General features: G+C 51.8%; 39 protein-coding genes, 1 tRNA gene and 1 pseudogene (1 of these 41 cut by a window edge). 21 read left to right on the top strand and 20 right to left on the bottom strand.

Features of this window, described 5'->3' with window-relative positions:
- Positions 1-759, top strand: a 759-nt coding sequence (locus AB7038_RS16320) for a S16 family serine protease (RefSeq protein WP_369453656.1), incomplete at its 5' end; no start/stop codon positions are given.
- Positions 760-966: 207 nt separating this feature from the next.
- On the opposite strand, the pseudogene AB7038_RS16315 reads toward AB7038_RS16320, so the two are convergent.
- The 3 genes and pseudogenes from AB7038_RS16315 to AB7038_RS16305 form a co-directional block, all read right to left on the bottom strand.
- A pseudogene (locus tag AB7038_RS16315) lies at positions 967-1,134 on the bottom strand (integrase); the annotation flags it as partial.
- A gap of 27 nt (positions 1,135-1,161) precedes the next feature.
- Entirely contained in the window at positions 1,162-2,415 is a 1,254-nt protein-coding gene (locus AB7038_RS16310) for a tyrosine-type recombinase/integrase (RefSeq protein WP_205515475.1), read from the bottom strand.
- 317 nt (positions 2,416-2,732) lie between these two features.
- Positions 2,733-2,817 (bottom strand) — tRNA-Leu (locus AB7038_RS16305).
- A gap of 396 nt (positions 2,818-3,213) precedes the next feature.
- Here AB7038_RS16305 and ampH point away from each other — a divergent pair.
- Positions 3,214-4,437, top strand: a complete 1,224-nt coding sequence (gene ampH, locus AB7038_RS16300; RefSeq protein WP_368889671.1) for a D-alanyl-D-alanine-carboxypeptidase/endopeptidase AmpH — start codon at positions 3,214-3,216, stop codon at positions 4,435-4,437.
- 20 nt (positions 4,438-4,457) lie between these two features.
- Here the strand turns inward: ampH and AB7038_RS16295 are convergent, their stop codons facing one another.
- Together AB7038_RS16295 and AB7038_RS16290 are read right to left on the bottom strand one after the other, a co-directional pair.
- A complete protein-coding gene (locus tag AB7038_RS16295; protein WP_368889670.1) occupies positions 4,458-5,270 on the bottom strand; it encodes a nucleotidyltransferase domain-containing protein in 813 nt (270 codons plus the stop codon).
- Between the two features lie 3 nt (positions 5,271-5,273).
- Entirely contained in the window at positions 5,274-6,500 is a 1,227-nt protein-coding gene (locus tag AB7038_RS16290) for an RtcB family protein (protein ID WP_369453655.1), read from the bottom strand.
- Positions 6,501-6,695: 195 nt separating this feature from the next.
- Between AB7038_RS16290 and rtcR the strand changes: the two genes are divergently transcribed.
- Positions 6,696-8,282: an RNA repair transcriptional activator RtcR gene (gene rtcR, locus AB7038_RS16285; RefSeq protein WP_369453654.1), complete on the top strand. Its 1,587-nt coding sequence runs from the start codon at positions 6,696-6,698 to the stop codon at positions 8,280-8,282.
- Positions 8,283-8,343: 61 nt separating this feature from the next.
- Here rtcR and lptG read toward each other — a convergent pair whose 3' ends face one another.
- Positions 8,344-9,426 (bottom strand): LPS export ABC transporter permease LptG, encoded by a 1,083-nt coding sequence (gene lptG, locus AB7038_RS16280; RefSeq protein WP_368889667.1) that lies wholly within the window; start codon positions 9,424-9,426, stop codon positions 8,344-8,346.
- On the bottom strand, positions 9,426-10,529 hold the full coding sequence (gene lptF, locus AB7038_RS16275; protein ID WP_368889666.1) for an LPS export ABC transporter permease LptF: 1,104 nt from the start codon (positions 10,527-10,529) through the stop codon (positions 9,426-9,428). Before lptF ends, lptG begins: the two co-directional genes overlap by 1 nt.
- A 283-nt stretch (positions 10,530-10,812) precedes the next feature.
- On the opposite strand from lptF, the gene pepA reads away from it, so the two are divergent.
- The 5 genes from pepA to AB7038_RS16250 all read left to right on the top strand — a co-directional run bounded on the left by pepA (position 10,813) and on the right by AB7038_RS16250 (position 16,964).
- Entirely contained in the window at positions 10,813-12,324 is a 1,512-nt protein-coding gene (gene pepA / locus AB7038_RS16270) for a leucyl aminopeptidase (protein WP_004234614.1), read from the top strand.
- A 96-nt stretch (positions 12,325-12,420) separates the two neighbouring features.
- Complete coding sequence (locus AB7038_RS16265) at positions 12,421-12,870, top strand: DNA polymerase III subunit chi (RefSeq protein ID WP_004234612.1); 450 nt, start codon at positions 12,421-12,423, stop codon at positions 12,868-12,870.
- Positions 12,871-12,928: 58 nt separating this feature from the next.
- The gene (locus AB7038_RS16260) at positions 12,929-15,784 is read left to right on the top strand and encodes a valine--tRNA ligase (protein WP_159081235.1); all 2,856 of its coding nucleotides are present in this window, start codon (positions 12,929-12,931) and stop codon (positions 15,782-15,784) included.
- Positions 15,785-15,973: 189 nt separating this feature from the next.
- The gene (locus tag AB7038_RS16255; protein WP_368889665.1) at positions 15,974-16,483 is read left to right on the top strand and encodes a GNAT family N-acetyltransferase; all 510 of its coding nucleotides are present in this window, start codon (positions 15,974-15,976) and stop codon (positions 16,481-16,483) included.
- A gap of 148 nt (positions 16,484-16,631) precedes the next feature.
- Positions 16,632-16,964, top strand: coding sequence for a hypothetical protein (locus AB7038_RS16250; protein ID WP_368889664.1), 333 nt, complete (start codon positions 16,632-16,634; stop codon positions 16,962-16,964).
- 49 nt (positions 16,965-17,013) lie between these two features.
- Here the strand turns inward: AB7038_RS16250 and rraB are convergent, their stop codons facing one another.
- Positions 17,014-17,430: a ribonuclease E inhibitor RraB gene (gene rraB / locus AB7038_RS16245; RefSeq protein WP_024474281.1), complete on the bottom strand. Its 417-nt coding sequence runs from the start codon at positions 17,428-17,430 to the stop codon at positions 17,014-17,016.
- Positions 17,431-17,570: 140 nt separating this feature from the next.
- Between rraB and argF the strand changes: the two genes are divergently transcribed.
- The 4 genes from argF to ridA all read left to right on the top strand — a co-directional run bounded on the left by argF (position 17,571) and on the right by ridA (position 20,745).
- Entirely contained in the window at positions 17,571-18,584 is a 1,014-nt protein-coding gene (gene argF / locus AB7038_RS16240) for an ornithine carbamoyltransferase (protein WP_369453653.1), read from the top strand.
- Positions 18,585-18,851: 267 nt separating this feature from the next.
- Entirely contained in the window at positions 18,852-19,787 is a 936-nt protein-coding gene (gene pyrB / locus AB7038_RS16235) for an aspartate carbamoyltransferase (protein ID WP_072872160.1), read from the top strand.
- 10 nt (positions 19,788-19,797) lie between these two features.
- On the top strand, positions 19,798-20,262 hold the full coding sequence (gene pyrI / locus AB7038_RS16230) for an aspartate carbamoyltransferase regulatory subunit (RefSeq protein ID WP_004234606.1): 465 nt from the start codon (positions 19,798-19,800) through the stop codon (positions 20,260-20,262).
- Between the two features lie 96 nt (positions 20,263-20,358).
- A complete protein-coding gene (gene ridA, locus AB7038_RS16225; RefSeq protein WP_004234600.1) occupies positions 20,359-20,745 on the top strand; it encodes a 2-iminobutanoate/2-iminopropanoate deaminase in 387 nt (128 codons plus the stop codon).
- 53 nt (positions 20,746-20,798) lie between these two features.
- On the opposite strand, the gene AB7038_RS16220 is transcribed toward ridA, so the two are convergent.
- Positions 20,799-21,386: a TetR/AcrR family transcriptional regulator gene (locus AB7038_RS16220; protein ID WP_369453652.1), complete on the bottom strand. Its 588-nt coding sequence runs from the start codon at positions 21,384-21,386 to the stop codon at positions 20,799-20,801.
- A gap of 179 nt (positions 21,387-21,565) precedes the next feature.
- Here AB7038_RS16220 and AB7038_RS16215 point away from each other — a divergent pair, with 179 nt between their 5' ends.
- The 3 genes from AB7038_RS16215 to nrdG all read left to right on the top strand — a co-directional run bounded on the left by AB7038_RS16215 (position 21,566) and on the right by nrdG (position 25,640).
- The gene (locus tag AB7038_RS16215) at positions 21,566-22,765 is read left to right on the top strand and encodes an MFS transporter (RefSeq protein ID WP_369453651.1); all 1,200 of its coding nucleotides are present in this window, start codon (positions 21,566-21,568) and stop codon (positions 22,763-22,765) included.
- A 217-nt stretch (positions 22,766-22,982) separates the two neighbouring features.
- Positions 22,983-25,169, top strand: coding sequence for an anaerobic ribonucleoside-triphosphate reductase (gene nrdD, locus AB7038_RS16210; RefSeq protein ID WP_051997336.1), 2,187 nt, complete (start codon positions 22,983-22,985; stop codon positions 25,167-25,169).
- A 3-nt stretch (positions 25,170-25,172) separates the two neighbouring features.
- Positions 25,173-25,640: an anaerobic ribonucleoside-triphosphate reductase-activating protein gene (gene nrdG, locus AB7038_RS16205; protein ID WP_369453650.1), complete on the top strand. Its 468-nt coding sequence runs from the start codon at positions 25,173-25,175 to the stop codon at positions 25,638-25,640.
- On the opposite strand, the gene AB7038_RS16200 is transcribed toward nrdG, so the two are convergent.
- Complete coding sequence (locus AB7038_RS16200) at positions 25,621-26,076, bottom strand: YhbP family protein (RefSeq protein WP_369453649.1); 456 nt, start codon at positions 26,074-26,076, stop codon at positions 25,621-25,623. The two genes, nrdG and AB7038_RS16200, sit on opposite strands and share 20 nt — an antisense overlap.
- A gap of 103 nt (positions 26,077-26,179) precedes the next feature.
- Complete coding sequence (locus tag AB7038_RS16195; protein WP_025152389.1) at positions 26,180-26,431, bottom strand: YdgH/BhsA/McbA-like domain containing protein; 252 nt, start codon at positions 26,429-26,431, stop codon at positions 26,180-26,182.
- 274 nt (positions 26,432-26,705) lie between these two features.
- On the opposite strand from AB7038_RS16195, the gene AB7038_RS16190 reads away from it, so the two are divergent.
- Positions 26,706-27,026, top strand: a complete 321-nt coding sequence (locus AB7038_RS16190; RefSeq protein WP_368889720.1) for a GIY-YIG nuclease family protein — start codon at positions 26,706-26,708, stop codon at positions 27,024-27,026.
- Here AB7038_RS16190 and AB7038_RS16185 read toward each other — a convergent pair.
- Positions 27,005-27,511 carry a GNAT family N-acetyltransferase gene (locus AB7038_RS16185; RefSeq protein WP_368889659.1) on the bottom strand — a complete coding sequence of 169 codons (507 nt, stop codon included), beginning with the start codon at positions 27,509-27,511 and terminating at the stop codon, positions 27,005-27,007. The two genes, AB7038_RS16190 and AB7038_RS16185, sit on opposite strands and share 22 nt — an antisense overlap.
- A complete protein-coding gene (ubiT, locus tag AB7038_RS16180; protein WP_072872165.1) occupies positions 27,505-28,026 on the bottom strand; it encodes a ubiquinone anaerobic biosynthesis accessory factor UbiT in 522 nt (173 codons plus the stop codon). Before ubiT ends, AB7038_RS16185 begins: the two co-directional genes overlap by 7 nt.
- A 263-nt stretch (positions 28,027-28,289) precedes the next feature.
- Between ubiT and ubiU the strand changes: the two genes are divergently transcribed.
- The 3 genes from ubiU to AB7038_RS16165 are packed head-to-tail and all read left to right on the top strand — an operon-like array spanning position 28,290 to position 30,652.
- Positions 28,290-29,285, top strand: a complete 996-nt coding sequence (ubiU, locus tag AB7038_RS16175) for a ubiquinone anaerobic biosynthesis protein UbiU (RefSeq protein WP_369453648.1) — start codon at positions 28,290-28,292, stop codon at positions 29,283-29,285.
- Between the two features lie 14 nt (positions 29,286-29,299).
- On the top strand, positions 29,300-30,178 hold the full coding sequence (locus AB7038_RS16170; protein ID WP_369453647.1) for a U32 family peptidase: 879 nt from the start codon (positions 29,300-29,302) through the stop codon (positions 30,176-30,178).
- A 15-nt stretch (positions 30,179-30,193) separates the two neighbouring features.
- Positions 30,194-30,652, top strand: coding sequence for a RidA family protein (locus tag AB7038_RS16165; protein ID WP_072872167.1), 459 nt, complete (start codon positions 30,194-30,196; stop codon positions 30,650-30,652).
- A 113-nt stretch (positions 30,653-30,765) separates the two neighbouring features.
- Here the strand turns inward: AB7038_RS16165 and AB7038_RS16160 are convergent, their stop codons facing one another.
- Genes AB7038_RS16160 through AB7038_RS16150 form a run of 3 tightly spaced genes read right to left on the bottom strand, consistent with a single transcriptional unit; the run spans position 30,766 to position 34,042 of the window.
- On the bottom strand, positions 30,766-31,929 hold the full coding sequence (locus AB7038_RS16160) for an ABC transporter permease (RefSeq protein WP_072872168.1): 1,164 nt from the start codon (positions 31,927-31,929) through the stop codon (positions 30,766-30,768).
- Positions 31,926-33,071: an ABC transporter permease gene (locus AB7038_RS16155; RefSeq protein WP_072872169.1), complete on the bottom strand. Its 1,146-nt coding sequence runs from the start codon at positions 33,069-33,071 to the stop codon at positions 31,926-31,928. The genes AB7038_RS16160 and AB7038_RS16155 overlap by 4 nt, the downstream gene beginning before the upstream one ends.
- Positions 33,071-34,042: an HlyD family secretion protein gene (locus tag AB7038_RS16150; protein ID WP_349419091.1), complete on the bottom strand. Its 972-nt coding sequence runs from the start codon at positions 34,040-34,042 to the stop codon at positions 33,071-33,073. Before AB7038_RS16150 ends, AB7038_RS16155 begins: the two co-directional genes overlap by 1 nt.
- 261 nt (positions 34,043-34,303) lie before the next feature.
- On the opposite strand from AB7038_RS16150, the gene AB7038_RS16145 reads away from it, so the two are divergent.
- Together AB7038_RS16145 and btsR are read left to right on the top strand one after the other, a co-directional pair.
- Positions 34,304-36,013, top strand: a complete 1,710-nt coding sequence (locus tag AB7038_RS16145; protein WP_369453646.1) for a LytS/YhcK type 5TM receptor domain-containing protein — start codon at positions 34,304-34,306, stop codon at positions 36,011-36,013.
- 18 nt (positions 36,014-36,031) lie between these two features.
- Entirely contained in the window at positions 36,032-36,745 is a 714-nt protein-coding gene (btsR, locus tag AB7038_RS16140; protein WP_024474269.1) for a two-component system response regulator BtsR, read from the top strand.
- Positions 36,746-36,820: 75 nt separating this feature from the next.
- On the opposite strand, the gene AB7038_RS16135 is transcribed toward btsR, so the two are convergent.
- The 4 genes from AB7038_RS16135 to pnp all read right to left on the bottom strand — a co-directional run.
- Positions 36,821-38,728 (bottom strand): DEAD/DEAH family ATP-dependent RNA helicase, encoded by a 1,908-nt coding sequence (locus AB7038_RS16135; protein ID WP_368889657.1) that lies wholly within the window; start codon positions 38,726-38,728, stop codon positions 36,821-36,823.
- On the bottom strand, positions 38,718-38,783 hold the full coding sequence (locus AB7038_RS16130; RefSeq protein ID WP_225875391.1) for a hypothetical protein: 66 nt from the start codon (positions 38,781-38,783) through the stop codon (positions 38,718-38,720). The genes AB7038_RS16135 and AB7038_RS16130 overlap by 11 nt, the downstream gene beginning before the upstream one ends.
- Before the next feature lie 118 nt (positions 38,784-38,901).
- The gene (nlpI, locus tag AB7038_RS16125) at positions 38,902-39,789 is read right to left on the bottom strand and encodes a lipoprotein NlpI (RefSeq protein WP_004234572.1); all 888 of its coding nucleotides are present in this window, start codon (positions 39,787-39,789) and stop codon (positions 38,902-38,904) included.
- Positions 39,790-39,910: 121 nt separating this feature from the next.
- On the bottom strand, positions 39,911-41,007 hold the 3' portion of the coding sequence (gene pnp / locus AB7038_RS16120; RefSeq protein WP_369453645.1) for a polyribonucleotide nucleotidyltransferase. The gene runs 1,060 nt beyond the window's last position; only the last 1,097 of its 2,157 coding nucleotides appear in the window; the start codon falls outside the window, past its right edge; its stop codon occupies positions 39,911-39,913.

Genomic DNA, 41,007 nt, shown 5'->3' with positions numbered 1-41,007 from the left:
GATTACCACCAAACGAATCAGAAAACCAATACCGGAAAAACTCTAAAACCGTGGCCAATTTTAGTTGACCACTACAAATTGAAAAAGCTTGGCGGAATGGAATTTTTTGATGTGCACTTTAGCTACATCGATAACGATTCATTAGAAGAATTCTTCGTCAATGTTCCGGAACAAGGTGGCAGCAAACTAATTCCTGAGGGCTTACCTCGCGCTGGTGTTGTGCACTTGGTTACTCAGGGAAGTACTGGGCAGCTTGGGTTATATCGCTATGAAACCCAGATGATGGCTGGTTCTGGTAAACACTCAGTGTCTGGCCTTGGTTCGAATACCGCAGCGAAAGAAGCTGTGCGTGTTGGCTTTGATTATTTCAAAGGTAACCTGAATAGAATCAGTGCGTCGGCGAAGTTTTCTAATCATGAATATCACCTCCATGTTGTTGAGCTTCACAATACAGGGCCAAGTACCAAGTCATCGCTCGCTGCATTGATTGCGTTCTGTTCAATTCTGATGAACCGACCGATTCAAGAGCAGATGGTTGTACTGGGTGAGATGACTTTAGGTGGTGTCGTCAATCCTGTTCAAGATCTTGCTGGCAGTCTTCAGTTAGCTATGGACAGTGGCGCAAAGCGTATTTTGCTCCCAATGGCCTCAGCCTCAGATATTCCAACAGTTCCCGCTGAGTTGTTCTCAAAATTCCAGATCAGCTTTTATGCAGACCCCGTCGATGCCGTGTTTAAGGCGCTTGGTGTTGTCATATGATGCACCATTTTATGGAGTAATTACAGGTATGTTTACCAAGGCTCATTTCTTTAAATGAGCATTGCAGGTGATGTAAGTATCCCAACAAAAAGTAGCATTCATTTTCAGAGATCTTAATTCATACTGCGTATATATTTTATAGTATAAAAAATAAAGCACATCACAATAGCCATCTTTACGCCCGAACGTAAAGATGGCTATTAAATATTACTTAAAATTCACATTAACAACATTATCCAAACTCCCCTCCAATTCATCCATGTAATCCGCATACCACTGCATCATTTCCCTACGCCCTTCCATATACTGAGCATGATTATACGTGCCACGGATCGCATTCTTGTCAATATACGCAAACTGAGTTTCAATCCACGCTAGGCTCAACTCTGCTCAATTTCATACTTAACCGCGCTTCCTATAATTGAATGGTGATATCCATTTTTCCCTGTTTACATCTAAATAATCAGCCCACCATTGCACCATCAATCGTCTTTCTTCCAGATGTTCTGCTTTATGAATGTAAGCAGCACGAACAGAATTTCGTTCCTGATGGCTCATCTGCCTCTCCACTGCATCTTTTGACCATATGCCTGATTCGATCAATGAACTGCATGCCATTGTCCTGAAACCATGCCCACAAACTTCAGTTTTTGTGTCATAACCCATAGCACGTAGTGCATTATTAACCGTGTTTTCACTCATTGGCTTTCGGGGATTATGGTCACCGATAAAAATTAATTCATGATCGCCACTTAACTGTTGGATCTGCTTTAATATATTTATAGCTTGTTCACTCAGTGGAACCAAATGAGGAGTACGCATTTTAGATCCGCGATAAGAAAATTTAACACCTTCAATTGGTTGCCGTTCTGACGGGATCGTCCACATCGCATTAGTGAAATCAACTTCTTCCCATCTTGCAAAACGAAGTTCACTGGAGCGGATAAAAACTAACAACGTCAGTTTAACGGCCAGTTTAGTCAACAGTCTGCCAGAGTAATTTTCTATCCTTTGCAAAAACTCTGGCAACCTATTAAGTTCAAGGGCTGGGCGATGTATACGCTTTCCGGCTGATATAGCTCCAGCCATATCCTGTGCAGGGTTATAGTCAATTAATCCGCTTTGTACTGCATACCGCATAATCGCTGTCACACGTTGCTGTAAACGAGCCGCTACCTCAAGACGTCCAGACATCTCTACGGCTTTAATCGGTTCGAGGAGATCGCGAGTTTTCAGTTCGGCAATATTGCGTTTACCAATAGTAGAAAAGATATTGTCCTCAAGGCTTTTGAGGACTCTATGGCTATGGCCTTCTGACCACTTTTTATTGGTCGCGTGCCAATCACGAGCGACTTTCTCAAAGGTGTTAAATTCCTTTTGCTGTTCTTCCTTTAATTCTTTCTTGAGTTCGCGTGGGTCGATACCTAAAGCAACTTGCTTTCTAGCGGCATCCCTTCTTTCTCTTGCATCCGCTAAAGAGATCTCAGGGTACACACCAAACGCCATCAAATGTTGTTTGCCGCCAAAGCGAAAACGAAAACGCCAATATTTGGAGCCATTAGGGTGAACATAGAGAAACAAGCCATCACTGTCTGTCAGCGTATAAGCTTTTTCGTCTGGTTTAGCTGCACGAACTTTCGTATCGGTTAATGCCATATTCTTTGTCCTCTTCACCCCAAAGTGAGTATATAAATGAGATATCTCAGATTACTGTTGATGATTTCGAGTTACATAGTCAGTTATGTGCCTACGCCACAGGCTGCGCCTGCATTGCTCTAACATCGATAATTCAAGGTAAAATGAGTATACATTCATTATCGAAGCGATGTATATACTCAGATGTATACTCACTCGGAGGTTGATGTGGGTTGAGTTAGATTGACATGCATTGACTGAAAACGCGGGGAAAGCCTTGCGGATACTGGATTTCAGGCACAAAAAAAGACGTCTGTTGACGTCCATTGATGTTCTTATGGTGCCGAAGGCCGGAATCGAACCGGCACGCCCGTGGGCGGTTGATTTTGAATCAACTGCGTCTACCAATTCCGCCACTCCGGCACAGAAGTGTGTTCTGGAAAACGTCGTTATTATACTTGCGGCACTCTGTGGTGCAACAACTATCACTGAGGCGGTTTGCTGAGTGGTTAAAAAGACGGCGTTTCAGCAGGATGCGGGATTTGTGCGGTGCCCGGAGGGTTCTGCTTTATTTCCGCACTGAATAATAATATTTTTTTATTTGCCGCGATTGTGCCCCGGATGAATAGACATCAATACAATTGCTTATATAATCCTCTCCGGTTCCCGATAAATGTGAGGTGGGTATGGGCTTTGCCGGATGGGTTGCGACAGGTATTTTTATTGGTATCGTCATTGGTATCCTGTTACGTATCTTCAAAAAATAACTGACTTACAGTGTCATATCCCTGTGTCTGCATGGAAGGCTGTTGAATTATCATGAGTAAATTACACCGTCATATTGTACGCCTGATGCCGCTATCGCTGCTGGCGATTGCGCTGTCCGCCTGTTCTTCGCAGCCGGAGAAACACAGTACAGCGCCTGCCGAACGTCCGCCGCTTGACTGGTCTATTGTTGAAAGCAATCCGGAAGCGCTGAAGCTGGCACCGCAGCTGGTCGATGAGGTTGGTGAGAAGATTTTCTCCGAAACCGATGCCCGCGGTATGTTTATGGTGGTGATTGATAATAATGAAGTGTTTCACCGCAGCTACGGCGAGACCCGTCCCGGAAATGGTATTAAGCCACGGACGGATTCACTGATCCGTATTGCGTCCGTCAGTAAGCTGATGACCAGTGAAGTGATGGTGAAGATGGCGGATGATGGTCTGGTCAATCTCAATGATCCGCTGCAGAAATACAGTTATAAGCAGTCTTCCGTGCCGTCTTATAACGGCAAGCCGATCCGCCTGTTCCACCTGGCGAGTCATACCAGTATTCTGCCGCGTGAGCAGCCCGGCGGAAAGTGGGGTCGTCCGGTGTTTACCTGGCCGAGCCGCGATCAGCGCTGGACCTGGCTGAAAACCGCCAAACTGACGGCCCAGCCGGGAACGGAAGCCGCGTATTCCAATCTGGCCTATGATTTACTGGCAGATGCCCTGGAAAAAGCCGGGAATCGTCCGTATACCGAGCTGTTCCGCCATTATGTGACACAACCGGCGGGTATGAAAGATACGACCTATAATCCGTCTGCCGCGCAGTGTAAGCGGCTGATGGTCGGGTTCAAACCGAGTGATTGTTACAGCACGCTGGCGGCTATCGGCAGCGGCGGTGTGTATTCCACCCCGGCGGATATGCAGAAGTGGATGCAGCGCTTCCTCTCTTCCGGCAACACGCAGCGCAAAGCGACCGCCACCAAAGAGCAGACTATCTATTTTAAACGTGGCCATCTTAATGAGATCAAAGGGATGGATGTTGCCGGTGAGGCCGACGGTCTGGGTCTCGGCTGGGTGTATCTGGCACCGGTCGGGGAAATCCCTGCGATTTATCAGAAAACCGGCGGCGGCGGCGGGTTTAATACCTATATGGCGATGATACCGGAGAAAAATATCGGTGTGTTCGTGGTGATGACCCGCAAAGACGGCAGTAAATTCAGTCCGTTACCGAATGGTGTCAATGACCTGGTCCGCTCCCTGGCAGATCTGCATACCCGTAATTACCTGTGATACATAAGAGCATGCCCGCATCAGGCGCGGGCATGTTCTGTATATGCAATAACGGTTTTCATCAGAAACCGATCCAGTAACCGGCTGTCGTGATAATACGGCGCTTCCGGTAACGGGTTCTCAGCCTCATTCAGTACATCCTGAATCAGCCGGTCAACCGCCGGGCGCCGCACTCCATAGTGGCTTTCACCGGACGACGTTTTCAGTATCAGTAATTCCTTCACCTCTGCCAGCACATCCGTATCGGTTATCGTACCCGCCACCAGCGCGTCAAATGCCATCGGCGGCAGACCTTTCCCGGCCGCTATCCAGCGCAGCGCCATCACCGGCCTCAGAACATAAAAGTATTTTTTCAGCCTGATCTGCTCTGCCAGCAAATGCTCCTGCGTGTTGCGTTTTGCCATCGACAGGTAGTGATAGCGTGCCTTGCGCACAGAATAAAACTGCTCTGCAAGCGCTTTTATTTCCCTGGTGAATTCTTCATCCTGATAATACACCACCGGCGAACTCAGCCACTCAATCAGCGCCGGGTTGGAGTTTCTCAGCAATCTCAGTGCCTTGGATAACTCCCAGCCGGCCACATCCAGCTCATCATCGATCGGTTTTTCAATCACATCCCGCTTTTTGTCGAGAGCGAGATACCAGTCCGGCTGATGCACATAGATAAACCGCACATCATAATCACTGTCGGGAGAGGCAAAACCCCACCCGCGACTGCCGGATTCACAGGCATAGAGCACTTTTACGCGGTGTGTTTTTTCAATCTGCGACAGTGTCTCTTTTATCCGTTCCCGCATGGCAGCGGAGACGGCTCCGTCATATTTTTCTGTCATTTTCTACCCCTTCACACACACCACCTGACGCAGTGTATGCACAATTTCCACCAGCGATGACTGCGCGGTCATCACCGCATCGATATCTTTGTACGCCATCGGGATCTCGTCGATCACATCGCTGTCCTTACGGCACTCCACATGGGCGGTGGCGCGCTGCTGGTCTGCTACTGAGAAGCGTTTTTTCGCCTCGGTACGGCTCATCACACGGCCTGCGCCGTGGCTGCACGAGCAGAAGCTTTCTTCGTTTCCGCGTCCGCGCACAATGTAGCTTTTCGCACCCATGGAGCCCGGGATGATCCCCATCTGCCCTTTTTGCGCTGATACCGCCCCTTTTCGTGTTACCAGCACTTCCTCACCAAAATGCTGTTCTTTCTGCACATAGTTATGGTGGCAGTTCACGGCTTCCTGCTGTGTGGTGAACGGTTTGGTGATCTCACGGGACAGCGCTTCCACCACACGGTGCATCATCACTTCACGGTTATGACGGGCAAAATCCTGCGCCCAGCCGACCGCTTCCATGTAATCGTTAAAATGCACACTTCCCTCTTCGAAATACGCCAGGTCGCGATCCGGCAGATTGGCAATGTGGGTCTGCATATCTTTTTGTGCCAGCGAGATAAACAGGTTGCCGATGGCATTACCGACACCGCGTGACCCGCTGTGCAGCATCACCCAGACAAAATCCGCGTCATCCAGACACAATTCGATAAAGTGGTTCCCCGTTCCCAGCGTTCCCAGATGTTTGTAGTTGTTGGTATTACGCAGTTTCGGGTACTTATCGCAGATACGGCGGAACTGCTCATCCAACTGCATCCAGTGGTTATCAACAATATCCGGGACATTTTTCCAGGTTCCCTTATCCCGCCCGTGACGTTCGGTAGTTCGTCCGTGCGGCACGGCTGCTTCAATGGCAAAGCGGATATTTTGCAGGCTGTCCGGCAGATCAGACGCAGTCAGCGAGGTTTTGACCGCAATCATTCCGCAGCCGATATCCACCCCGACGGCGGCCGGGATTATCGCGCCTTTGGTCGGGATAACACTGCCGATCGTCGATCCCTTACCGACATGCACATCCGGCATTACCGCCAGGTGTTTAAAAATAAAGGGCATTTTTGCCGTATTCTGCAATTGCAGCACCGCTTTCGGATCAACCGGCACGCCGTTTGTCCACAATTTTACCGGCGCACTGTTTTCCTGAATCAGTTCATTAAAATCACGATTTATCATTTTTACATTCCTTTCGTTTGGTACCGGTAGTATTGCGATAAGTGTGCCAGTTTTATTTAATCAGAAAACATTTATTTATATAATTGATATATAACGAATAATTAACTATATCTATTTTTGAGATAACATCCTTCCCTGAAATCCCGTATGCTGTTTTTATCTTTTAATATCGTCTTTTATCCGGAAAGATAAATTATGTCATCCGCAAAGAAAAAAGTTGTGATTGGTGTTCTCGGCACGGTGCTCGACCGGCGCGGCAAGAAAGCCAACCGCTGGCATAAATGGCGGCCGAGCATCGGGCTGTGTCAGCAGCCGGATCTGCATATTGACCGCTTTGAGCTGGTTTATCAGCCGGGTGATATGCAGACCGCAGGCCGGGTAAAAGAGGATATAGAGCAGGCATCCCCGCTGACTGAAGTGATGCTGCGTGAGGTGGATATTGCCGATCCGTGGGATTTTGAGCAGGTATACACCGCGTTGCTGGACTTTGCCACTCACTACCCGTTTGATACTGAAAATGAAGAGTATCTGGTGCATATCACCACCGGCACCCATGTGGTGCAGATTTGCTGGTTCCTGCTGACCGAAGCCAGCTATCTGCCTGCTCGTCTTATCCAGACTGCACCGCGCCATGACGCACGGGATAAAGATCCTGCCGGGGTGTATACCATTATTGACCTCGATCTCAGCCGCTATACACAGATCACCGGACGTTTTCAGAAAGAGCAGCAGGCACAGGTCGCGTTTCTGAAGTCCGGTATTGCCACGCGCAATGCCGGGTTTAATACCATGATCGATAAAATAGAGCGTGTTGCTCTGCGCTCCTCCGCCCCTGTTCTGCTGACCGGGCCGACCGGTGCCGGGAAATCATTCCTGGCACGGCGGATTTATGAACTGCGCCGCAGCCGCCATCAGGTAAAAGGGCGTTTTGTGGAGGTCAACTGCGCCACACTGCGCGGTGATAATGCCATGTCCGCCTTGTTCGGCCATGTGAAAGGGGCATTTACCGGGGCGATTCAGGCGCGCGGCGGACTGCTGAAAGAGGCCGACGGCGGGATTTTATTTCTGGATGAGATTGCCGAACTGGGTGCCGATGAACAGGCGATGCTGCTGAAAGCCATTGAGGAAAAACGTTTTTTCCCTTACGGCTCGGATCATGAAACAGAAAGTGATTTTTCCCTGATCGCCGGTACACACCGCAATCTGGCACAGCGGGTCAGCGAAGGGCTGTTCCGTGAGGATTTATACGCCCGTATCAATATGTGGACCTTTGCCCTGCCGGGGCTGGCACAGCGGCGCGAGGATATTGAACCGAACGTGGATTATGAACTGGCGAAATACAGCCGTGATCAGCAGACCCGTGTCCGGTTTGATACCGATGCCAGGCAACACTATCTCGCTTTTGCCTGCTCACCACCGGCTTTGTGGCGCGGTAACTTCCGTGAACTGAGTGCCTCTGTCACGCGGATGGCAACCTTTGCGGAAAACGGGCGGATCACCACCGCACTAGTGCAGGAAGAAACCGAACGGCTGAAGAGCCAGTGGCACAGCGCGGAAACAGTGGTGACGTTGCCAGCCGGGGTGGGTGAAATTGATTTATTTGATCGTCAGCAGCTGGAAACGGTGATTGCCGTCTGCCGCCGTTCACAGACACTTTCTGATGCCGGACGCACACTGTTTGCCGTTTCCCGTCAGCAGAAGAAACAGCCCAATGATGCCGACCGGCTGCGGAAGTATCTGGCCCGCTTTAATCTCAGCTGGGAACAGATTACCGGCCGCTGAAATGACAGAGCCGGTCAGCATACACTGACCGGCTCTGTATACCGATATCCGTAGCTGTTGGTTACTTACGTTTGATCAGCATATATAAACTGATCGCCAGGAACAGCAGGCTCGGCAGCAGTGCGCCCAGCAGCGGCGGGAACTTGTAGGTCAGGCTGAGAGAACCGAAAATCTCATTGGAAACGTAGAACACGAATCCGCAGGCAATCCCCGTCACAACCCTTACGCCCATCGGTACGGAGCGCAGCGGTCCGAAGATAAATGACAGAGCCATCAGCATCATGACTGCCACGGAAAGCGGCGCGAACACTTTTTTCCACAGGTTCAGCTGATAACGCCCCGCGTCCTGCCCGCTCTGCTGTAAATAATTAACATACTGATACAGCCCGCTTATCGACAATGCTTCCGGGTCCAGTGCCGCCACACTCAGTTTTTCCGGAGTCATCTTCGTCTGCCAGGTCATTGACAGTTTCTGCTCACCGGCAATCACATAGGTATCCTGCAGAATGGACTCCTGCACCTGACTCAGTGTCCAGGTATCGGAATCCGAATTGTAATCCGCCGCCGCCGCACTGAGGATGGATTTCAGTTTGTGGTCGTCGTTCATCCGGTACAGCGTGATGCCCTTGAGCTGGGTTTCGCTGTCAACGCGCTGAATATAGATAAAGTCGCTGCCGTCTTTAGCCCACATACCACGGTTGGTTGCCAGCAGAGACGCGCCGCTTGTTTTCTGTGCACGATAATTACGTGCCCACTGTTCACCGGACGGCGCGAGCCATTCGCCGACAATCATGGTCAGGATCACCAGCGGGATAGCGGTTTTCATCACCGAACCCGCCACCTGGAGACGACTGTAGCCGGAAGCCTGCATCACCACCAGCTCACTGCGGGTCGCCAGCGCGCCCAGTCCCATCAGTGCCCCGAGCAGTGCTGCCATCGGGAAGAAAATCTGAATATCCTTGGGGATACTCATGATGGTATACAGCCCTGCATCCCAGGTGGAATATTCCCCCTGGCCGACTCTGCGCAGCTGATCGACAAATTTGATAATCCCTGATAATGACACCAGCATAAACAGGGTCATCATGATGGATTGCAGAATCGTCCGCCCGATGTAGCGGTCAAGAACAAGTACTTTAAACATCAGGCAACCCCCTGAACACGGGCAGAGCCAAAGCGCAGACGGCGGACGGCTGTGGTATTCCACAGATTCAGCACCACCGCCAGAACCAGATAACTGAGATTAACCACCCACGGCCAGACCATCGGATCCAGCTTGCCCTTCTCGCCGCTTGAGCGCAGCGAGCTTTGCAGCAGGAAGAAAATCAGATACAGCAGCATCGCCGGCAGCATACTCAGTACACGCCCCTGACGCGGGTTTACCTCGGAGAGCGGAACTACCATCAGCGCCATCACCACCACAGAGAAGATCAGAGTCAGACGCCAGTGGAATTCCGCGCGGGCTGCTTTGTCTGTCTCTTTCCACAGTTCAGACAAGGTCATCTGCTGGTAGTTACTGTCACCGGTTTTTGCATCACGGTGATCAACAATTGCCTGATAATCGGTAAAATCCGTGATCCGGAAATCACGCAGATACGCGGTCCCCTCATAACGGGTGCCTTTATCCAGCACCACCACCTGATTACCGTTCTCTTTTTCGGTCATATGACCGCCGTCCGCCACCACAATGGACGGACGCTGTTCGTTTCTCGCCCAGAGCTGGGCAATAAAGACATTACTGAACTTATTACCGTCAACATCCCCGAGATAGAGCACCATACTGCCGTCATCAGAGACTTTAAACTGCCCGCCGACCATCGCGGTCACGCCCGGGTTAGCTCTGACTTCCTCCAGGACCTTTTCCTGATACTGGGATGACCACGGTATCAGCCAGACCACGTTAACAGCCGCCACGATGGCGGTAAAGAACGCCAGAATCATGGCGGATTTCACCAGCACACTGTTACCCAGACCACAGGCATGCATCACGGTGATTTCGCTTTCAGTATAGAGTTTACTGTAGGTCATCAGCAGCCCGAGGAAGAGACTCAGCGGCAGAATGAGCTGCGCCATCTCCGGGATACCCAGCCCCAGCAGTGACACGACGAGTCCGGCCGGGATGCTGCCTTCAACGGCGGCACCCAGGACTTCAACCAGTTTTTGACAAAAGAAGATAAGCAACAGGATAAACAGAATCGCAATCTGTGCTTTTAATGTTTCTCTTACCAGATATCTAATAATGATCACGCTTAATACGCCTGTGAAAACTTGTGTTTTTGCATGAAAATAGCTAACTTCGTTCTGTGTTGACTATTTGTGTGCATTATTTTGCCGGCCTGAGGATGATTCCGGTATCAGACTACGCTTTTTCCTTCCTGTCAGGAAAGAAACGGAATTTTCATGAGATTCAGGACTCATAAAGTGCGCACACAGCTTATCATAAACTGTTTATAATCGATGGTGCAGATTAGTGCGAACGCTACATTTTAGCGGCAGCAGTTGTCTTTGTCTTTAAGATTCAGGAGAGCGCATGGAGTTTAGTGTAAAAAGCGGCAGCCCGGAAAAGCAGCGCAGTGCTTGTATTGTGGTCGGGGTTTTCGAACCGCGTCGTCTGTCTCCTGTGGTGGAGCAGCTCGATAAAATCAGCGACGGATACATCAGTGCTCTGCTGCGCCGCGGCGAGCTGGAGGGCAAGGTCGGGCAGTCACTGCTTCTGCACCATGTCCCGAATGTCCTGTCCGAGCGTATCCTGTTAATCGGCTGCGGGAAAGAACGTGAACTGGATGAACGCCAGTACAAACAAATTATCCGGACGACCATCAATACCCTGAATGAAACCGGGTCAATGGAAGCCGTCTGTTTTCTGACCGAATTACATGTCAAAGGCCGCAATAACTACTGGAAAGTCCGGCAGGCGGTTGAAACAGCCAAAGAATCTCTCTATGTCTTTGATCAGCTGAAGAGTAACAAAACCGAATTACGCCGTCCGCTGCGCAAGCTGGTCTTCAATGTACCGACCCGCCGCGAACTGCCGACCGGTGAGAAAGCAATCAGCCACGGTCTGGCGATTGCCGCCGGTATCAAAGCCGCAAAAGATCTGGCCAATATGCCGCCGAACATCTGTAATGCCGCTTATCTGGCATCTCAGGCGCGTCAGCTGGCAGACAGCAACTCTCCGGTGCTCAGTACCCGTGTGATCGGCGAAGAGCAGATGAAAGAGCTGGGGATGCTGGCGTATCTGGCCGTCGGCCAGGGGTCACGCAATGAATCCCTGATGTCGGTGATTGAATATAAAGGTAATCCGGATCCGGAAGCGCGTCCGATCGTGTTAGTCGGCAAAGGCCTGACCTTTGACTCCGGTGGTATTTCCATCAAACCGGCTGACAGCATGGATGAGATGAAATACGACATGTGCGGCGCGGCAACCGTCTACGGTGTGATGCGTGTGGTCGCTGAGCTGGGTTTACCACTCAATGTGATCGGGATTCTCGCGGGCTGTGAAAATATGCCGGGCGGCAATGCCTATCGTCCGGGGGATATCCTCACCACCATGTCCGGTCAGACGGTGGAAGTGCTCAATACCGATGCGGAAGGCCGCCTGGTACTGTGTGACACCCTGACCTACGCCGAGCGTTTTGATCCGGAAACCGTGATCGACATCGCCACACTGACCGGTGCCTGCATGGTCGCACTCGGTAACCACTTCAGCGGCCTGATGGCAAACCACAATCCGCTGGCACACGAGTTACTGAATGCCTCTGAACAGGCGGGTGACCGCGCATGGCGTCTGCCGCTGGCAGAAGAGTTCTACGAGCAGATCGAGTCCAATTTTGCGGATCTGGCAAACACCGGTGGCCGTCTCGGCGGCGCTATCACCGCGGGCTGCTTCCTGTCCCGTTTTGCCACCCGTTATAACTGGGCGCATCTGGATATCGCCGGAACCGCATGGCGCTCCGGAAAAAACAAAGGTGCGACAGGCCGTCCGGTTGCACTGCTGTCACAATTCCTGTTAAATCGTGCGGGTATCAGCACCGACGACTGACCGGAATTGCCGGGCCTTTGCGGCCCGGAAAAAGCATAAAGGTAACGGGGGATTGTGCTATCCTGAGCAATCCCCTTTTCTGCTATCAGAGATATTATGAAAAACGCCACCTTCTACCTGATGGAACAGCCATCCCCTTTTGATGACCTTGAGGCCCACGAGTGGCTGACCTGTCATCTGGCGGGTGAAGCCTGGCGCAGCGGGAAACGGGTGCTTATCGCCTGTGAGTCACAACAGCAGGCGGAAAAACTGGACGAAGCCCTCTGGGCGCGGGAGCCCGATGCCTTTGTTCCGCATAATCTGGCCGGAGAAGGCCCGCGTTACGGCGCACCGGTTGAACTGTGCTGGCCGCAGAAACGCGGAAATTCCCCGCGGGATTTGCTGATAGCCCTGCTGCCGCAGTTCACAGATTTTGCGACAACCTTCCGTGAAGTGATAGACTTTGTGCCTATCGATGAACACTTAAAACAGTTGGCGCGCGAGCGATATAAAATCTATCGCAGCGTCGGCTTTACGATGACCATGGCCACGCCGCCAGCTTACTGATAAACAAAGATTAAAAATGGAAAAGACAACCGACAACCAACAGGCCTGCGAGCCGTCCCTGGATAAAACCTATAATCCGGCGGAAATCGAAGGTCCTCTTTATACCCACTGGGAAAAAAGCGGCTATTTCAAACCAAACGGCAGAACAGACAAAGAAAGCTTCTGTATCGTGATCCCGCCGCCAAACGTCACCGGTAACCTGCATATGGGCCATGCTTTCCAGCAGACCATTATGGATACCATGATCCGCTACCAGCGTATGCAGGGTAAAAACACCCTGTGGCAGTCAGGGACTGACCACGCCGGTATCGCGACGCAGATGGTTGTTGAGCGCAAAATCGCCGCAGAAGAAGGCAAAACCCGTCATGATTACGGCCGCGAAGGCTTTATCGATAAAATCTGGGAATGGAAAGCGGAATCCGGCGGTAATATCTCCAACCAGATGCGCCGTCTGGGTAACTCCGTGGACTGGGAGCGCGAGCGCTTCACCATGGACGACGGCCTGTCAGCTGCGGTAAAAGAGGCGTTTGTCCGCCTGTATAAAGATAACCTGATTTACCGTGGTAAACGTCTGGTGAACTGGGATCCGAAACTGCACACCGCAATTTCTGACCTGGAAGTGGAAAACCGTGATGTCAAAGGCTTCATGTGGCATATCCGTTATCCGCTGGCGGACGGCGCGAAAACCGCTGACGGCAAAGATTACCTGGTCGTCGCCACCACGCGTCCGGAAACCATGCTCGGTGATACCGGCGTGGCCGTTAACCCGGAAGATCCGCGTTACAAAGATCTGATCGGCAAAGAAATCATTCTGCCGATCGTCAACCGCCGCATTCCGATCCTCGGTGATGAACACGCGGATATGGAAAAAGGCACCGGTTGTGTGAAAATCACCCCGGCACATGACTTCAACGACTATGAAGTCGGTAAACGCCACCAGCTGACCATGATTAACATCATGGACTTCGACGGCAACATCCGCACTGAAGCGGAAGTCTTTGATACCAACGGCGAAGTGACTGACGCCTGCAGCAGTGAAATCCCGGCCGCTTACCGTGGCATGGAGCGTTTTGCCGCCCGTAAAGCGATCGTTAAAGAGTTTGAAGAGCTCGGCCTGCTGGAAGAGATCAAACCGCACGACCTGACCGTACCTTACGGCGATCGCGGCGGCGTGGTTATCGAACCGATGCTGACCGACCAGTGGTATGTCCGCACGGCTCCGCTGGCGAAAGAAGCCATCAAAGCGGTGGAAGACGGCGATATTCAGTTCGTGCCGAAGCAGTACGAAAACATGTACTTCTCCTGGATGCGTGATATTCAGGACTGGTGTATCTCCCGTCAGCTGTGGTGGGGTCACCGTATCCCGGCCTGGTATGACAATCAGGGCAACGTGTATGTCGGCCGCGACGAAGACGAAGTCCGCCGTGAGAACAACATCCCGGCCATGGTTGAACTGCGCCAGGACGAAGACGTGCTGGATACCTGGTTCTCCTCCGGTCTGTGGACATTCTCCACCCTGGGCTGGCCGGAAAACACCCCGGAACTGAAAGCATTCCACCCGACCAGCGTACTGGTCAGTGGCTTCGACATCATTTTCTTCTGGATCGCCCGCATGATCATGATGACCATGCACTTCATCAAAGATGAAAACGGCAAATCGCAGATCCCGTTCAAAACCATCTACATGACGGGCCTGATCCGTGATGAGGAAGGTCAGAAGATGTCGAAATCCAAAGGGAACGTCATTGACCCGCTGGATATGATCGACGGTATCTCTCTGCCTGAACTGCTGGAAAAACGCACCGGTAACATGATGCAGCCGCAGATGGCGGAAAAAATCGCCAAGCGGACTGAAAAACAGTTCCCGGAAGGCATCGAAGCCCACGGTACAGATGCCCTGCGCTTTACTCTGGCAGCGCTGGCCTCTACCGGCCGTGATATCAACTGGGATATGAAACGTCTGTCCGGTTACCGTAACTTCTGTAACAAGCTGTGGAACGCCAGCCGTTTCGTGCTGATGAATACCGAAGAGAAAGACTGCGGTCAGAACGGCGGCGAGATGGAATTTTCCCTGGCCGACCGCTGGATCCTGGCAGAATACAACAATACGGTGAAAGCATACCGCGAAGCGCTGGATACTTACCGCTTTGATATTGCATCCAATATTCTGTATGAATTCACCTGGAACCAGTTCTGTGACTGGTATCTGGAGCTGTCCAAACCGGCCGTTCATAAAGGCACCGATGCACAGAAACGTGCGGCGCGTCATACCCTGATCACCGTGCTGGAATCCCTGCTGCGTCTCGCCCACCCGATTATTCCGTTTATCACGGAAACTATCTGGCAGCGCGTGAAAGTGGTTACCGGTGCGGAAGGCGATACCATCATGCTGCAGCCGTTCCCGGAATATGATGCTTCTCTGAACGACGAGCAGGCACTGCGTGACCTGGAGTGGATCAAAGAGACAATCGTTGCGGTACGTAATATTCGTGCTGAAATGAATATCGCACCAAGCAAGCCGCTGGAAGTGATGCTGCGCGGGGCAAGTGCTGATGCACAACGCCGTGTTGCGGAAAACAGCAACTTCCTGAAAGCGATGGCGCGTCTGGAATCCGTCCGTGTGATGGCCGAAGGCGAAACCGCACCGGTTTGCGTTACCAAGCTGGTGGAAGGCGCAGAAATCCTGATCCCGATGGCTGATCTTATCAATAAAGACGACGAACTGGCGCGTCTGGATAAAGAGCTGGAAAAAACGGAGAAAGAGATCGCGGCTATCGAAGGCAAACTGGCGAATGACGGCTTTGTCAGCCGTGCACCGGAAGCAGTGGTGGCCAAAGAGCGCGAGCGTCTTGCGGCAAACCGTGAAGCGAAAGAAAAACTGATTGCTCAGAAAGCGACGATCGCTGCATTGTGATCCTGACCTTATGAGTGATAAAACCAGCCTCCGGGCTGGTTTTTTTTTATCCCTTATTTCGTCTGTTTACTTTGCGTGATAATTATTTATTATAATATTTATCGTTTCATACGATATCCACAGTAATCGCTCCCCAGGTTTATCCCCGGCTTTACTTTTCACAATAAAAATAATGAGATAATGATATCCATGACAAGCAGCACAACAGAAAACTACACCCTCCGTCTGATCCGCCCGGAAGATAACCCCGGCATCGCACAGGTTATCCGTGAGGTCTCTGCCGAACACGGCCTGACCGCAGACAAAGGCTTTGCGGTCGCTGACCCGATTCTCGACTCGTTATATGAGGTTTACAGCCAGCCGCGTGCCGCCTACTGGGTCATTGAGATGGATGGGGAGATCCTCGGCGGCGGCGGTGTTTCCGGCCTGGCCGGTGGTGACGGGAAAACGGCGGAATTACAGAAAATGTATATCTCTTCCCGCCTGCGCGGCAAAGGTCTGGCGAAAAAAATCGCCCTTCAGGCGCTCGAATTTGCCGAAGCGGAAGGTTACTGCCAGTGCTACCTGGAAACCACCGCAGATCTTCAGGCCGCCATTACGCTGTATGAAAAGCTCGGGTTTATCTTCCTTGATGCCCCGCTGGGTGATACCGGCCACAGCGACTGTGAAGTCCGGATGCTGAAAGTCTTTACTGCCTGATCCCCTGACCGGCCGGATCCCGGCCGGTATCCGCCTTTCCGGTGAAAATTCCCGGCGCTTTTCTGATAGTTTCTCTCCGCTGTTTCTCTTACAGTCATTACATATGTGATGGATATCACGTTTTATAACTGACAGACAGGAGATCAGGATGATCACTATTATTCAGGGAATGAATGACCTGCTGTATACCGCTGTACCACGGCAGACACCAACCAGAGAGCCGCTCTGCCGTGATGAACAGACAGAAATACAGCAACAGGGATGGCAGGGAGAGAGTCGCCGTCCGCAGCTCAGAACACAGCAAGGCCCGGTACTTTATCAGACCATTGAGGCGATGAAAGAGACGGAAGATGATATCAATATTCAGGATATTGAATTTTTGGGCTGTGCGCCGCTGCGTCCGGTGATACGCGACAGTCAGACCGATCTGCGGCGTGAACGTGCTGCCCCGCTGAAGTCTCTCTTTTCCGTCACCGCCTGACATACAGACACAAAAAAACCTGCCGCGGCAGGTTTTTCATGTCTGATGGTCAGTGTAACGGCGCCTCATCAGCATCGTCGTCATCATCTTCATCTTCGGCGTCCGGGTCTTCAAAATAGGTGCCCCAGCCGTCGTAATCCACATCCATTTTTTCTGCCAGACGCGCCAGCTGCTCTACCTGAGCATCGATATGTTCCGCCGTCAGCCCGCATTCACTGATGATATCACAACATAACACCACCTGGCCGCCTTCCACTTCCAGCTCCTCGGCGTCCGTTACTTCATAACCCAGTTTGAAAGCTTCAACTGCCGCTTTTTCCAGCTTGTCGTAATTCTCACTCGAAAAATGGTGTTCAATGGTGTATTGCGCATCAGGATCGCTGCCGTCCTCCAGCAGTTCTGCAATAATCGCACGGGTTTCTTCGCGCTGTTCTTCTAAAAACGCATCTAATTCTGACATGGCCATGTCCTCTGATAAGTGATACCCGCGCATTCTCCCACAGCCGCGCCAATTGAGCCACCCATAATAAAAAAGAATTTCCCGCCGGTGTTGCAATTGAATTTTTATTGATTTATGTTGAATATAAATTCATCGGAGATACGGATATGAACCCATTTTATCAACAGTCATTTTTGCGGTTGCTTGACTATAAACCCGCCGATATCGAAAAACTGCTCAATCTTTCTGTCTATCTGAAACATGCCAAAAAAACCGGCTCCGAAAAGCCGCTGCTGAAAGGCAAAAATATTGCGCTGATTTTTGAAAAAGACTCCACCCGGACCCGCTGTGCCTTTGAAGTGGGTGCTTACGATCAGGGCGCACGAGTGACCTACCTGGGGTCATCCGGCAGCCAGATAGGCCATAAAGAATCGATCAAAGATACCGCCAGGGTGCTGGGCCGGATGTATGACGGCATTCAGTTTCGTGGCTATTCCCAGAAATCCGCCGAAGCACTGGCGCAATATTCCGGTGTTCCGGTCTGGAACGGGCTGACCGACGAGTTTCATCCGACACAGCTGATCGCAGATTTACTGACCATTCAGGAGCATGTGAAAAAACCGCTGTCCGAAGTGAAATTTGCATATTTAGGCGATGCCCGCAATAACATGGGAAACACTATTGCCGAAATGGCCGCCGTAACCGGTATGGATGTCCGTCTGGTGGCACCGGCCGGATGCCAGCCGTCAGAAGCCCTTATCGCGCAGTGCCGCAAAGCCGCTGAACTCACCGGCGGTAAAATCACCCTGACTGCCGATGTGGCAGAGGGCGTGAAAGATGCGGATGTGCTGTACACCGATGTGTGGGTCTCCATGGGCGAGGCGAAAGAGGTCTGGGCAGAGCGGATTAAACTGCTGACACCGTATCAGGTAAATCAGGATGTGGTGGATAAAACGGGCAATCCGGATGTTATCTTTATGCACTGCCTGCCGGCATTCCACGATACGGAAACCACCATGGGGCAATCCCTCGCAAAAGAGTACGGTTTTACCAGCGGGATTGAGGTCACCAATGATGTGTTTGAATCAAAACACAGTGTGGTGTTTGACCAGGCCGAAAACCGGCTGCATTCTATCAAAGCGGTGATGGTTGCATCTCTTTCAAAAAACATACAATTTTGAATCTGCCCGCAGCGTTGCATAAATTTCACACAAAAAAGTGATACCAAACGCTTGCGCCCGGTTGCAGGTTGCGTATAATGCCCCGCAATTTTGTCGGGAGGAAACAATGGTCATTGTGATTATCAGCACCGTAAAACCGGTGCCGGACAATGTGACATATCACGGACAGCCGCAGCGCGGCGATGTCTGCCATTCCCCCGTATTTATTTCAGAACCCCTCAATTGAGGGGTTTTTTTTTGCCTGGCCGAACACATGAGGAGACCCCAATGGCAAATCCGTTATACCTGCGCGATATCATCTCGATTAACGATCTCAGTCGTGATGAGCTGGAACTGGTATTAAACACTGCCGCGGCGCTGAAACAACGCCCTCAGCCTGAATTACTGAAGCACAAGGTGATAGCCAGCTGCTTCTTCGAGGCCTCAACCCGCACGCGGCTCTCTTTTGAAACCGCCATTCAGCGCCTGGGTGCGTCTGTTGTCGGCTTTTCAGACAGCAGCAACACCTCGCTGGGCAAAAAAGGCGAAACCCTGGCGGACACCATGAGCGTAATCAGTCAGTACGCGGATGCCATCGTGATGCGCCACCCGCAGGAAGGGGCGGCACGGCTGGTGTCTGAGTTTTCCGGTAAGGTGCCGGTGATCAACGCCGGTGACGGTGCGAACCAGCATCCGACACAGACCCTGCTCGACCTGTTTACCATTCAGGAAACTCAGGGCCGCCTGGAAAACCTGCATATCGCCATGGTCGGTGACCTGAAATACGGACGCACTGTACATTCACTGTCACAGGCGCTGTCAAAATTCAGCGGCAACCACCTGCATTTTATTGCCCCGCAGGCACTGGCAATGCCAAATCACATCCTGCATATGCTGGATGAAAACGGCGTGGCGTACAGCGAACATCATTCTATTGATGAGGTACTTCCGCAGCTGGATGTGCTGTATATGACCCGCGTGCAGAAAGAGCGCCTCGACCCGTCGGAATACGCCAATGTCAAAGCCCAGTTTGTGCTGCGTGCGGCTGATCTTGCCAATGTGAAGACAAACCTGAAAGTGCTGCACCCGCTGCCGCGCATCGATGAGATAACCCCGGATGTGGATAAAACGCCTTACGCGTACTACTTCCAGCAGGCCGGTAACGGGATCTTTGCCCGTCAGGCTCTGTTATCACTGGTGTTAAACGAAACTTTCCCGGCTTAAGGAGCACATCATGACTCAGGATCATAAATTACTGGTTGAAGCCATCAAATGCGGCACTGTTATCGACCATATCCCGGCAAATGTGGGATTTAAACTGCTCTCCTTTTTCCGCCTGACCGAGACAGACAGCCGCATTACTATCGGGCTGAACCTGCCGTCCAACAATATGGGCCGTAAGGATTTGATTAAACTGGAAGATACCTTCCTGACACCGGAGCAGGCCAACCAGCTTGGTTTTTATGCCCCGAAAGCCACAATCAATATTATCGAAGATTATCAGGTGGTTAAAAAACTGCCGATTAATCTGCCGGAACGCATTGAAGGGGTGATAGTCTGCCCGAACGGCAACTGCATCAGTCACAATGAGCCGGTGGAAAGCAGCTTTACTGTTAAGTCCATTGCGCAGGAAATTGTGTTAATCTGTAAGTACTGTGAGAAAGAATTTGATCACCACGCAATCATTAATAACCAATAAGATAGATCCAGGTCAGTTGTCCGGGAAAATCAGACGATTATAATGATGGCGTTTTTAAAAGCTTAAACAGCAATAATCATCCTACAGGAGTCCGTAATGACTAAAGTAATCGCAACAGAAAACGCACCAGCAGCAATCGGCCCGTACGTACAGGCAGTAGACCTGGGTAACATGGTAATGACTTCAGGCCAGATCCCTGTTGATCCGAAAACCGGTGCAGTTGCCGACGATGTTAAAGCTCAGGCACGCCAGTCACTGAACAACATCAAAGCTATCATCGAACAGGCTGGTCTGAAAGTTACGGATATCGTGAAAACAACTGTTTTCGTTAAAGATCTGAACGACTTTGCTACTGTGAACGCAGAATACGCTGCTTTCTTTGATGAGCACAAAGCAGTATACCCTGCACGTTCATGCGTTGAAGTTGCGCGTCTGCCAAAAGACGTTAAATTAGAAATCGAAGCAATCGCAGTCCGTAAATAATCACTGCGCTTTCTGAGAACGATAATGAAAACCCTGCCAGGTGCGGGGTTTTTTTATACCCGTAAATTTTCCAGAAGCTGATCAAAAGAGACTCTGACCTTTTCATAAGTCGCCTGCGGATCATTACTGTGCACAATCCACATCGCACATTCATACAGCCCGCCATTAATAAACAGTGCCAGCACATCCGGTGCCACCTGTTTTATCCGTCCGGTTTCCATCAGGTGTGTCAGACGCCGGGTGATCCCCTGCACACAGGCCAGTTCGTGGGACTTGAGAATGGAAAAATCCAGTACCGAGGCCGCATCACGGAACATAATCCGCTGAACCTCCGGCTCCAGACTCATTGCCAGATAGCCCTGACAGCGGGATTTGAAAGCCGTCCACTCATCAGCCTCATCTTTTTCTGCGGTATCCAGGCGCGCATCGAGTTCGCGATCCAGGTCCTGCAGCACCGCCAGAAACAGCCCTTTTTTATCACCAAAGTGATGATACAGCGCCCCCCGGGTCAGGCCAGCCTGAGCCGTCAGATCATCCATTACCGTGGCGGCATACCCGATCGCACCAAACTGCTGGCGTGCAGCACGGATAAGCTTGGTCCGCGTTTCTTCTATCATCTCTGCACGTGGCTTGTGGCTCATTTCATTACTCCTGCGGTTAACCCTTTCAGCCGGGGGATTATAGCACTTTTTTATTGACATACATCGCGTATGTCAATAGATTCACATACGCAATGTATGTTAATTGCATTACAGCCGGCTATCTCCGGCAGTTAAAAATTATATCCGTCTGTAATATAACGGATATCTGTGAGGTTGTTATGTTCAGCTCTTATCGCGTCATCTTTCAGTATCCCGGTACCAAAGCCTTTTCAGGGGCGGGATTTATCGCGCGGATGACCGTCTCCATGATGGGGATTGGGATCATTACCATGATTGCCCAATTGCGTGATTCTTTTTTTATGGCCGGGGTAACTGCGGCTGTTTATACCTTTTCGGCGGCATTCTGCGCCCCGCTGATCGCCCGGCTGGTGGATCGCTACGGCCAGAGCCGGATCCTGCCGAAAACGCTGGTGATCAGTGTTCCCGCGACTGCCGCCCTGCTGTTATGCACGGTGTATGATGCCCCTGACTGGGCAATCTGGCTGTCAGCGGTGTTTGTCGGAGCGATCCCGAGCATGCCCGCCATGATCCGTGCCCGCTGGACACATATCTATAAAGGTGACCCGCGTTTACAGACCGCCTACTCCTTTGAGTCAGTGCTGGATGAAATCAGCTTTATTATCGGGCCGCCGCTGTCAGTCACGCTCTGTATCGCGCTGTTCCCGCAGGCCGGTCCGCTGGCGGCAATTATTTTTCTGATAATCGGTACCGCGCTGGTAGTCTGCCAGAAACGGACTGAGCCGCCGGTGCACAAACGCGACGGACTGGCAAAAGGCACCGTGCTGCGTCTGCCTGCGATTCAGTTGCTGATGGTGGTGCTGCTTGCGCTCGGGGTGATTGTCGGAACAGTGGATGTACTGGCTGTCGCTTTCGCCAATGCACAGGGGTATCCGGAGGGTGCCAGCTACGTTCTGTCTGTCTATGCCGCCGGTTCCTGTATCGCCGGGTTTATCTTCGGTGCTATCCGGCTGCCGTTCAGCTACACAAAACAGTTCGTCTTCACCGCCGCCGCCACCCTGCTGACCACCCTGCCGCTGCTGCTGGTCACTAACCTGACCGGACTGGGACTGACCATGTTTGTCGCCGGGTTCTTCTTCTCACCGACCATGATCCTTGCTATCGGCTTTGTCGAGCGTGAAGCGCCGCCTAATATGCTGACAGAAGGCTTTACCTGGCTTATTACCGGGCTGGCGGTCGGTGTGGCACTCGGCTCTGCGGGAGTCGGTATGATCATTGATACTTACGGCATTGATGCCGGGTTCATGCTGGCTATCGCTGCCGGGATCTGCGTACTGCTCACCGCCTGCATCGGTTATGTTTTCGTCTTCAAAGATGATAAAAACAGCGCTGATAAGTGACAGAAATAACTTTTAATATAATTTTCAGCAATCAAACCGCACATTTTTACACTTAACCGGAGTGTGCGGTTTGCCTGATGTCGCCAGAATTCTTTGACTTAAATCAATTTCAATCGCCTTATTCCGGAGGAAATCTATATCTAGTGCTATATAATACAAAGCACACTAGATATAGTATTTATTCACAGTGTTATCCACAACGCCATAAAGCCGCATTATGACAGGTTTTGCCCTGTGGATAACCAAACTGCCGGAGAGAAGCAAAGTGCACACTATCGTGATTAAGCGTGATGGATGTCAGGTAAATTTTGATGAATCACGCATCCGGGATGCCATTAAAAGAGCCGCCAAAGCCGCACGTGTTAATGATGATGACTACTGCTCTCAGGTTGCCTCCCGGGTAGCCTCCCTGCTGGGTGACCGGAAAAAGGTCGATATCGGGGAGATCCAGGACGCCGTCGAAAACCAGTTAATGTCCGGTGATTACAAAGAGTTAGCCAGAACTTACATCGAATACCGTCATGACCGTGACGTGGCGCGTGAACTGCGCGGCCGCCTGAATAACGAGATCCGCGGGCTGGTTGAACAAAGTGACATGTCCATTCTCAACGAGAATGCCAATAAAGACAGCAAGGTGATCCCGACACAGCGTGACCTGCTGGCGGGTATCGTTGCCAAGCACTACGCAAAACAGCATATTTTACCGCGTGATGTTGTAATTTCGCACGAACGCGGCGAAATTCACTATCACGATCTGGACTACGCGCCGTTCTTCCCGATGTTTAACTGCATGCTGATCGATTTAAAAGGCATGCTGACTCATGGCTTTAAAATGGGTAACGCCGAGATAGAACAGCCTAAGTCCATCTCTACCGCGACGGCGGTAACAGCACAGATTATTGCCCAGGTGGCCAGCCATATTTACGGCGGCACCACCATTAACCGTATCGACGAAATTCTCGCCCCGTTTGTCACGGCCAGCTATAACAAACATCTGAAAACCGCAAAAGAGTGGCAGATTCCGGATGCGGAAGGCTATGCCAATGCCCGCACAGAGAAAGAGTGCTATGACGCTTTCCAGTCACTGGAATATGAAGTCAACACACTGCACACCGCCAACGGGCAGACACCATTTGTCACCTTCGGCTTCGGGCTGGGTACATCAAAAGAATCCCGCATGATCCAGCAGGCGATTTTACGTAACCGTATCGCCGGCCTGGGTAAAAACCACAAAACGGCGGTATTCCCTAAACTGGTTTTCGCCATTAAAAAAGGTCTGAACCACCAGTACGGCGATCCGAACTACGACATCAAACAGCTCGCATTAGAGTGCGCCAGCAAGCGGATGTACCCGGATATCCTGAACTACGACCAGGTGGTGAAAGTGACCGGCTCCTTTAAAACCCCGATGGGCTGCCGCAGCTTCCTTGGTGTCTATGAAGAGAACGGTGAAATGATCCACGACGGGCGTAACAACCTCGGGGTTATCAGTCTGAACCTGCCGCGCATTGCGATTGAATCACAGGGCAGCGAAGCGGATTTCTGGTCACTGCTGGATGAGCGTCTGGTACTTGCCAAAAAAGCGCTGATGACCCGTATCGCACGGCTGGAAAATGTCAAAGCCCGTGTTGCGCCAATCCTGTATATGGAAGGTGCCTGCGGCGTGCGTCTGAAAGCAGATGATTCCGTCACCGAAATCTTTAAAAATGGCCGCGCCTCGATTTCACTGGGTTACATCGGCATCCATGAAACCATTAATGCCCTGACCGGCACTGAAACACATATGTATGACGATGAACAGCGCCGTGCCCTGGGTGTCGCCATCGTGGAACGCCTGCGCCGTGCAACCGATGAGTGGAAAAATGAAACCGGCTACGGTTTCAGCCTCTACAGTACCCCGAGTGAAAACCTGTGTGATCGCTTCTGCCGCCTGGATACCGCCGAATTCGGCATTATCCCGGGTGTGACAGACAAAGGTTACTACACCAACAGCTTCCACCTCGATGTGGAGAAGAAGGTCAATCCGTACGACAAACTGGATTTCGAAGCACCGTATCCTCCGCTGGCGAACGGCGGTTTCATTTGCTACGGCGAATACCCGAACCTCCAGCACAACCTGAAAGCGCTGGAAGATGTCTGGGATTACAGCTACGACCGCGTTCCGTACTACGGTACCAACACGCCGATTGATGAGTGTTATGAATGCGGATTTGCCGGTGAGTTTAACTGTACCAGCAAAGGCTTTGTCTGCCCGAAATGCGGCAACCACGATGCTTCCCGCGTCTCAGTGATCCGCCGTGTGTGCGGTTACCTCGGCAGCCCGGATGCCCGTCCGTTTAACGCAGGGAAACAGGAAGAAGTGAAACGCCGCGTTAAGCACCTGAATAACGGACAATTAGGCTGAGTTGTGAACTATCATCAGTATTACCCCGTTGACGTGGTCAACGGGCCGGGTACACGCTGCACCCTGTTTGTTTCCGGCTGTGTGCATCAGTGCCGCGGCTGTTATAACCAGAGTACATGGCGCACCGACTCCGGTGTGCCGTACACCCGTGAACTGGAAGACACAATTATCGCCGACCTCTGTGATACCCGCGTAAAACGTCAGGGGATCACACTGTCCGGCGGTGATCCCCTGCATCCGCACAATGTGCCGGAGATTCTGGCACTGGTGCAGCGCATCCGCCGCGAGTGCCCGCCGGAAAAAGATATCTGGATGTGGACAGGTTATAAACTGGATGAACTGAATGATGCCCAGCGGGAAGTCATTGGGTATATCAATGTGTTAATCGACGGGAAATTTGTGCAGGATCTGCATGACCCGATGCTGATCTGGCGCGGCAGCAGCAACCAGGTTATTCACTATCTGCGCTGACACCCGCGCTGAACCGTGACCAGTGCAGTTTCTTTCCGAACCCCAGCGTATTATTCACCATCTTGATTTCATTCAGCCGCAGCCCCCACAGCGGGGTTTTTGCGGCAACAGCCACCGGAAAACGGCGGCAGTAACGGGCTTTCGCCTGTTTTTCCTCTTCCGCTGACAACACTGTCACCTCACCTCTGAACTGAATACCGCGGATTTTTGCCACAGTCACCGTCTGTGCGGAAATAGTTCCCGCCACCAGCGGGTTCTGCTGCATCAGGGTGCCGTGCCGGGTATGCCGTTCGGTGAGGAAATAAAGCATCATCGTCTCCGGATCCGCAACATAAAAGCAGGAGGCACACCACAGGTCATCACCGGCAGTGGCACACAGCGTAAAGACATGATTTTTCTTCAGATAAGACAGGATTGAATCGTGCGGTAATTCCATACAGTACCTCCAATAAAACCACACCGGCTGATAGAGTATATCATCCGGTGCTGGTTCAGACAGTCCCGTCAGACGGGCTGTATTGTATGGCAAATCTCAGGAATTATTTATAGAGCTCTGCAGTACCACCCATCAGGTTTTCACCGCCTGCAGAAATGATGCGGAAAGAAGTTGCACCAGCTTCATCAGCTTTTTTGGATAAGGCAGCAGTCACGTCAGCCAGGGTATCAACATCGCTGACAGAGACAACACCGACAGGTGCCTGTGTGCTATGTTGTACTTCGGTAGCAGCCATTGAACCAAATGAAACGGCACTTAAAGCTAAAATTGCAGGGATTACTGTTGAAATTTTCATAATATGATTCCTTAGAATAAATGTAATATCATGAGACGTTTTTGTCTCTCTCTGTGATGTGAGTCATATTATGCTCCTCCGTCGAAAAAGAAAATTAGCTATTTCTGCTATAGTTATTCAATAAAATTGATGATGTGTGTTTTAATAAACTCGGGAAAAGAATTACCATGGTGAATACCACTGATTAATTAGTTACTTGCGTGACTATTCCAAGACGAAAACCACCAAAATATTCGCCTTTTATATAAATAGAAAAAAGCACGATTACACAAAAATGAATAATAACACAGAGATAAGCACGTGGTTTCTTTACATAATCAGGACAGAATCCGGATATCTTTACACAGGGATCACCCGTGATGTTGCACAGCGTGTGGCAACACATCAGTCCGGAAAGGGAGCAAAATACCTGCGGGGGAAGAGCGGACTGCATGTAGTGTATCAGGTGGCTCTGGCAGATCGCTCAATCGCATCAAAAGAAGAATACCGGGTCAAGCAGCTGACAAAGAGGAAAAAAGAAAGGCTGGTCAGTGACCAGCCCTCCGATTTGACGGCATATCTTAATGGCGGCGATTATTCACAGCTGTCAAAATGATGTGAGAAATTAACCAGCCCGTGATAACGGTCTGCGGCATCATTTTCCAGCGGGTAAATCAGGAAATACGGTGCGGTATCCGGCCATTTGCAGTGCAGATCAAACTCTGCTGCCGGTTTAAAACCCCACTTACCGTAGATCTCAGGATCGCCCAGCACCACAACCGCGCCGTAACCGAACTCATTGAGGCTGTCCAGCCCCTCATAAACCATCTGCTTCGCAATGCCCTGACCACGGTAAGCCTCTGCCACCGCGAGCGGTGCCAGCCCGACCCACTGACAATCCTCACCTTCCACATCCACAGGCGTGAAACCGGCGTAACCGACTACCTGACCTTCATCATCAGTGGCAACCACACCCAGGGTCAGCAAACCGTCTTCCCGCAGTGCATGCAGGAGATCGGCTTCGTTGCCACGTCCGAACGCGCTGCGCAGCAGTGCATCGATACCGGCGGCATCAACCGGAATTTCTGTACGGATCAGCATGAGGTCACCACTGCAGGTGATTTATCCCCGTCTTCCGCCAGCCCGGCCTGAATAAACTCAGCCAGCTGCATTAATGCACTGCGCAGCAGCGGCGGCATACCGTCGAGGTCAATCGAGTCCATCAGGTTTTTGACATACAGACCCAGCTCGGTGTCTCCTTCAATGCGCAGACGGCGCTGAAAGAACAGAGTATCCGGGTCCTCTTTGCGGGCAGCGATCAGCACCAGGTCATTGGCATTACCGCTGAAACTGACATCTTCCTGTTCATCCGCACTGACCACCAGACGGCCGTCACGGTTACTGATATACCAGTGAAGCGCCAGGTCACGGACTTCCACTTTCAGCCATTTATTTTCCAGAAAATCGAGATCACCTTCTGTCAGCGCCTCTTCAAACTGACGCGCCAGAACCTGCTGAAGAACCTGTTTTTGCAGGGTAAACGGCGTTAATTTCAGCGGAAACCGCAATAACGCCGGCCCGTTGTGTACGAGCGAGGAACGAATTTTGGCAAACACCGTACTGACTCCTTAATCTGAATTACTGCGTCATTGTGCCAGAATCTGCGGAAATAACTCAGGATTCCGGTCAATTTTTCGTGTCATTGTTTCTATTATATACCCGATTTTCTTCCTGCCGCAGAGAACATCCCGCTTTTATATCCGCAAACCGGGTGATTTTTTGCGGTAAATGTTCACTAACCTGCCTCAGGTCAATACCTTTTTTAGCCTGCCATTTACAATTTCCGATCATTTTTATTATTCAGTCTGAGAGTCTCACCATGGAACTATTGTGTCCTGCCGGTAATTTACCCGCACTGAAAGCCGCCATTGATAACGGCGCAGATGCGGTTTATATCGGCCTGAAAGATGATACTAATGCCCGTCACTTCGCCGGTCTGAATTTTACTGAAAAGAAACTTGCCGAGGCGGTGGATTATGTTCACAGCCACCGGCGTCATCTGCATATCGCGATTAACACTTTTGCCCATCCGGACGGTTTCAGCCGCTGGCAGCGGGCGGTGGATATGGCCGCACAGCTGGGGGCGGATGCCCTGATCCTCGCGGATATCGCCATGCTGGAATATGCTGCGGAACGTTATCCGCATATTGAGCGTCATGTCTCTGTGCAGGCATCCGCCACCAATACCGAAGCTATCCGTTTCTATCAGCGAAACTTTGATGTGCACCGTATCGTACTGCCGCGTGTGCTCTCTATCCATCAGGTAAAACAGCTGGCACGCACCAGCCCGGTACCGCTGGAAGTCTTTGCTTTCGGCAGCCTGTGCATTATGGCGGAAGGCCGCTGCTACCTCTCCTCCTATCTGACCGGGGAATCCCCGAATACTGTCGGTGCCTGCTCTCCGGCACGGTTTGTCCGCTGGCAGGAGACCCCGCAGGGGCTGGAATCACGCCTGAATGATGTGCTGATTGACCGCTACGGTGCGGATGAGAATGCCGGTTACCCGACACTCTGCAAAGGCCGTTACTGCGTGGACAGCAAGCCTTACCATGCCCTGGAAGAGCCGACCAGCCTTAACACCCTGGAACTGCTGCCGGAACTGATGGCGGCGAATATCGCCTCAGTGAAAATTGAAGGCCGCCAGCGCAGCCCGGCCTATGTGACTGATGTGGCGAAAGTATGGCGTCAGGCCATCGACCGCTGCAAAGCCGATCCGGACAACTATGCGCCGGATGCCACGTGGATGCAGACCCTCGGCGGCATGTCAGAAGGACGCCAGACCACACTCGGTGCCTATCACCGTAAATGGCAGTAACGGAGAGAAAAACGATGCAATTTTCATTAGGTTCAGTCCTCTATTACTGGCCGAAAGCAACACTGGAACAGTTTTATCAGCAGGCGATACAAAGCAGTGCGGATATTATTTATCTCGGCGAAACCGTGTGCAGCAAGCGCCGGGAAATGAAACCGGATGACTGGATAAATCTCGCCAAAACCGTTGCTGAAAGCGGCAAACAGGTGGTTATCTCCACGCTGGCACTGTTACAGGCACCGTCTGAGCTGAAAGAGATCGCCAAACTGGTGGATAACGGCGAATTTATGATCGAAGCTCATGATTTCGGTGTGATTAATATGCTGCACGAGCGCGGGCTGCCGTTTGTCGCCGGACACGGCCTGAACTGTTATAACGCTCCCGCGCTGAAAATCCTGCAAAAACAGGGGATGACACGCTGGTGTATGCCGGTGGAGCTGTCCCGTGACTGGCTGGTGAACCTGCTGAAGCAATGTGAAGAGCTGGGGATCCGCGACAAATTTGAAGTGGAAGTGATGAGCTACGGCCATCTGCCGCTGGCCTACTCCGCCCGCTGCTTCACCGCCCGTTCGGAAAACCGCGCCAAAGATGACTGCGAAACCTGCTGTATCAGTTACCCGCAGGGGCGCAAAGTACTCTCACAGGAAAATCAGCAGGTCTTTGTCCTTAACGGGATCCAGACCCAGAGCGGTTACTGCTATAACCTCGGTAATGATCTGCGTTCCATGCAGGGATTGGTGGATATTGTGCGGATCTCCCCGGATGCGCCGGACGATCTGGCCGTCATTGACCATTTCCGTCAGAATGAAACCGGCGCACAGCCGCTGGATCTGGCACAGGCACAAAACTGCAACGGCTACTGGCGTAAAGTGGCGGGCCTGGAACTGGTGGAATAACGGAAGGAAATAACAATGACTGATGTTTATGCCCGTTTAAAAGCACTGAATATTGAACTGCCGCCGGTCGTTGTACCGGATGCAAAATTTCAGCCGTACGTGATTTTTGATAACACCATTACCCTCTCCGGTCATTTATCCAAAACCGGGGAGCAGCTAAATACCGGTAAGTTCGGGGCGGATCTGACCATTGAGCAGGGTGAAAACATTGCCCGTCAGCTGGCTGTTAATCTGCTCGGTACCCTGCAGGGCGCGGTCGGTGATCTGAATAAGATTAAAAAGATCATCAACCTGAACTGCATGATCAACGGCACTCAGGATTTTACCGATCCCCATGTGGTGGCGAATGCCTGTTCGCAGGTTTTCCATGATGTTTTCGGTGAGAAAGGCTATCACAGCCGCAATGCACTGACCGTGGCACAACTGCCGTTCGGTGCCTGTATGGAGATATCGCTGATCGCCGGTATTGAATAACAGGATAAAACGGGCGCGATATCTGCGCGCCCGTTTTTACCGGCGTTATGCCTCACGTTGTGTACCCAGATCCTCTGTTCCCCCGGAAACCGTGAGAACGGGATTTTATTTATTTAACGGGCTTTGTTTTTCCGCCGCGATAACCGCCGCAGGGAATGCGTAATACGCCGTAATTCCCCGTCACGCAACATACCGATAAAAACACCGAGCAGCGTATAAATAATTCCGAGCACCAGCATCATGATAATATCGTTCTGCACACTGCTGAACGGTAAATCCATCTGGTTGATACCGGCAATCGCTTTGGTCGCCCAGGTAGACGGCAGTGCGGAAGCAATAAACCGTACCCAGTCCGGCATGGCCTGTAACGGCCAGATAGTACCGGACATATAAAAGACCGGAGTGGTGACAAAGGCCAGCGTCAGGTAAATCATCTCCACACTGCGCAGGCATTCGGTAACCAGTTTCCCGAGCCCCAGAACCCCCAGCAGGAACGGAAACGTCAGCAGCCACAACTCATACATCGGCGCTTCCTGGCGGTATCCCAGTACCCACGGCCACAGCGCGAAGAAGACGGTCGACAGGAACAGCCAGATCGGCAGCAGCGCACTCAGCGCCCCCAGGTAGACCGCCAGCGGCGGTTTACCTTTCGGCGTGCTGCGCACCGCGATACTGACACGGACACAGGCTATCAGCAGCGTGTGCTGCAACAGCATAACCAGCAGCCCCGGCAGCGCAATGGCGGCAAAACTGACGCCCGGGTTATACATCCCGACCGTTTCCGACTGAATCGGGGCGATCAGTATTGATGCCTGTTCCGGCGTGTAACCATTGGCTGTCAGGATTTTGGTATTGTAATCCGCCAGGATCTGCTGATATGCCTTGCTCAGCTCCTGCTGAATCTGCCCGCTGGCGATACGGTTAGTACCGTCACCAAATACCGGTACTGTGATATTTTTGCCCTGCAGAAGATTGCGCTCAAAATCCTGCGGGACAATGATGATCGCAAACAGATCACGCATGATCATATCCTGCCTGGCCGTGGCCAGGTTGTCATAACTGTGCAGTTCGACTTTTGCAGTGGCATCCAGCTCCCGCACCAGAGAACGGCTGGCCACCGTGTTATCCTGATCCACCACCGCAACCGGTAAATCCCACAGGACCGGATGCACATAGACCAGGCTCATGACACACAGCGAGATAATCAGCAGCATCCACATCGGTTTTTCCAGCATACCGAGCAGTACTTTCAGGAAGGTCTGGAAATACAGTTTCATACCGCGCGTCCTCCCTGCAATGCCAGCCGTTTCGGCAGCCGGTTACGGATAAGGAAAGTGGCCCCCACCGGATAGAGCAGTAAGAGTGCGCAGACATACAGGATATGCTGCAGCGAGACTTCCCGCAGGAAAATATCAAACATGGCGTTCAGCGCATGTGTCAGCGGCTCGATGTTCGCGATAATCCGTGCCGGCAGAATCATCGACAGTTCCGGCACAGTCATCCCGGAAAAGGCCATTGCCATACTCACCAGCATCCCGATCATACTGTAAGCCATCATCGGATCACGGGTGAATGTATAGAGGAGCAGGCCGATACTCTGGGCGGCCATCACATAAAAGAAACCGATCATCAGCATATAGACCGGATTCCCGGTTACCTTCGCCTCAAACACCGTGACCAGGACAGCGAGTTCGATCATCAGCAGTGCTGTGAAAAACAGGGTATACGGCGCCAGCTTTCCCAGTACACCGCTGAACAGTGGTTTAATGGATTGCAGCATGGTACTGCGTGACATGGTGTAAATCGTGCAGGTCACCACAAATAACTGAAGCATATGGATCGTGGCGGCAAACTGCTGATAATAAATATAACTGCCGCTGGCGTTAAACAGGGTGTCATAGGACATCGTCACCTGTGCCAGTTTCGGGACGTTTTTCCCCATTTCAGAAGCGAGGACAGACCGGTACTGGCCGTTCAGTTCGGCAATCAGTCCGCTGAAGTCCTGGGTGGCGTAGCTGCCGGAAGCATAAAACAGGGCATTAAAAAACATCCGGGTTGTCGGTTGTTTACCGGACAGCACATCACTTTCAAAACGCGGCGGGATCACCAGAATGGCGTAATCTTCCGCGCTCCCCATGCGCTCAAGCGCAACGTCCTGATCATCCTGCGGCGTGATGCTGGCATGTGATGCCGCGTTCAGGTTACGCACCAGGGTGCGTGAGAGCGGGCTGTGGTCATAATCAATGGCGGAAACCGGTAAGTCCAGTAATGTCCCTTCCGAGAAGTTGGCACTGACCAGTGCAAACAACATCAGCGGAAACAGCCAGCTCAGCCAGTGAAACACCGGACTGCGCACCGCCATCCGGGTTTCCTGTGAGAATGCATTGCGGAAACCGCGCCATATTGCCGGAAATCTCATTACTTATCCCGGCGCCACAATGCACTCATGCCGGGTCTTAATCCGTCCACCGGCTGTGCCGGATAGAGACGAACCTCAAAGGTCTTCAGATCAAAATCCCCGGTGGCGCGGGTGGCGCGTTTGGTGGCGTAATCCCCCATAGGTGCGATATAGCGGACTTCAGCCTCAATTTCCTGATTTTTCAGTGCCGGCACCGTCAGGGTGATTTTGTCGCCTTTTTTCACATCCGCGAGAATGTCCTCACGCAGATTATAGACAAAATACGCTTCCGGCAGGCGGATAATCGTCACCAGCGGGCTGCCTGCATTAAACAGTTCACCGATTTCAGCCGGAATCGGCCCGATTTCACCGGTCACCGGCGCGGCCACAGTCAGTTCATCCTGCTGGACTTTTAACTCCGCCAGTTTTTGCTCTGCCTGGCGCAGTGCCGCTTCGTAGCGCTGACGCTGCTCGGTGCGGTCACCGTTTTTCGCCTGGTCGAGCTGCGCTTTGGCGGCCAGTACGCCCTGCTGCGCCACATCACGGGCACGACGGGACTGATCAAGCTCAGTTTTTGATACATAGCCTTTTCCGGCCATGCTGCTCATGCGCTGAAAATCACGTTGTGCATTTGCCAGTTCAGCCTGAGACTTCGCCAGCTGTGCCGCATAGTTACGCACGCTCTCTTCACGGGTACCGTTCAGAGATTCGGTTAACTGTGCCTGTGCCTGGTCACGTGCAGCCACCAGCGAGGCGACCTGCGCTTCCAGTTCAGGGCTGGTCAGACGAATCAGCGCCTGTCCCTGTTTAACGTCGTCACCGCGCTCAATCAGACGTTCAACAACACGTCCTTTGGCTTTCGAGGAAACAATGACCTCCGGTGCATCGACTTCACCCTGCAATAAAAGATACTGGTTGTGGGCACGAAAAAGTGCAGCCATCGCAATTAAGACCAGCATCAGCAGGATCAGATAGATTGTTCTTTTTTTCATTATTGATTTCGGCCTTAACTATCATTTGTGAAACTATTCAGAATGGAATCATCCCGAATGAAATTGTTTTGAAAAAAACGATGAAGAAGGGGAAGCTGTCAGTATTACTGATTTCAGCAAAAACCGTTAAGATATTTGTGCGCCAGATCACAGCATAATACCTTCAATCTTAGCCTCAGACACCTGTTACACAACTATTTTTAATATAAAATCTCAGATAGTTACAAATAATCCTCCTCCGGCAAGTGATCCGACAGAAAAATGTATGACTACAATCTGATTTTCCTGCTGCTTCAGCAGATGTGTGTGTACCTGGTTATCGCCTGGGTGCTCAGCAAGACACCGCTGGTGCTGCCGGTCTTACAGGTAACTGTCCGCCTGCCGCACAAGCTGATGTGCTATCTGATTTTCTCCGTTTTCTGTGTCATGGGCACCTATTTCGGGCTGAATATCAATGATTCTATCGCCAACACGCGGGCTATCGGTTCCGTGCTCGGCGGTCTGCTGGGCGGGCCTTCTGTCGGGCTGCTGGTCGGTTTTACCGGCGGATTGCACCGCTATTCTCTCGGCGGGATGACGGCGTTCAGTTGTATGGTGTCCACTATTGTCGAGGGGCTGATCGGCGGCCTGGTACACCGCTACTATATGAAGCGCGGACAGATCAACAAACTGTTCAATCCCTGGACAGCCGCCGGTGTTACCTTTATTGCCGAACTGGCGCAGATGGCGATTATTCTGTTACTGGCGCGGCCGTTTAATGAGGCTCTGAGTCTGGTGAAAGATATTGCCGCGCCAATGATTATCGCCAATACCATCGGTGCCGCTATGTTTATCCGCATCCTGCTGGACAGACGCGCCATCTTTGAAAAATACACCAGTGCCTTTTCCGCCCAGGCACTGAAACTGGCAATCAGTACGGACGGCGTGCTGCGCCAGGGATTTAATGAGACCAACAGCCGCCAGGTGGCACAGGTGCTGTATGATGAGCTTAATGTCGCCGCCGTGGCTATCACGGATACAGAGAAGCTGCTGGCCTTTATCGGCGTGGGAGCGGATCACCATCTGCCGGGCACGCCGATCGCCTCGCAGTATTCCCGCCAGGCCATTGCCCATAATGAGGTGGTCTATGCCGACGGTAACGAAACGCCGTACTGCTGTTCGATCAACCCGCACTGTAAACTCGGCTCTACGCTGGTTATCCCGCTCACCGGGGAGAATAAACAGGTCGTCGGCACCATCAAACTGTATGAGGTGAAGAACCGCCTGTTCAGCTCGATTAACCGCACGCTGGGAGAAGGGATTGCCAGCCTGTTGTCAGCACAAATCCTGGCCGGGCAGTTTGAGCGAAGTAAGCAGTCACTACTGGAAACAGAGGTGAAATTGCTGCATGCCCAGGTGAATCCGCATTTCCTGTTTAATGCCCTCAATACCTTACAGGCGGTGATCCGACGCGATGCGGAACAGGCGCGGCATCTGGTGCAGAACCTCTCCACGTTCTTCCGTAAAAACTTAAAACGCCCCGGTGAGATTGCCACTCTCGCGGCTGAAATTGAGCATGTGAATGCTTACTTACAGATTGAAAAAGCCCGCTTCCGTGAGCAGTTGTGTGTGGATATCGCCATTCCGGATGCGCTGAAACAGGCCAGTCTGCCGGTCTTTTCGTTACAGCCGATCGTGGAAAATGCGATAAAACATGGTACATCACAGATATTTGAGCAGGGAAAAATTACCATAACCGCACGGGCGGAAGGCAATACCCTTGTCATCCGAATCACCGATAACGCCGGACTGTATCAGCCGACCGGGATGAGTGACGGGCTGGGTATGGGACTGGTCGATAAACGCATCAAAGTCCGCTATGGTAAACAATACGGTCTCAGTGTTCACTGCGAGCCGGAAGTAAAAACAACCATTATTCTGACCTTACCCTTCGATTCACCGGCAGGTGCATCAGCACCGCCTGATAACTAAAAAAATGATAATGACACCATGAATGTTTTAATTGTTGATGATGAGCCACTGGCCCGGGAAAACCTGCGATTACTGCTCGATGCATACCCTGACATCCATATCCTGGGTGAATGCACCAACGCCATTGATGCCATCGGTAAAATCCATCGTCTGAAGCCGGACGTGGTATTTCTGGATATCCAGATGCCCCGTGTCACCGGGCTGGAGATGGTCGGTATGCTCGACCCCGGCCACCGGCCTGCGATTGTCTTTCTCACCGCCTTTGAGGAGTACGCCTTACAGGCTTTTGAGGAGGATGCGTTTGATTATCTGCTCAAACCGGTGGAAAAAGAGCGCCTGGATAAAACCCTGAACCGGCTGCGCCAGGGGCAGATCCGCCCGGCGGAGACCCCGGAACAGACAGAACAGCTGCGCTATATTCCGTGCAGCGGACATAACCGTATCTGGCTGATGCCGGTTGAGGATGTGGTGTATGTCAATTCCCGCATCAGCGGCGTGTTTGTGATGAGCGCACACGGCCAGGAAGGATTTACCGAACTGACACTGCGCACTCTGGAAACCCGTACCCCGCTGCTGCGCTGCCACCGGCAGTATCTGGTCAATCTGACCCGCCTGCGGGAAATTCTGCTGGGCGATAACGGCCAGGCGGAACTTATCCTGAGTAACGATGAAACCATTCCGGTCAGCCGCCGCTACCTCAAACCCCTGAAGGAAGCACTGGGGCTGATTTAATACCAAAATCCGGACGCATAAAAAAAGCCCGGCAGGGATATCCCCGGCCGGGCTTTTTATGATTCAGAGAATCAATTATGCATCATTATTGGTACGACGGCGCGGTGCAGAGTGTCCGCCTTCTTCGCGACGAAAGCTGCGGCGCTCGCCCTGCGGACGGCGATCGCTGTTACCACGGTCAGAACGCTCACCGTCACGGCGGTTACCACCACCGAAACTGCGGCCACCGTTACCGCCACGGTCATTACCACCGCTGCGGCGTTCACGGTTGAACGGCTTCGCATCACCGACTAATGTCATGTTCATTGGTTTGTTCATCACACGGGTACGGGTGAAGTGCTGTAACAGATCCGCCGGCATGCCTTTCGGTAATTCGATAGTTGAGTGAGTATCAAACAGTTTGATGTTACCGATGTAACGGCTGTTGATATCCCCTTCGTTAGCAATCGCGCCCACAATGTGACGGACTTCAACACCATCGGTACGGCCCACTTCAATGCGGTACAGTTCCATATCACCCACGTCACGACGTTCACGGCGCGGACGATCACCACGCTCAGGACGATCGCCGAAACGGTCGTTACGGTCATTGCGGCGGCGATCATCACGATCGTTGAACTCGCGGCGCGGACGGCGTGGTGCATCCGGCGGCAGGATCAGTTTGCGCTCACCTTCTGCCATTTTCAGCAGAACCGCAGCCAGGGTTTCCATATCGATATCTGCGTCAGACTCATCGCTGTCTGCCGGAACCAGTTTTTTCAGCAGTGCACGATACTGATCCAGGTTGCTGCTTTCCATTTCTGCATGGATAGTGGCAGCAAATTTTTCCTGGCGGCGCTGGCTGATCATCTCTGCATCCGGTAATTCTACCTCAGGGATGGTCAGTTTCATGGTGCGTTCAATGTTACGCAGCAGGCGGCGTTCACGGTTCTCAACGAACAGCAGAGCACGGCCGGCGCGGCCCGCACGACCGGTACGGCCGATACGGTGAACATAAGATTCCGCATCCATCGGGATATCGTAGTTAACAACCAGGCTGATACGCTCAACATCCAGACCACGGGCAGCAACGTCTGTTGCAATCAGGATATCCAGACGACCGTCTTTCAGGCGCTCCAGCGTCTGCTCACGCAGTGCCTGGTTCATGTCACCGTTCAGTGCCGCGCTGTTGTAGCCGTTACGCTCCAGGGTTTCAGCCACTTCCAGAGTCGCGTTTTTGGTACGGACGAAGATAATCGCCGCATCAAAATCTTCCGCTTCCAGGAAACGGACCAGTGCTTCACTCTTACGTGCGCCGTAAGCAGTCCAGTAGCTCTGGCTGATGTCCGGACGGGTAGTGACGCTGGTCTGAATGCGCACTTCCTGCGGATCTTTCATGAAACGACGGGTAATGCGGCGGATAGCTTCCGGCATGGTTGCAGAGAACAGTGCTGTCTGGTGCTCTGCCGGGATCTGGCTCATGATGGTTTCAACGTCTTCGATGAAGCCCATGCGCAGCATTTCATCTGCTTCGTCCAGTACCAGACCTTTCAGGTTGGATAAATCCAGAGTGCCACGTTTTAAGTGATCCAGCAGACGGCCCGGAGTCCCGACAACCACCTGTGGCCCCTGACGCAGAGCACGTAACTGGACGTCATAACGCTGACCGCCGTACAGGGCGACCACATTCACGTTACGCATATGTTTGGAGAAATCAGTACAGGCTTCCGCAACCTGAACCGCTAATTCGCGGGTCGGTGCCAGCACCAGAATCTGTGGTGCTCTCAGGTTCGGATCAATATTGTTCAGTAACGGCAGGCCGAATGCCGCCGTTTTACCACTACCTGTCTGCGCCATACCCAGGACATCACGTCCGGCAAGCAGGTGCGGAATACATTGTTGCTGGATCGGGGACGGCTTTTCGTAGCCCAGGTCATCCAGTGCAGTCAAAATATCAGCTGATAAACCAATGTCAGCAAAAGAGATTTCAGTCTCAGTGGTCATGTAAAGGTGCCTCATACAAAATGGCGGCCAGTCTACACAACCCATCGGAAAGCATGTCGGTTGTTTTCATTTAAAAGTGTGAACTGGCTCAAATAAAATTATAAAACGAACAAAACATCCCCCCATCACTTTCGCGATGGTGAAAAATTAACGGGTTGAAGTGTGTTCGTCAGCTATTGTGGATCTGAATCCGTCAGGTCCTGTTCTTCATCACCTAACAGAGCTAATTCCAACAATGCGTAGCGGTGCTCAACGAAATTGTGTGCGTTGTTGGCAACCGTCAGCTTGAACAGCGTTTCAGCGCTGTCCGTATCCCCCAGACTCAGGTAGTATTTACCTAAATAGAAGTAGGTTTCACTGAGATGTTCAGCGAGCGAAGTGTTATCCGTTGAGAATTCCTTCAGCCGATCAAGCAGTGTCTTTTCACTGATGTCGCCGAGATAGAATTCAGCAATATTCCAGCCCCATTGTCCGCCTTTCGCCTGCTGATAGCGCTGACGTAAGTCGGTCAGTGCTTTCTTCGGATCTATCTCTTTATCGACGAGATAAAGCCACAGCGAGCGGAACGGATCGTTTGGATCATCCTGATAAAACGCCAGCAAATCATCCCGCGCCACCGGATACCGGCCCCCGTAATACAGGGCAATACCGCGGTTCATACGCGCGTAGTTATAAGTTGGATCAAGCTCTAATACAGAATCATACGCTTCATAGGCAGCATCAAAGTTGCCTGCCTGCGTAAAATAAATGCCCAGGTAATTAAATATCTCCGGAATATCCGGACGCATTGATAACGCAACAGTAAAATCGTTACGTGCCAATGCACGCAATCCGAGGCTGTCGTACAACACACCACGCTGATAAAGCAGCTGGGCGTACTCGTCCTCAGTTAATGACCGGCTTGCCAGTATTTGTTCCATTCGGGCGAGGATCACTTCCTGCTGTAATGATGGCTGCAGGGGTACTGCAAGTAAATCCCCGGAGTGCCAGTTTTTACCGCTGCTGCATCCTGCGATAAAAATTATAGCCGCAATGCTCCACCAACGCAGAAAAAAATTCATTTCCTACTCCCGAAGTCAGATCCCTGAAAGGATAATCCTCTGACTGACAATAACCGAGTGCATTTTGCTTTTTTTGCCGAATGGCGCCCTTTTTACAGGACGCCACGACTTACGTCAAATTTTATTCAGCGTTATTTGCATCAGGGGTTGCATCCGAAACCGGTGCAGCATCCTGACTGACTGCTTCTTTCATGCTCAGGCGGATACGACCCTGACGATCGATTTCCAGTACCTTGACCGGTACTTCCTGACCCATTTCCAGATAATCTGATACTTTTTCAACGCGTTTGTCAGCGATCTGAGAAATATGCACCAGACCTTCTTTACCGCCGCCGATAGCCACGAAAGCACCGAAATCAACGATACGGACAACTTTACCGTTATAGATACGGCCGACTTCCACTTCTGCGGTGATTTCTTCGATACGGCGGATAGCCATCTTCGCTTTATCGCCGTCAGTTGCAGCAATCTTCACAGTACCGTCATCTTCGATTTCGATAGTGGTGCCGGTTTCTTCGGTCAGGGCACGGATCACAGAACCGCCTTTACCGATAACGTCTTTGATTTTGTCCGGGTTGATGCGGATGGTGTGAATGCGCGGTGCAAACTCAGAGATATCAGAACGTGGTGAGTTGATAGCCTGTTCCATCACACCCAGGATGTGCAGACGCGCACCTTTGGCCTGATTCAGGGCCACCTGCATGATTTCGCTGGTGATACCTTCGATTTTGATATCCATCTGCAGGGCGCTGATACCGTCACGGCTGCCCGCAACTTTAAAGTCCATGTCGCCGAGGTGGTCTTCATCACCGAGGATATCAGACAGAACCACGTACTTGTCGCCTTCTTTAACCAGACCCATCGCGATACCGGCAACCGCTGATTTCACAGGAACACCTGCATCCATCAGTGCCAGAGATGCACCACAGACTGACGCCATAGAAGAAGAACCGTTGGATTCAGTGATTTCTGAAACCACACGCACGGTGTACGGGAATTCTTCCTGGGACGGCATCACTGCCAGCACACCACGTTTCGCCAGACGGCCGTGGCCGATTTCACGACGTTTCGGTGAACCGACCATACCGGTTTCACCCACACAGTACGGAGGGAAGTTGTAGTGGAACAGGAATGTATCAGTGATTTCACCCATTACCTGATCCAGAGTCTGTGCATCACGGGCAGTACCCAGCGTTGCTGTTACCAGCGCCTGAGTTT

The organism is Morganella morganii, from assembly GCF_041099235.1.
In the GTDB taxonomy this organism is placed as follows: domain Bacteria; phylum Pseudomonadota; class Gammaproteobacteria; order Enterobacterales; family Enterobacteriaceae; genus Morganella; species Morganella morganii_E.
This window is presented reverse-complemented; position numbering and strand designations above follow the sequence as displayed.

Bases quoted from the DNA above. Each gene is read 5' to 3' on its own strand.
- AB7038_RS16310 (WP_205515475.1), bottom strand. From the start codon at position 2,415: ATGGCATTAACCGATACGAAAGTTCGTGCAGCTAAACCAGACGAAAAA.
- ampH (WP_368889671.1), top strand. From the start codon at position 3,214: ATGAGTAAATTACACCGTCATATTGTACGCCTGATGCCGCTATCGCTG.
- AB7038_RS16295 (WP_368889670.1), bottom strand. From the start codon at position 5,270: ATGACAGAAAAATATGACGGAGCCGTCTCCGCTGCCATGCGGGAACGG.
- AB7038_RS16290 (WP_369453655.1), bottom strand. From the start codon at position 6,500: ATGATAAATCGTGATTTTAATGAACTGATTCAGGAAAACAGTGCGCCG.
- rtcR (WP_369453654.1), top strand. From the start codon at position 6,696: ATGTCATCCGCAAAGAAAAAAGTTGTGATTGGTGTTCTCGGCACGGTG.
- lptG (WP_368889667.1), bottom strand. From the start codon at position 9,426: ATGTTTAAAGTACTTGTTCTTGACCGCTACATCGGGCGGACGATTCTG.
- pepA (WP_004234614.1), top strand. From the start codon at position 10,813: ATGGAGTTTAGTGTAAAAAGCGGCAGCCCGGAAAAGCAGCGCAGTGCT.
- AB7038_RS16265 (WP_004234612.1), top strand. From the start codon at position 12,421: ATGAAAAACGCCACCTTCTACCTGATGGAACAGCCATCCCCTTTTGAT.
- AB7038_RS16255 (WP_368889665.1), top strand. From the start codon at position 15,974: ATGACAAGCAGCACAACAGAAAACTACACCCTCCGTCTGATCCGCCCG.
- AB7038_RS16250 (WP_368889664.1), top strand. From the start codon at position 16,632: ATGATCACTATTATTCAGGGAATGAATGACCTGCTGTATACCGCTGTA.
- rraB (WP_024474281.1), bottom strand. From the start codon at position 17,430: ATGGCCATGTCAGAATTAGATGCGTTTTTAGAAGAACAGCGCGAAGAA.
- argF (WP_369453653.1), top strand. From the start codon at position 17,571: ATGAACCCATTTTATCAACAGTCATTTTTGCGGTTGCTTGACTATAAA.
- pyrB (WP_072872160.1), top strand. From the start codon at position 18,852: ATGGCAAATCCGTTATACCTGCGCGATATCATCTCGATTAACGATCTC.
- pyrI (WP_004234606.1), top strand. From the start codon at position 19,798: ATGACTCAGGATCATAAATTACTGGTTGAAGCCATCAAATGCGGCACT.
- ridA (WP_004234600.1), top strand. From the start codon at position 20,359: ATGACTAAAGTAATCGCAACAGAAAACGCACCAGCAGCAATCGGCCCG.
- AB7038_RS16220 (WP_369453652.1), bottom strand. From the start codon at position 21,386: ATGAGCCACAAGCCACGTGCAGAGATGATAGAAGAAACGCGGACCAAG.
- AB7038_RS16215 (WP_369453651.1), top strand. From the start codon at position 21,566: ATGTTCAGCTCTTATCGCGTCATCTTTCAGTATCCCGGTACCAAAGCC.
- nrdD (WP_051997336.1), top strand. From the start codon at position 22,983: ATGACAGGTTTTGCCCTGTGGATAACCAAACTGCCGGAGAGAAGCAAA.
- AB7038_RS16200 (WP_369453649.1), bottom strand. From the start codon at position 26,076: ATGGAATTACCGCACGATTCAATCCTGTCTTATCTGAAGAAAAATCAT.
- AB7038_RS16195 (WP_025152389.1), bottom strand. From the start codon at position 26,431: ATGAAAATTTCAACAGTAATCCCTGCAATTTTAGCTTTAAGTGCCGTT.
- AB7038_RS16190 (WP_368889720.1), top strand. From the start codon at position 26,706: ATGAATAATAACACAGAGATAAGCACGTGGTTTCTTTACATAATCAGG.
- AB7038_RS16185 (WP_368889659.1), bottom strand. From the start codon at position 27,511: ATGCTGATCCGTACAGAAATTCCGGTTGATGCCGCCGGTATCGATGCA.
- ubiU (WP_369453648.1), top strand. From the start codon at position 28,290: ATGGAACTATTGTGTCCTGCCGGTAATTTACCCGCACTGAAAGCCGCC.
- AB7038_RS16170 (WP_369453647.1), top strand. From the start codon at position 29,300: ATGCAATTTTCATTAGGTTCAGTCCTCTATTACTGGCCGAAAGCAACA.
- AB7038_RS16165 (WP_072872167.1), top strand. From the start codon at position 30,194: ATGACTGATGTTTATGCCCGTTTAAAAGCACTGAATATTGAACTGCCG.
- AB7038_RS16160 (WP_072872168.1), bottom strand. From the start codon at position 31,929: ATGAAACTGTATTTCCAGACCTTCCTGAAAGTACTGCTCGGTATGCTG.
- AB7038_RS16155 (WP_072872169.1), bottom strand. From the start codon at position 33,071: ATGAGATTTCCGGCAATATGGCGCGGTTTCCGCAATGCATTCTCACAG.
- AB7038_RS16150 (WP_349419091.1), bottom strand. From the start codon at position 34,042: ATGAAAAAAAGAACAATCTATCTGATCCTGCTGATGCTGGTCTTAATT.
- AB7038_RS16145 (WP_369453646.1), top strand. From the start codon at position 34,304: ATGTATGACTACAATCTGATTTTCCTGCTGCTTCAGCAGATGTGTGTG.
- btsR (WP_024474269.1), top strand. From the start codon at position 36,032: ATGAATGTTTTAATTGTTGATGATGAGCCACTGGCCCGGGAAAACCTG.
- AB7038_RS16135 (WP_368889657.1), bottom strand. From the start codon at position 38,728: ATGACCACTGAGACTGAAATCTCTTTTGCTGACATTGGTTTATCAGCT.
- nlpI (WP_004234572.1), bottom strand. From the start codon at position 39,789: ATGAATTTTTTTCTGCGTTGGTGGAGCATTGCGGCTATAATTTTTATC.